The sequence below is a fragment of the Amycolatopsis sp. NPDC000009 genome, from assembly GCF_055563465.1.
The window spans coordinates 1-57671 of sequence record NZ_JBVHDI010000021.1 but is presented as its reverse complement, the minus strand read 5'-3'; the positions used below and the strand labels follow the sequence as shown (position 1 = coordinate 57671).

46 protein-coding genes and 1 pseudogene (1 of these 47 running past the window's edge) are annotated in these 57671 nt (G+C 68.3%); 27 read left to right on the top strand and 20 right to left on the bottom strand.

Annotated features, from left to right (window positions below; genetic code table 11):
- Positions 1-1369 carry the 3' portion of a GAF domain-containing sensor histidine kinase gene (locus ACZ3HL_RS36610; protein ID WP_465535953.1) on the top strand. Its footprint begins 374 nt before the window's first position, so only the last 1369 of its 1743 coding nucleotides appear in the window; its start codon lies beyond the left edge, outside the window; the stop codon is at positions 1367-1369.
- A 6-nt stretch (positions 1370-1375) separates the two neighbouring features.
- On the opposite strand, the gene ACZ3HL_RS36605 is transcribed toward ACZ3HL_RS36610, so the two are convergent.
- Positions 1376-1672 (bottom strand): dsRBD fold-containing protein, encoded by a 297-nt coding sequence (locus ACZ3HL_RS36605; protein ID WP_192742150.1) that lies wholly within the window; start codon positions 1670-1672, stop codon positions 1376-1378.
- Between the two features lie 159 nt (positions 1673-1831).
- Between ACZ3HL_RS36605 and ACZ3HL_RS36600 the strand changes: the two genes are divergently transcribed.
- Both ACZ3HL_RS36600 and ACZ3HL_RS36595 read left to right on the top strand, forming a co-directional pair.
- A complete protein-coding gene (locus ACZ3HL_RS36600) occupies positions 1832-2788 on the top strand; it encodes an Acg family FMN-binding oxidoreductase (RefSeq protein WP_465535951.1) in 957 nt (318 codons plus the stop codon).
- Positions 2789-2866: 78 nt separating this feature from the next.
- Positions 2867-3820: a DUF6528 family protein gene (locus ACZ3HL_RS36595; RefSeq protein ID WP_465535949.1), complete on the top strand. Its 954-nt coding sequence runs from the start codon at positions 2867-2869 to the stop codon at positions 3818-3820.
- A 168-nt stretch (positions 3821-3988) separates the two neighbouring features.
- Here ACZ3HL_RS36595 and ACZ3HL_RS36590 read toward each other — a convergent pair whose 3' ends face one another.
- Positions 3989-4978, bottom strand: coding sequence for an alpha/beta fold hydrolase (locus ACZ3HL_RS36590; RefSeq protein ID WP_465535947.1), 990 nt, complete (start codon positions 4976-4978; stop codon positions 3989-3991).
- Between the two features lie 64 nt (positions 4979-5042).
- The gene (locus ACZ3HL_RS36585) at positions 5043-6020 is read right to left on the bottom strand and encodes a GlxA family transcriptional regulator (protein WP_465411593.1); all 978 of its coding nucleotides are present in this window, start codon (positions 6018-6020) and stop codon (positions 5043-5045) included.
- Between the two features lie 274 nt (positions 6021-6294).
- Between ACZ3HL_RS36585 and ACZ3HL_RS36580 the strand changes: the two genes are divergently transcribed.
- Positions 6295-6879, top strand: a complete 585-nt coding sequence (locus ACZ3HL_RS36580; protein WP_465535945.1) for a hypothetical protein — start codon at positions 6295-6297, stop codon at positions 6877-6879.
- Between the two features lies 1 nt (position 6880).
- On the opposite strand, the gene ACZ3HL_RS36575 is transcribed toward ACZ3HL_RS36580, so the two are convergent.
- Positions 6881-7696, bottom strand: coding sequence for a helix-turn-helix transcriptional regulator (locus ACZ3HL_RS36575; protein ID WP_465535943.1), 816 nt, complete (start codon positions 7694-7696; stop codon positions 6881-6883).
- A gap of 109 nt (positions 7697-7805) precedes the next feature.
- On the opposite strand from ACZ3HL_RS36575, the gene ACZ3HL_RS36570 reads away from it, so the two are divergent.
- On the top strand, positions 7806-9455 hold the full coding sequence (locus ACZ3HL_RS36570) for an AMP-binding protein (RefSeq protein WP_465535941.1): 1650 nt from the start codon (positions 7806-7808) through the stop codon (positions 9453-9455).
- On the opposite strand, the gene ACZ3HL_RS36565 is transcribed toward ACZ3HL_RS36570, so the two are convergent.
- Entirely contained in the window at positions 9412-11481 is a 2070-nt protein-coding gene (locus tag ACZ3HL_RS36565; protein WP_465535940.1) for an AMP-binding protein, read from the bottom strand. The genes ACZ3HL_RS36570 and ACZ3HL_RS36565 overlap by 44 nt on opposite strands.
- Before the next feature lie 245 nt (positions 11482-11726).
- Between ACZ3HL_RS36565 and ACZ3HL_RS36560 the strand changes: the two genes are divergently transcribed.
- The gene (locus ACZ3HL_RS36560) at positions 11727-12467 is read left to right on the top strand and encodes a flavin reductase family protein (protein ID WP_465411588.1); all 741 of its coding nucleotides are present in this window, start codon (positions 11727-11729) and stop codon (positions 12465-12467) included.
- Here ACZ3HL_RS36560 and ACZ3HL_RS36555 read toward each other — a convergent pair.
- Positions 12416-14953, bottom strand: a complete 2538-nt coding sequence (locus ACZ3HL_RS36555; protein ID WP_465535938.1) for a P-loop NTPase fold protein — start codon at positions 14951-14953, stop codon at positions 12416-12418. The two genes, ACZ3HL_RS36560 and ACZ3HL_RS36555, sit on opposite strands and share 52 nt — an antisense overlap.
- A 106-nt stretch (positions 14954-15059) precedes the next feature.
- Between ACZ3HL_RS36555 and ACZ3HL_RS36550 the strand changes: the two genes are divergently transcribed.
- Positions 15060-16298: an MFS transporter gene (locus ACZ3HL_RS36550; RefSeq protein WP_465535936.1), complete on the top strand. Its 1239-nt coding sequence runs from the start codon at positions 15060-15062 to the stop codon at positions 16296-16298.
- On the opposite strand, the gene folE is transcribed toward ACZ3HL_RS36550, so the two are convergent.
- Positions 16288-16884, bottom strand: coding sequence for a GTP cyclohydrolase I FolE (folE, locus tag ACZ3HL_RS36545; RefSeq protein ID WP_465411585.1), 597 nt, complete (start codon positions 16882-16884; stop codon positions 16288-16290). The two genes, ACZ3HL_RS36550 and folE, sit on opposite strands and share 11 nt — an antisense overlap.
- Positions 16885-17018: 134 nt before the next feature.
- Here folE and ACZ3HL_RS36540 point away from each other — a divergent pair, with 134 nt between their 5' ends.
- Entirely contained in the window at positions 17019-17744 is a 726-nt protein-coding gene (locus ACZ3HL_RS36540) for a helix-turn-helix transcriptional regulator (RefSeq protein ID WP_465411918.1), read from the top strand.
- Between the two features lie 5 nt (positions 17745-17749).
- On the opposite strand, the gene ACZ3HL_RS36535 is transcribed toward ACZ3HL_RS36540, so the two are convergent.
- Both ACZ3HL_RS36535 and ACZ3HL_RS36530 read right to left on the bottom strand, forming a co-directional pair.
- Positions 17750-18202, bottom strand: a complete 453-nt coding sequence (locus ACZ3HL_RS36535) for a carboxymuconolactone decarboxylase family protein (protein WP_465411584.1) — start codon at positions 18200-18202, stop codon at positions 17750-17752.
- 99 nt (positions 18203-18301) lie between these two features.
- Positions 18302-19678 carry a cytochrome P450 gene (locus ACZ3HL_RS36530; protein WP_465535934.1) on the bottom strand — a complete coding sequence of 459 codons (1377 nt, stop codon included), beginning with the start codon at positions 19676-19678 and terminating at the stop codon, positions 18302-18304.
- Between the two features lie 99 nt (positions 19679-19777).
- Here ACZ3HL_RS36530 and ACZ3HL_RS36525 point away from each other — a divergent pair, with 99 nt between their 5' ends.
- On the top strand, positions 19778-20377 hold the full coding sequence (locus ACZ3HL_RS36525; RefSeq protein WP_465535932.1) for a TetR/AcrR family transcriptional regulator: 600 nt from the start codon (positions 19778-19780) through the stop codon (positions 20375-20377).
- Here the strand turns inward: ACZ3HL_RS36525 and ACZ3HL_RS36520 are convergent.
- Together ACZ3HL_RS36520 and ACZ3HL_RS36515 are read right to left on the bottom strand one after the other, a co-directional pair.
- Complete coding sequence (locus ACZ3HL_RS36520; protein ID WP_465535930.1) at positions 20325-21089, bottom strand: glycosyltransferase; 765 nt, start codon at positions 21087-21089, stop codon at positions 20325-20327. The genes ACZ3HL_RS36525 and ACZ3HL_RS36520 overlap by 53 nt on opposite strands.
- A gap of 2 nt (positions 21090-21091) precedes the next feature.
- Positions 21092-21721, bottom strand: coding sequence for a class I SAM-dependent DNA methyltransferase (locus ACZ3HL_RS36515; protein WP_465411580.1), 630 nt, complete (start codon positions 21719-21721; stop codon positions 21092-21094).
- 123 nt (positions 21722-21844) lie between these two features.
- Between ACZ3HL_RS36515 and ACZ3HL_RS36510 the strand changes: the two genes are divergently transcribed.
- The gene (locus tag ACZ3HL_RS36510) at positions 21845-22189 is read left to right on the top strand and encodes an MmcQ/YjbR family DNA-binding protein (protein WP_465535928.1); all 345 of its coding nucleotides are present in this window, start codon (positions 21845-21847) and stop codon (positions 22187-22189) included.
- An 859-nt stretch (positions 22190-23048) separates the two neighbouring features.
- Here the strand turns inward: ACZ3HL_RS36510 and ACZ3HL_RS36505 are convergent.
- From ACZ3HL_RS36505 to ACZ3HL_RS36475, 7 genes and pseudogenes are all read right to left on the bottom strand, one after another.
- A pseudogene (locus ACZ3HL_RS36505) lies at positions 23049-23179 on the bottom strand (HNH endonuclease); the annotation flags it as partial.
- A 278-nt stretch (positions 23180-23457) separates the two neighbouring features.
- Positions 23458-24711: an HNH endonuclease signature motif containing protein gene (locus tag ACZ3HL_RS36500; protein ID WP_465535926.1), complete on the bottom strand. Its 1254-nt coding sequence runs from the start codon at positions 24709-24711 to the stop codon at positions 23458-23460.
- A gap of 164 nt (positions 24712-24875) precedes the next feature.
- The gene (gene abc-f, locus ACZ3HL_RS36495) at positions 24876-26495 is read right to left on the bottom strand and encodes a ribosomal protection-like ABC-F family protein (RefSeq protein WP_465535924.1); all 1620 of its coding nucleotides are present in this window, start codon (positions 26493-26495) and stop codon (positions 24876-24878) included.
- A gap of 274 nt (positions 26496-26769) precedes the next feature.
- Positions 26770-28173 (bottom strand): GH1 family beta-glucosidase, encoded by a 1404-nt coding sequence (locus tag ACZ3HL_RS36490; RefSeq protein WP_465535922.1) that lies wholly within the window; start codon positions 28171-28173, stop codon positions 26770-26772.
- Positions 28174-28175: 2 nt separating this feature from the next.
- A complete protein-coding gene (locus ACZ3HL_RS36485; protein ID WP_465411576.1) occupies positions 28176-29033 on the bottom strand; it encodes a carbohydrate ABC transporter permease in 858 nt (285 codons plus the stop codon).
- Positions 29030-30010: a carbohydrate ABC transporter permease gene (locus ACZ3HL_RS36480; RefSeq protein WP_465535920.1), complete on the bottom strand. Its 981-nt coding sequence runs from the start codon at positions 30008-30010 to the stop codon at positions 29030-29032. The genes ACZ3HL_RS36485 and ACZ3HL_RS36480 overlap by 4 nt, the downstream gene beginning before the upstream one ends.
- 3 nt (positions 30011-30013) lie before the next feature.
- A complete protein-coding gene (locus ACZ3HL_RS36475; protein ID WP_465535918.1) occupies positions 30014-31315 on the bottom strand; it encodes an ABC transporter substrate-binding protein in 1302 nt (433 codons plus the stop codon).
- Between the two features lie 182 nt (positions 31316-31497).
- Here ACZ3HL_RS36475 and ACZ3HL_RS36470 point away from each other — a divergent pair, with 182 nt between their 5' ends.
- The 15 genes from ACZ3HL_RS36470 (at position 31498) to ACZ3HL_RS36400 (ending at position 54126) form a co-directional block, all read left to right on the top strand.
- Positions 31498-32544, top strand: coding sequence for a LacI family DNA-binding transcriptional regulator (locus ACZ3HL_RS36470; RefSeq protein ID WP_465535916.1), 1047 nt, complete (start codon positions 31498-31500; stop codon positions 32542-32544).
- A gap of 166 nt (positions 32545-32710) precedes the next feature.
- Positions 32711-33724 carry a LacI family DNA-binding transcriptional regulator gene (locus ACZ3HL_RS36465; RefSeq protein WP_465411572.1) on the top strand — a complete coding sequence of 338 codons (1014 nt, stop codon included), beginning with the start codon at positions 32711-32713 and terminating at the stop codon, positions 33722-33724.
- Between the two features lie 78 nt (positions 33725-33802).
- Entirely contained in the window at positions 33803-34774 is a 972-nt protein-coding gene (locus tag ACZ3HL_RS36460; RefSeq protein ID WP_465535914.1) for an ABC transporter substrate-binding protein, read from the top strand.
- 22 nt (positions 34775-34796) lie between these two features.
- Positions 34797-36299, top strand: coding sequence for a sugar ABC transporter ATP-binding protein (locus tag ACZ3HL_RS36455; protein WP_465411916.1), 1503 nt, complete (start codon positions 34797-34799; stop codon positions 36297-36299).
- The gene (locus tag ACZ3HL_RS36450) at positions 36296-37333 is read left to right on the top strand and encodes an ABC transporter permease (RefSeq protein WP_457953985.1); all 1038 of its coding nucleotides are present in this window, start codon (positions 36296-36298) and stop codon (positions 37331-37333) included. The genes ACZ3HL_RS36455 and ACZ3HL_RS36450 overlap by 4 nt, the downstream gene beginning before the upstream one ends.
- The gene (gene yjfF, locus ACZ3HL_RS36445) at positions 37330-38313 is read left to right on the top strand and encodes a galactofuranose ABC transporter, permease protein YjfF (RefSeq protein WP_465535912.1); all 984 of its coding nucleotides are present in this window, start codon (positions 37330-37332) and stop codon (positions 38311-38313) included. The genes ACZ3HL_RS36450 and yjfF overlap by 4 nt, the downstream gene beginning before the upstream one ends.
- A gap of 151 nt (positions 38314-38464) precedes the next feature.
- Positions 38465-40138: a ribulokinase gene (gene araB, locus ACZ3HL_RS36440; protein ID WP_465535910.1), complete on the top strand. Its 1674-nt coding sequence runs from the start codon at positions 38465-38467 to the stop codon at positions 40136-40138.
- Positions 40135-40821: an L-ribulose-5-phosphate 4-epimerase gene (locus ACZ3HL_RS36435; RefSeq protein ID WP_125782774.1), complete on the top strand. Its 687-nt coding sequence runs from the start codon at positions 40135-40137 to the stop codon at positions 40819-40821. The genes araB and ACZ3HL_RS36435 overlap by 4 nt, the downstream gene beginning before the upstream one ends.
- Positions 40818-42323 carry an L-arabinose isomerase gene (gene araA, locus ACZ3HL_RS36430; RefSeq protein ID WP_465535909.1) on the top strand — a complete coding sequence of 502 codons (1506 nt, stop codon included), beginning with the start codon at positions 40818-40820 and terminating at the stop codon, positions 42321-42323. Before ACZ3HL_RS36435 ends, araA begins: the two co-directional genes overlap by 4 nt.
- A 16-nt stretch (positions 42324-42339) precedes the next feature.
- A complete protein-coding gene (chvE, locus tag ACZ3HL_RS36425; protein WP_465535908.1) occupies positions 42340-43467 on the top strand; it encodes a multiple monosaccharide ABC transporter substrate-binding protein in 1128 nt (375 codons plus the stop codon).
- 4 nt (positions 43468-43471) lie between these two features.
- Positions 43472-44995, top strand: a complete 1524-nt coding sequence (gene mmsA / locus ACZ3HL_RS36420; RefSeq protein WP_465535906.1) for a multiple monosaccharide ABC transporter ATP-binding protein — start codon at positions 43472-43474, stop codon at positions 44993-44995.
- Between the two features lie 3 nt (positions 44996-44998).
- Positions 44999-46246 carry a multiple monosaccharide ABC transporter permease gene (mmsB, locus tag ACZ3HL_RS36415; RefSeq protein ID WP_465411565.1) on the top strand — a complete coding sequence of 416 codons (1248 nt, stop codon included), beginning with the start codon at positions 44999-45001 and terminating at the stop codon, positions 46244-46246.
- A gap of 128 nt (positions 46247-46374) precedes the next feature.
- Positions 46375-48909 carry an alpha-L-arabinofuranosidase C-terminal domain-containing protein gene (locus ACZ3HL_RS36410; protein ID WP_465535905.1) on the top strand — a complete coding sequence of 845 codons (2535 nt, stop codon included), beginning with the start codon at positions 46375-46377 and terminating at the stop codon, positions 48907-48909.
- A 2-nt stretch (positions 48910-48911) separates the two neighbouring features.
- Positions 48912-50369 carry a family 43 glycosylhydrolase gene (locus tag ACZ3HL_RS36405; protein WP_465535903.1) on the top strand — a complete coding sequence of 486 codons (1458 nt, stop codon included), beginning with the start codon at positions 48912-48914 and terminating at the stop codon, positions 50367-50369.
- Positions 50370-50391: 22 nt separating this feature from the next.
- Positions 50392-54126: a glycoside hydrolase family 2 TIM barrel-domain containing protein gene (locus ACZ3HL_RS36400; protein ID WP_465535901.1), complete on the top strand. Its 3735-nt coding sequence runs from the start codon at positions 50392-50394 to the stop codon at positions 54124-54126.
- A gap of 73 nt (positions 54127-54199) precedes the next feature.
- Here ACZ3HL_RS36400 and ACZ3HL_RS36395 read toward each other — a convergent pair whose 3' ends face one another.
- Complete coding sequence (locus ACZ3HL_RS36395; protein ID WP_465535900.1) at positions 54200-54829, bottom strand: hypothetical protein; 630 nt, start codon at positions 54827-54829, stop codon at positions 54200-54202.
- Positions 54830-55092: 263 nt separating this feature from the next.
- Here ACZ3HL_RS36395 and ACZ3HL_RS36390 point away from each other — a divergent pair, with 263 nt between their 5' ends.
- Positions 55093-55497, top strand: a complete 405-nt coding sequence (locus ACZ3HL_RS36390; RefSeq protein WP_126735010.1) for a hypothetical protein — start codon at positions 55093-55095, stop codon at positions 55495-55497.
- Here ACZ3HL_RS36390 and ACZ3HL_RS36385 read toward each other — a convergent pair.
- A complete protein-coding gene (locus ACZ3HL_RS36385; RefSeq protein ID WP_465535898.1) occupies positions 55475-56029 on the bottom strand; it encodes a hypothetical protein in 555 nt (184 codons plus the stop codon). The two genes, ACZ3HL_RS36390 and ACZ3HL_RS36385, sit on opposite strands and share 23 nt — an antisense overlap.
- A gap of 39 nt (positions 56030-56068) precedes the next feature.
- Between ACZ3HL_RS36385 and ACZ3HL_RS36380 the strand changes: the two genes are divergently transcribed.
- Positions 56069-57415, top strand: a complete 1347-nt coding sequence (locus ACZ3HL_RS36380; RefSeq protein ID WP_465535896.1) for an MFS transporter — start codon at positions 56069-56071, stop codon at positions 57413-57415.
- Positions 57416-57671: the final 256 nt, after the last annotated feature.

The window sequence follows — 57671 nt, the reverse complement described above, 5'->3', positions numbered from 1 at the left end:
ACCGGTGCGGCTGGCCGACATCTCGCGGCATCCCGCGTCGGTCGGGTTCCCGCCGCGCCATCCGCCGATGCGCTCGTTCCTCGGCGTGCCGATCAGGGTCCGCGACGAAGTGTTCGGGAATCTCTACCTCACCGAGAAACGCGGGGGGAATTTCACCGATGACGACGAGGTGGTCGTCCAGGCACTCGCCGCCGCGGCCGGGATCGCGATCGAGAACGCCCACCTCTACGAGCAGACGCGGATCCGCCAGCGGTGGCAGGCCGCGACCAGCGAGGTGACCACGGAACTGCTGGGCGGCACCGATCCGGTCGACGCGCTCAACCTGATCGCCGGGCGGGCATTGGAACTGACCGGTTCCGACCTCACCCTGCTGGCACTGCCCGGTCCCGGACGGCTCGACGTCAGCCCGGGCGGGGAGGACGAGGCCGGCGAACTCACGATCGCCGTTTGCGCGGGCGCGCGGGCCGCGGAGCTGACCGGGACGCGGATCGGTGTCGCCACCTCGTTGCCGGGGGCGGTCTACCGCGACCGGACCCCGCGCAGCGTGCCCGAACTCGTGCTCGGCGACGACGGGGAGTTGCGTCTCGGGCCGACGCTCGTGGTGCCGCTCCGGGCGCGGGAGCGGACGTCCGGTGTGCTGATGGCCGTGCGGAATCCAGGTGCCGTCCCGTTCGAACTCGGCCAGTTACCGGTGGTGGCCTCGTTCGCCGACCAGGCCGCGCTCGCGCTGCAACTGGCGGCGCGGCAGCGCACGGCCAGGGAACTCGACGTGCTCGCCGACCGCGACCGGATCGCCAGAGATCTGCACGACCACGTGATCCAGCGGTTGTTCGCGGTCGGCCTCGCGATGCAGAGCACCCACCGCCGCGCGGACTCGCCGGAACTGCGGCGACGGATCGGCGAGAGCATCGACCAGATGCACGAGATCGTGCACGAGATCCGCACGGCGATCTTCGATCTCCACGGTGGCGAGGCGGGCCAGCGGGGAGTGCGGTTGCGGCACCGGCTCTACGATTCGATCGCCGAACTCACCGACGACACCCCCACCCATCCGACGGTCAGCCTGTCCGGGCCGCTCGACTCGATTCCGCTCGCCTTCGCCGAGCACGCCGAAGCGGTGGTGCGGGAAACGGTCGGCAACGTGGTCCGGCACGCGCGGGCGAGCGGGGTCTCGGTGAACGTGGCGGTGAAGGACGACGTCCTTCGGATCGTCGTCGCCGACGACGGCACCGGGATCGGCGGTGAGTCCGTCGATCCCGGCGGGCTGCGGAACCTGCGCGATCGCGCGGAGAAGGCGGGCGGAGCGTTCCAGGTGGAGACGCGGGAAGAGGGCGGAACCAGGATCGAATGGTCCGCCCCCTTGCGCTGACCGCGGTCAGTTCGTCGACTGCGTGGTGAGGACCCCGTCGACTTCGACCGAGCGGGCGACGTCGGAGGCGACGGTCTCCAGCAGTTCCGCCGTGAGGTCCGAAAGCGCCCGCGTCACCGCGAGGTACGAGCCGATCTGGGAGGCCGAACCGTTTCTCAGCCCGGCCTCCGCGATTCCGACACCGACGAACTCGCCGCCGTCTTCGAGCCGGAGCAACGCTTCCGCGCGCACCCGGTACGGCTCGTGCTGCAGGGACACGTCGATCGTCCACTTGTCCGTCATCGTCGGCTCCGTTCCGGTCATCGAGACTCCCATCACCGCCGTCCGTGGCACAGGGTCCTAAGTCCTCGCTCCCGGGAATCGGGGGCGAAAGTCCTCGGAATTCATGACCGGCGGCCGCTGCGGTCGCCGGGTACCCCGGCCGATGGTGGACCAACCCTCGTCTTCCGGAGAGAGACCACGATGAAGATTCCGCTGCCGACTCATGTCGACCAGGCGGTGGCGGCCGCCGTCCGCGCGCCGTCCCCGCTCAACACCCAGCCGTGGCGGTTCGTCGCCGACCGGGACCGGATCGAGGTGTGGCTCGACCGCACGAGGGTGCTCCGGATCGCCGACCCGGACGCCCGCGAGGCGCGGCTGTCGTGCGGCGCGGCGATGTTCAACCTGATGATTTCGTTGCGGTCCAACGGCAAGACCCTTTCGCTGAGGGTGGTGCCGAAGCCGGACGAGCCGGATCTGCTCGCCGAACTGGAGATCGACGGCGACCGGTTCTCCTCACCGGAGGAGCGAAGGCTGGCCGAAGTCGTCTTCCGCCGGCACACGAACCGCCGTCCGTTCCTGGACCGGCCGGTGCCCGTGTGGGCGCGGACGACGTTGCGGGCGGCCGCGCTCGTGGAAGGCGGGCTGCTGGAGCTGTTCGGGCGTGGCGACCGGGCGAACGCGGTCGCGCGCGTGCTGCACCGGGCCGAGGCCGCGCAAGCACGCAACGGCGCGTTCCAGGCGGAGGTCGCGTTGTGGACCAGACGGACGCCGCACGCGCCGGACGGCGTCCCGGCGCCGGCCAGACCGCCGTCGCATCACCCGATTCCCGCGCAGGAGCCCTTCTTCGCCGCTGAGCCCGAGGGCGGTGAGCCGGTGCTCGGCGCGGTGCTGACCGCGGGCGGCGGACCGGCCGCCGACCTTCGGGCGGGAATGGTGTTGCAGCGGGTACTGCTGACGGCGACGGCCGCCGGCCTCGCGACGTCGTTCGTCGGCAGGCCGTTCGAAACCCCCGAGACACGGGCCGCGATGGACCGGATCTTCGCCGACCTCGGCAGGCCGCACACCGTGTTGCGCTTCGGGTACGGCCGTCCGGTGCCGATGACGGCCCGCCGCCGGCTCGGCGAAGTACTGCTCCGGCGCTCCGGGGCGAGCCTCTGACCCGGGGTCATCTCGTCGACATCCACGTTTCGGGCCGCCGCCACCCGGCCGTCACCCGGGGCGGGTTCGGTTCCCCCTATGAAGATCATGCGGAAATCCTTGGTGGCGCTGGTCGTCGTGGGCCTTTCGGTCGCGGCGTCCGCGCCGGCGGTGGCGGTGGCGGTCGATCGCGGTTCGATCGTCATCACCGAGCAGGCGTCCAAGCGGATCCTGGTCCTGCCCGCCGACCGGGCCTCCTGGCAGCACCGGAAGGTGAGCTGGGCGTGGGCGCCGAACGCCGCGAACGGGCTGGCGGACCTGGCGGGTTCATGGAGCAACCCGAGCGACGCGAAACTCGCCGAACGAGGTGGCGAGAAGTACCTGCTGACATCGGCGTCGGGTGGTTTCGCCGCCGTCGTGCCGTATCCGGCGGGCGACCGGGCGTACTGGGCGGCGAACGTGGGCGGGCCCGCCAACCCGCATAGCATCGAGCTGCTGCCGGACGGGAACGTCGCGGTCGCGGCCAGCACCGGTGGCTGGGTGCGGATCTACACCGCTTCACAGGGGCAGCGTTCGACGACCTACGCCGAGTACCGGCTGGTGGGGGCGCACGGCGTCGTGTGGGACGCCGGCCGGAACGTGCTGTGGGCACTGGGCACCGACGCGCTCGTCGCGTTGAACGTCGGTGGCACGCCCGCCGCGCCGGTGCTCACCGAGCGGCGATCCACGCCGGTGCCGACGAAGGGCGGGCACGATCTCCAGCCGGTCCCGTACCGGCCGGATCTGCTGTGGGTGACCACGGAAGCGGGGGTGTACCAGTTCTCGAAGACGAGTGGCGGGTTCACTCAGCGCTACGCGGGTGCGCGGGAGATCGACCGGCCGCATGTGAAGAGTGTGTCGACGAACCCGCGGACCGGGCAGATCGTGACCACCTCGGTGCAGGAGGGCCATCTGTGCACGTGGTGCACGGACACCGTCCGGCTGGCCTTTCCACGCGCCGAGCTGGCGCTGCACGGCGCGTGGATCTACAAGGCCCGCTGGTGGATCGGTTGAGCTGAACTTCCATGTCGGTACCGGCCGTTCGGGGGGCTTTCCGGCCGGTACCGACACACCAGAGAAGAGGGGACCCCGTCGCGAGAATGACGCGCGGCCTCGTCTTTCACCTGACCGAGTGAATCGGACCGTTCGGCGGGCGGCGTTGACCCGTTCGGGGTATACGTCTCACCCGAGAAAGGTCCGCAGCTCGTCGACGACCGCCCGCGGCTGCTCCTCCGCGACGAAGTGCCCGGAGCCGGAGATCTTCCGTACCCGGACGTCGACCGCCTTCGACGGAAGGACCGCGGCGAGGTAGTCGTAGTTGAACTCCGAGCCCAGCCCCAGCATCGGGGCGGTGATCTTCGCGTAGGTCTTCTGATCCTCGATGTCCGCGCCGAACGCCTGGTACCAGCCGTTCCCCGCGCGGATCGCGTCCGGGCGGTCGTACGCGGCGGCGTAGATCGCCCGGTCCCGGGCACCGATCGAGGCCGGATCGGCCGCGAGATGATCGAACATCCAGTCGACGAGAAAACGCGACCGGCCGGCCAGCAGCTGTTCGGGCAGGGTCGCGACCTGGTTGAAGGCGAACCACCAGACGTTCACCGGCTGCCCGGGCGGAGCCAGCATGGGGAGCTGGTACAGGCTTTCGTCGGGATGCGAGACGTCCATGAGCGTGACGGTCTTCGTCGCCTCGGGGTGGTTGGCGGCGAAGGCGAACGCGACCATGGCGCCGATGTCGTGCCCGGCGATATGCGCCCGCCGGTGGCCCAGCGTGCGCAGGAGTTCGAAGACGTCGCGGGCCATCGTCTTCTTGTCGTACCCGCCTTGCGGTTTGCCCGAGCCGCCCATGCCCCGCAGGTCGACGGCGATGACGCGGTACCGCTTCGCCAGCTCCGGCATGACCTTGCGGTACTGCCACCACGTCTCCGGCCAGCCCGGCAGCAGGATCAGCGGCTCGCCGCGGCCACCGGCGACGTAGTGCAGCCGGGTCCCGTTGACGTGGGCGTACTCGCTACGGAAACCGCCGGAGAGGGAACGGGCGAGTGCCGCGTCGTCAGGAGTGCCGGACTGGCCGGCCTCGGCGATGCCACCCGAGGCCACCAGCGCGGCGGCGGCACCCGCGCCGAGGGTGAGCATGGACCGGCGGTTGAGGAAGGAACGGCTGTCTTCGGTCATGTCTCGATCGTGGCCGGACCGAGGCGCCGGCCGTGAGCGGTGTTTTCGCCAACCGGGGTCTGTTTCAAGACAGGATGGGTTCGGGCACGCCCAGGCTGGTCCCGAACGTCTCGCGGTAGGACACCGGCGTGACCCCGACCTGCCGCCGGAAATGCGGGCGGAGCGCGGCGGACGACGAGAACCCGCAGTACCTGGCGATCTCGTCGACCGGGAGATCGGTGGATTCGAGCAGTTGCTGCGCGCGGATGACTCGTTGGTGGGTGAGCCAAGTGCCGGGTGCGGCACCGGTGATCTCACGGAACCGGCGATCGTAGTTGCGCCTGCTCATATGCGCCCGCCTGGCGAGTTCGTCGACCGGGAGCGCCGTGTCCAGCCGGGTCAGCGCCCAGGCCATCGTCTCCGACACCGGGTCGCCGTCATCCAGTTCCGGCATCGGCGACTCGATGTACTGAGCCTGCCCGCCGGGCCGGTGCGGCGGGACGACCATGCCCTTCGCCAGCCGGTTCGCCACCTCCGCACCACACCACGAGCGGATCAGGTGCAGGCCGAGGTCCATCCCCGCCGCGCCGCCGCCCGCGGTCAGGATGTCGCCGTCGTCGATGTAGAGCACCGATTCGTCGAGGAGGACGGCTGGGAACCGGGCCGCGAGCAGCGGGGCCATCGCCCAGTGCGTGGTCGCGGGGCGTCCGTCGAGCAGACCGGCCGCGGCCAGGACGAAGGCGCCGCTGCACAGCCCGGCCACCCGGGCTCCCCGGTCGTGTGCCGCACGGAGCGCCTCCAGCGCGGCTTCCGGCGGATCCTCCATCGGCGACCGCCAGTTCGGGACCAGCACCAGATCGGCGTCCCGGACCGCGGCGAGGTCTTCGGGGACCGGCACGGTCAGCCCGCCGCCTCGCAGCGCGGTCCCCGGTTCGCCGCCGACGACCTTGAGATCGAGGTCGGGCAACTCCCCGAAGGCCGAAGCCATCTCGAACACGCCGAACGCGAACGACATCGCGCCGAGCGACGCCCCGTTGAAGACCACCACGGCCAGCCGTCTCATGGGCCGATTCTAGAGACTCGTGAGTGGTGGAGGAGGTGTCCATGAAGGATCTGGGACGTTGAATGTCCCATATCCTTCATGGACATCCTTGCTCCGGTGGTTCCCCACCGTCCTCACCACTCACGAGACTGACCGGCTTCTCAGGTGACGAAACGGGCGACACGCGTGATCAGGCGGACGACACGCGTGATCGGATGGACGACACGCGTGATCGACTGTCCGAAGGGGACGGTAGATTCCTCGCGCACGGGTAGCTCGGGGGAAGGAAGCATCGATGTCGTACCCACAGGGACCGCAAGGGCCACAGTGGCAGCAGGGCTACCCCCAGCAGCAGTACCCGCAGCAGGGCTACCCGCCGCCGGGGTACGGCGGGCCACAGTACCCGGGACAGCAGCCGCCGAAGAAGGGCAACGGCCTGCTGATCGGGCTGATCGCCGGTGGTGGCGCCCTCGTGGTGGTCGTCTTCGTGATCCTCGCGTTCGTCGCGCCCGGATTCCTGCTGAGCGACAGCAAATCCTCGAGTTCGGCGAGCGCGACGCAGGCCCCGCTGCATCTCAATTGGGGTCCGGTGCTGGCGGGCAAGTTCATGCTCGCGGTGTTCGGCGACGAGCCGGGCAAGGCCGCCGAGTCGGCCTGCGCGGACGCCAAGGACGCGGTCCGCAAGGCGGCGAAGGAGTACGGCGACCGCAATGCGTCGCTCACCGCGCAAGAACCGCGCGCGGCGGGCCCGGACCTGATCGTGGTGACGATGACCGGCACCCTGAACCACAGCGAGAGCTTCACCGGGACGATGGAGGTGCGGCGAGAGGCGAGTGACAAGTACTGCATCGCCTCGGTCTCGCCGGTGCCCGCGGGCTGAGTCAGGGGAGCAGGCCGATCCGCCGCGCGTGCGTGACGGCCTGCAACCGGGAGGTCGCGTCGAGCTTCCGCATGGCGTCCCGTAGGTAGCTCTTGACCGTCTCCGCGGTCAGCCCCAGCCGGTGCGCGATCTCGGCGTTCGTCAGGCCGAGCGCGACGAGCGCGATGGTGTCGAGTTCCCTCGGCGCCAGGCGCACCACCGGGGAAGCGGCGCCGGTGAGGTTGGCGCACACCTCGTCGAGGCGGTCGCGGAGAGCGCCGTCGGCGATCTGTCCGGAGAGCGCCCGGAGCTCGCCGTAGACCTCGCGCAGCCGTTCCCGCGGCGCGGCCTCCTCGCGATGCTCCGCCAGCGGCCGTGCTTCCGCGAGGCGCCTCTCGATCTCGTCCTCGACGGCCAAGGTCTGTTCGAGATCGCGCGCCGCGTGCAGGGCGGCGGTGATCGTCCGGTCGGAGAGGGCGGCCTCGTCGCGCAGGCCGCCGTAGAGCACGGCGCGGACACGGCGGCGCACGACGACGGGGATCGCGACCACCGAGTGGATGCCCTCGTCGCGGACCGGCTCGTCGTAGTCGTGACTGATCGTGGTCGCGCTGTGGTAGCCGTTGGCGACCACCGGCCGGGTCAGCGCGAGCGCCTTGCCGCCGAGGCCGCAGCCGGCGCGGACGGACAGGCCGTTCAGCGCGGTGCCGCGGTTGCCGAGGAACGCGGTCAGCCGCATCCGCGGCGAGGCGCCGGCGACCCCGGCGAAACCGACCGGCAGGCCGGTGTCCCGGCGCAGGTCCGAGACCGCGCCGAGGAGCTGGGCGTCGTCGACCGGCATCGGCTCACCCTCCTTGGTGATCCCCCTCGATCGGGGGTGGTGGGCGGGCCGGGCCCGCCCGCACGATTTCCGGAACTGTACGCCCTTCGCCAACGTCCCGGGAGAAACGATGACCGAAGCTCACGTCCGGCGGTTGCTCGAGGTCTACGACGACGAGCGGGCCAGTGCGGCGACGCTGTTGTGCGACCGGCATCCGGCGGAAGCGGTCGCGTTCACCGTGGTCGAAGCGGATCTGACCAGCCACGATCTCACCTACGGCGAGCTGCGCGAGCAGTCGGAACGATTCGCCGGGGCACTGCTCGGCCTGGGGGTCGGGCCGGGGGACCGCGTCGCGACGCTGATGGGCAAGTCGGCGGAGCTGGTCGTGGCGCTGCTGGCGATCTGGCGGCTGGGCGCGGTGCACGTCCCGCTGTTCACGGCGTTCGCGCCGCCCGCCATCGCGCTGCGCGTCACCGGCAACGACACGAAGGTCGTCATCACCGACGCCGGGCAACGCCCGAAGCTGAGGCCGTCCGCCGATCTGCCGGACGACCCCTCGCGGCGGATCGTGGTCGTCGGTGACGGCGAGGCGGGCGATCTGTCGTTCCGGGAGATGCTGGCCGACGCCGCGCCGCTGCGGGGATCCGCGGTGACCGGCGGGTCCGGGGTCCTGGTCGAGCTGTTCACCTCCGGGACCACGGGAACGCCCAAAGCCGTCCCGATTCCGCTCCGCGCGCTCGCGGGTTTCCAGGCGTACCAGGACTTCGCGCTCGACGTCCGCGCGGACGACGTCTTCTGGAACGCCGCCGACCCCGGCTGGGCCTACGGTCTGTACTACGCGATCATGACGCCGATGGCGACCGGCAGGCGGAGTCTGTTGCTGCACGCGGGTTTCTCCGCCGAACTGACGTGGGCGGTACTGGAGCGGTTCGGCGTCACCAACTTCGCCGCCGCTCCGACGGTGTATCGCGCGCTCCGGAACTCGGCCGCCCCGGTGCCGGACGGTCTCCGCCTGCGGCACTGCTCGTCGGCGGGGGAACCGTTGACCCCGGATGTCCTGGAGTGGGCGTCGTCGAAGCTCGGTGTCGGTGTTTACGACCATTATGGACAGACGGAACTCGGCATGGTGGTGGGCAACGCGTGGCATCCGGACCTCCACTCGGAGGTCAAGCCCGGCTCGATGGGACGGGTTCTGCCGGGCTTCGCGGTCGAGGTCCTCCGCGAAGACGCCGACGTGGTGGCCGAGCCGGGAGAGCGGGGACGCGTCGCCGTGGACCTCCCGGCGAGCCCGCTGGTGTGGTTCCGGGGTTACCGCGACGCGCCCGAGCGCACCGCCGCGCGTTTCAGCCCCGACGGCCGCTGGTACTACACCGGCGACGTCGCCGCCAAGGACGCCGACGGCTACTTGACCTTTGCTTCGCGGGACGACGACGTCATCCTGATGGCGGGCTACCGTATCGGCCCGTTCGACGTGGAAAGCGTTCTGCAGCAACATTCCGCCGTGGCCGAATGCGCCGTCGTCGGTGTCCCGGACGCGCTGCGCGGCGAGGTGGTCGTGGCATACGTGGTGGCGCGGGACGGCGCCTCCGCCGACACAGCGTTGGTGGCCGAACTGCAGCAGCTAGTCAAGACCCGCTTCGCCGCGCACGCCTACCCGCGTGAGGTGCACTTCGTGACGGAGCTGCCCAAGACCCCCAGCGGGAAGATCCAGAGGTTCCTCCTGCGGGAGCGGCATTCTACTGATCGATCGGCCAGGTTTCGTCCCTCAGCAACCGCTTGAGTACCTTGCCGGTCGCGTTCCGGGGCAACTCCTCGACGAAGTACACGTCCCGCGGGACCGCGAAGCGAGCAAGCCGGTGGTGGATGTAGGCGCGGACGTCGTCCGCGCTCATGCGGGCACCGCGTTTCGGCACGATGTACGCCGCGAACCGTTGCCCGAACTCGCGGTCCGGCACGCCGATCACCGCGGCTTCGTGGACGCCGGGCAGGGCGGCGATGGCCTCTTCGACCGGACGTGGGGACACGTTCTCCCCACCGGACACGATCATCTCGTCCGCCCGGCCGGTGACGAAGAGCCGTCCGGCGGCGTCCTGGTAGCCGACGTCGCCGGTCGCCATCAGGTTCTCCGCGCGGGGCACGCTGGCGCCGTCGGTGTAGCCCTCGAAAAGCATGTCGTTGCCGACGAAGATCTGCCCCTCCCAGCCCGGCGGGACACGATTGTGGTCGTCGTCGAGGATGGCGACGCGGGTGCCGGGCGGGCAGCGGCCGGCGGTGGTCGGCGCGGCGCGCAAGTCCTCGGGCGTGGCGATGCTGGCCCACGAAACCTCGGTGGAGCCGTAGAAGTTGTAGAGCACGTCGCCGAAGGTGTCCATGAACTCGGTGACGATCGTGCCCGGCAGCGCGGATCCGCTGCTGGCGACGATCCGCAGCGACGAGAGGTCGTAGCGGGCGCGGATCCGTTCCGGCAGGTCGAGGATGCGCTGCAACATGATGGGTACGGCGAACAGCACACCGCAGCGGTGTTCGGCGATGGTCCGCAGGATCTCCTCGGCGTCGAACCGGCGGATCAGCGACAGGGACGCGCGCACGGCCATCCCGATCTGCATCCCGGCGAGCCCCCAGCTGTGGAACAGGGGCGCGGCCACCACGAACCGGTCTCCGGAGTGGAGCGGGATGCGGTCGAGCATGGCGGCCGACGTCGACAATCCCTTTGGGGTCGGGCGGCGCGCGCCTTTGGGTGTCCCCGTGGTGCCCGACGTGAGGACGACGAGCCTGCCGATCCGGTCCACCGGTTTGAGTTTGGTGGCGGGGACCCCGGCGATCAGCTGATCGATCGTCGGGTAGCCGTTCTCGGTTTCCGGCCAGGTGGACAGCCGCAGGAAATCACCGGGGATGCCGGCGATGATCCGCGAGAACTCGTCGTCGGCGAGTACCGCGACCGGTTTGTGCTGCCCGATCACGTCCGCGACCGCGCCGGCGGAAAGCCCGGTGTTGAGCAGGATCGCGTCCACGCCGAGTTTGCTGCACGCGATCAGCGACTCGACCATCGCGGCGTGGTTGCGGCAGAGCAAGGCGATCCGGTCGCGGGCGCGTACTCCGCGGCCCGCGAGCGCGTTCGCGAGCTGGTTGCTGCGATCGGCCGTCTGCTTGAACGTCCGGACGTCGCGCTCGTCGTGCAACGCGACGTCGTCGGGCACGCGGGCGGCGTTGGCCGAGTAGCCGCCGGCGACGGTGGCGCCCCATTGAGACAACGACGTGAGCTGCCGCGCGATCTTGTCCGGGCGCGCGGCCGCGAGCACCCCGGCCTTGATCAGCGTGCTCGCCGTGTGCAGCGTGGTGGCCTTGGTGTGCGCCGGTTCCTCCTGGGGTGACGCCGCCCGGCCCGAAAGGTGCAGATCGATCCGGCGGGCCGCCGCGCGGACGGTGCGTTTGAAGGACGCAGCGGACACCAGACCGGCGTGCGGAGCCGGAAGCATCAGCTGGGCGGTGAGTTCCGTGCCGCCGTCGGGAGCCTGCCGGAGCTCGACCGAGACCCAGATCCCGTCGTTCTCGACGCCGCACCAGACGACGTGCTCGCCCGGCCGCCAGACGCGGGCTTCGATGTCACCGGCGGCGAGCGTCCCCGGCCGCGGCTCCAGCCGGACAAGGCATTTCGGACCGCGCCCGCGTTCGGCGGGGCGCTGGATCTCGCACCAGCTGATCTCCGCGACGAACCTCGAGTAGGACTCGGGATCGCCGATCACTTCCCAAACCTGGCCGGGGGAATGCCCGAGAATCGAGCTCGCCTGGACCACATCGTCTCGCATGCGATTCGCCTCACCACGCGCGTTCGGGTGTTGACCGGGCCGCTGCCGGCGCCTCCTTCGTCGTTCAAGTTCGGCGAACCTACCAGCAATCGGCCGAACGCAATACTCCGAACGACCGCGGGGTCCGCCCCGGCTCAAGGAAAAGGGTAGGTGCTCCGACGCCGCGAAGCCGTCCGCCGAGGGGGTTGATCGCGACGTCCGATTCTCGCCAGCCTTCGGCGCGCGGCCCGGCGAAGCTGGCGAACGTGACAGTTACGACGTCGGCGGCCGAGTCCGCGCACACCCGTATCGAGCCCGGAATCCTCTACTTCGGCACCCCGGTGGTGCTCCTTTCGACGGTCGACCAGGCGGGCGCCCCGAACCTGGCCCCGATGTCGTCGGCGTTCTGGCTCGGCTGGCGGGGCATGCTCGGGCTGGGCGCGAAATCCAAGACGGCACAAAATCTCATGCGCAACCGTGAATGTGTTCTGAATCTCCCTTCCGACGCGCTGGCCGCCGCCGTCGACAGGCTGGCGCTGACCACCGGATCCGATCCGGTCCCGGCCCGCAAGTACGAACGCGGATACCGGCACGAACCCGACAAGTTCGCCCGCGCCGGGCTCACCCCCGTCCCCTCGGAGACGGTCCGGCCGCCGCGTGTCGCGGAATGCCCGGTGACGATGGAGGCCGTCGTCGAGGCCGTCCACCCGCTCGCGGAGGACGATCCGGCACAACGCGGCGGCGTCCTCGTGTTCGAGGTCCGCGTGCAGCGGGTCCACGTCCACGACGACGTGCGGATGCCGGGCACCGAAGACCGGATCGACCCCGACCGGTGGCGGCCGCTGATCATGAGCTTCCAGAAGCTCTACGGCCTTGGCCCGCAGGTCCATCCCTCGACACTGGCCCGGATCCCGGAGCGGCTCTACCGCGGGCCGGACATCGAGCGATCGCGGGATCAGTCGTCGCGGGCGAACGAGAACCGGTTCACCAGCGGCAGCCAGCGCTGATAGGACGCGGCCAGCTGTGGCCACATTTCGCCGGACAGGCCGCGTTCGAGCTTCGGCCGCAGTTCGTGGTCGTTCATCGACGACACGATCGCGAGGGCCTTGTCGTCGGCGTCGGTCGCCGCGAGGCCGGCGAACCACCGGACGGCGTCCGGATGCCCGACGTGGACCGCGAGCAGCACCAGCACCGCCCGGAACGGCGCCTCGCGGTCCCCGTCGGCGAGGAATCCGGCCAGTTCCTCGCCGGCGAAGCGCGCCCGGAGCAGGCGGTACAGGTTCAACAGCCTTTTCGCCGCCCGCGGGGACCGGACGAGCGGGGCCAGCGTCGGCAGGAAGTCCAGTTCTGCCTGTGAAATCACCAGTCGAGGAGGTCGGACGTCTATTGTGGACTGTTCGGACGACGGTTTCGGTGCTTCCGCGCGACGAGACGAAACGACCGCGGCCAGGGGAGGACGGTCGCCGGTGGCCCGATCCGTTCCAGCGAGGGCCGGCGCCGGAGTGGCATCGGGGGACTCGGTGTCGGCGAGCCCGCGCACGAGCCCCGCGAACCCTGGATCGTCCATGGGGGACAACGTGAACGGCACCTGGAAGATCTTTTCGAGGTAGTTTTCGGCGAAGGTTTCCGGGTCGTCGCCGAGCATCTCCTCGTAATGCTGCTCGACGGCCTTCTTGAGCCACCGGGAGTCGACTCCCACCACGACGACGAACACCGGCAGGGCCAGCAGGAGATGGATGGCTTCGAGAACCTGGACGACGACCTTGGGCGGGCAGCGGTCGAGGTCGTCGATGTAGAGAACGGTTCGCTCGATCTTCCCGGAACCGTGCGGGACCTCGGCGAGCATCGTCGCGAACGTCTCGAGATCCTTGCGCAGCAAGGAGACCACGCCGAGATGCTCGACGTAGTCCGAGACCCGGGACTCGGCGAACGAAACGAGGTCCAGCCCGGGCGCGAGTTCGGCGACCGCCTTTTCGATCCGGTCGGATTCGGCGTCCAGCTCGGCAAGGCGCCGCTCGGTCTCTTCGTCCTCTTCGGACGGTCCGCCGAGCTTGCCGAGCGCCTGGTGGATCCGGTCCGCGCTCGCGCGCATCCGCAGGACGACGGTCAGCGCGGAACTCACCACGGTGAGCCCGCCGAGCACTCCGGACACCTGCGACCGGCCGACGACCAGTGTGACGACCAGGACCGTCACCAGTCCGCCGATCAGGACCAGTAGCGGAACCGGATCCTGTCGCAGTCTTCGCCAGAATTCGGCGACGTCCGAACGCAGCCCGCCGGTTTCCTGTGCCAGCCGTTCGAGGTCTTCGGCGGTCGGCTGGTCGACACCGATCCTGGACGCGATCCACGCCTTGTCCGCCTCGGTGAGGCTGTCGAAGACCGCGCGGACGTACTCACGCGGCTTTCGCCGCCTCCGGTTGGCCTGCTTCTGGCTGGCTGTCAGTGTTCTGCGTTCGAGGCGGACCGCGCTGAGCCTGCCGAGCAGCGTCTTCTCGGTCTTGCGGCGTTCGGCGAGGAGGTCGGCCTGGCGTTGAAGGTCGTTCTCGGCACCACTCGCGGCGAGGTTGTCGAAGATATGCGTGGCGAGACTGGCGAGGAGGTTCGCTTCGCTGTAGTGCCAGGCGTTGAAGCTGATCTGGCGGACACTCGAACAGTAGGAGGACACCGGCTTCCCGTGCGCGCCCGCCGCGGTTTCGGCCGCCCGCGCGGAATCGGCGAGTTCGCGGACGCGCAGTCGCATCTGGCGCATGAAGAAGCTCTTGCCCGATCCCCAGCTGCCGAACAGGCCGATCGACAGGGGTGGGGTGATCATCCGGGAGACCACCAGGTCGGCGAGCATACGCACGTCGGGACCGATGCCGAGGCGGTCGACTCCGTCGTCGGTGTCGGGCCGGTAGTCCGCGAGGTGAGTGGGGAAGGGGTCCGGATCCTCGTCCCCGGAATCGGCGGGCCGGTGCGCGACGGCGATCTCGTCGATCGTGCGGATCGGCCCCGACGCGGGGAACATCGCCTTGGCTCCCTCGCGTTCGGCGGCGGAGAGGGCAGGGCCGATGTGGAGAACGGCCGGCCCGAGGCGATCGATCGCCGCACGCAGTTCCGGGTGGTCGTATTGGCTTTCGCCGATCAGTCCGAGAAGCCGGCGCCGAGGATCCTTGTCCAGCCACTTGGCCACCGTGGCGGGGTCGCGGCCGAGGGTTTGGGGCAGCTTCCGGTCGAGCCAGAGCATTGCCTGGCCGTCGTGCTGGTCGGTCACGAGCTCGTCGAGTTCCGGCTCGACGACCAGTTCCGTTCCGGCATGGGTCATCGTCAAGGCTTCCCAGGCCGATCGCCTCGCCCCCGAGTAGACCTCGTGGACGAGGAGGGTGAACGGCGTGGTCTCGAGCGCAGACCTGAGCGGGGCGTCGATGTCCCTGGGCAGGTAAGCCCCCGGTTTCTCGCCTGGCGCCTTGTTCATCAGCAGGATCGACGGATCGACGTCGCGCACCAGCACCATCCGTGCTCCCCTCCCAAGGCCGAACGGAAAGGCAGTCTAGGGGGCGGTCGATCAGCTGTGGGTGAAACTCCGCATCCGTTCGGTCACCGGTCGCTACGTTGATCTCATGACGGGGGAGCGGCTGGACGGCAGGTACGCGAAGCTCTGGACGGCGAGTACGACGTCCGCACTGGGCAGCGGTCTCGCGACGGTGGCGGCACCGTTGCTGATCGCTTCCCGCACCGACGACCCGCTCGTGGTCTCGGGCGGGTTCGCGGTGGCTTGGTTGCCGTGGCTGCTCTTCTCGCTGCCCGGCGGAGTGCTGGCCGACCGGGTGGACCGGCGCAAGCTGATGATCACCCTCGACTGGATCCGCGTGCCCGCCGTCGCGCTGCTGGCCGTCGCGATCTCGATGGGCGACGTCGGCATCGCCTTGCTGTACGCCGTCCTCTTCGTGATCAACGCGTGCGAGGTCGTGTTCCGGACGGCGAGCGGGGCGATGCTGCCCGCGATCGTGCCGAAGTCGTCGCTGGAGCGGGCGAACGGTCGGCTGTACGCCGGGACGACGCTGGCCCACGGCATGCTTTCCGGGCCGCTGAGCGGATTCCTGTTCGGTGTCGCGGCGAGCATCCCGTTCTACGTCAACGCCGGAACGTACGCGGTCAGCGCGCTGCTGCTCGGCTTGATCGCCGGCTCCTATCGGTCACAGCCCGTCGAGCCGGTCGCCCGCCGGTCGATGCGATCGGAGCTGACCGAGGGGTTCCGGTGGCTGGCCGGTCAGCGTCTGCTGAGGACCATGATCGGGTTGATCGGGATGCTGAACCTGACCCTCGTCGCGGCCACCTCGGTCCTGGTGCTGCTCGCGAAGGAACGGCTCCAGCTGGGTTCGGTCGGGTACGGCCTGCTCTTCACCTGCATGGCGGTGGGCGGGCTGCTCGGCTCGGTCACGGGTGACCGGCTGATCACCTGGTGCACGCCGACCTGGACGCTGCGGATCGGGCTGCTGATCGAGGCCGGAACCCATCTGGTGCTCGCGACGAGCACGAGCGCACCGGTCGTCGGGGTGACGTTGTTCCTCTTCGGGGTGCACGGCGCCCTGTGGGGAATCGTCGGCAGTTCCCTGCGTCAGCGGCTCACCCCGCCCGGCATGCTGGGCCGGGTCGGCAGCACCAGCCTGTTCATCATCGCGGGCGGCAACTGTGTCGGTGCCCTGCTCGGCGGGGCGGTGGCGTCGAAGTTCGGGCTGACGACGCCGTACTGGGCCGGTTTCGTGGTGGCGGTGATCGTTTCCGCGCTCACCTGGCGGGTGTTCGACCGCGAGGTCGTTTCCGCGGCCTACGCGCAAGAGCCCACTGTCAGCCGTTGATCCCGGTGAGCGCGAAGAACTCCTGGCGCGAACGAGCGTCTTCACGCAGCGTGCCGAGCAGGGTCGAGGTGACGGTGCTCGACCCGACGGCCTGGACCCCGCGCAACGTCATGCACGAGTGCTCCGCTTCGATCACCACGCCGACGCCACGCGGTTCGAGCTGCTCTTCGAGCCAGTCGGCGACCTGCTTGGTGAGCCGCTCCTGAACCTGCGGACGGCAGGCGAAGTGCTCGACGATCCTGGCCAGCTTGGACAGGCCGAGAATCCGCTCTCCCGGCAGATAGCCCACGTGCGCCACCCCGACGAACGGCAGCAGGTGGTGCTCGCAGACCGACCGGACCGGGATCCCCCTGGCGAGCACGAGTTCGTCGTAGCCCTCGTCGTTGGGGAAGGTCGTGAGGTCGAACGGCCGGGGGGTGAACAGCTCGGCGTACGCGCGCGCCATCCGGCCCGGGGTGCCTCGGAGGCTCTCGGAGTCCAGCGAGATGCCCAACGCGGTGAGGAGGTCGGCGGCCGCGGTCTCGGCGGCCGCCAGGTCCGGCCCCGGCCCGGTTTCGTGCACGACGCGCAAGGCGGGAGTGGACATTTGGCCTCCTAGGCTGAGCGCGAACCCCAGTGTATTAAACCAAGACTTTTGGGTGTTTTAGCACCCGCGGGCTCATCCTACATGGTAGATCGACAGTCCAGAATGTTCCGCCGGTTGAGATAGGCGATATCGTGGTGAACGTGACAGTGCCCGACCTGCCGGACCCGGACGGCCTCGACGCCCCCGCCATCGCCGCGGTGGCGGCGCTCGAAGACGACCTCCGTCGCGGCATGTACGCCTACGCACGGCGCGCGAGGCGTCCGGTCACGCGTGACGAAGCGGCGGCGGCGGTCGGGATCTCCCGCAAGCTCGCCGCCTTCCATCTCGACAAGCTCGTGGCGGCCGGGCTGCTCAGATTCGGCTTCGCGGCCGGTCCGGTGGTGAAGGTGGGGCGCAGGCCGAAGGTCTACGAACCCGTCGACGAAGCCATCCAGGTGCAGCTTCCCGCTCGGCGTCACGAGATTCTCGCGGGCATCCTGGCTGAAGCCGTGCTCGCCGAAGGGAGCGGTGAGACCGCGCGGGAAGCCGTGCTGCGGGTCGCGGGGGAGCGAGGTTTCGCGGCGGGAGAAGAAGAACGAGCGCGAACGCGTCCCGGCAGGCTTGGCACGGAACGCGCGCTCACCGTCGCCGAGGGGGTGCTTCGCCGCTACGGTTTCGAGCCGAGCCGGGACAGCAGGACCTGCGTCCGGCTGCGGAACTGCCCGTTCCATCCGCTGGCCGCGAAGGCTCCGGAGCTGGTCTGCGGGATCAATCAGGCTTTCCTGGCCGGTTTCCTGAACGGCGTGCGCGCCGGGAACGTGGAAGCGGCCCTCGTTCCCGGCACGGCCGAATGCTGTGTGGAGCTGCGACAGGCCGAATAGGCCGATCAGGCGGCGCCGGCGATCTGCCGCGTGGCGACGTTGAGCCGGTTCCAGGTGTTGATGGCGGCGATGGACAGGACCAGGCTCGAGAGCTGCTTTTCGTCGTAGTGACGAGCGGCCTCGTTCCAGACCGCGTCGTCGACCGGGTCGGCCCGGTCCGCGATCCGGGTGATGGCCTCGGCCAGCGCGAGCGCCGCGCGTTCGGCGTCGGTGTAGTAGGCCGTGTCACGCCACGCCGCCACGGTGAAGATTCGCTCGTCGGACTCGCCCGCCTTGCGCAGTTCCTTGGTGTGCATCTCCAGGCAGCCGCTGCATCCGTTGATCTGGCTGGCGCGGACGTGCATGAGGTAGTGCGTGGTGTTCGGGACACCGGTGTCGCCGGTCGACTCCGCCAGCGCGATGAGGGCCTTCAGCGTGGCCGGGTTCGCCATCGCGGGGTTCGGGATCCGGGTTTCCATGATGTTCTCCTTCTGGGTTTCCGTCTTGCTTTCAGCCCACTGACGGATCCCGGACCGGAGATGTGACCGGACTTCACCAGGGCACGGAGTGCTCAAGCCCTAGGCGGGCACCGTCGCGCGGTCGCGGAGCGAGACCTCCAGTTTGAAGCCCTCGGGCTTGAGTGTCAGCAGCTCCTGCACCTTCAGCCGATAAGACGGGTCGCCGCGCAGCTCGTACCTGCTCAGCAGCATGCCGAGTACCAATGTCGCCTCGTGCAGGGCGAACTGCCGCCCGATGCAGGCCCGCTCGCCGGTGCCGAAGGGTTTGTAGACGTGCGCCGGGCGGGCACGGTTGCGTTCCGGGGAGAAACGGTCCGGGTCGAACGACTCGGGATCGTCTCCCCAGACGGGATCACGGTGCAGTGCCGGGATGAGGACCAGCGCCCACTGTCCCTTCCGCATCGGGTACTCGCCGCCGACGACGGTGTCCACCTGGGCCTGGCGCGCGAACGCGGGCGCCGTCGGCCAAAGCCGGAGCGCTTCGTCGAGCACTCGCCGGACATAGCGGAGCTTCGCGACTTCCGCGTAGGACGGGTCCGGATTCCCGCCCCACACCTTGTCCACTTCGGACTGTGCGCGGGCAAGGACGTCCGGATTCCTGGCGAGGTAGTACAGGGCGAACGACAGCGCGCCCGAAGTGGTTTCGTGCCCGGCCACGAGGAAGGTGATGATCTGGTGCCGGATGTTGTCCTCGTCCAGCGCCTCGCCGGTGCTCGGCTGCGTGGTGTTCAGCATGAGCCCGAGCAGGTCCTCGGTGCTCGTGTCGTTCCGGCGCGCCTCGATGACGTCGGCGACGACGGAGTGGAGGAACGTCAGGTCCGCTTCGTTGCGCTGGTTCGCCTTGCGGCTGAGGAGCGGTCCGATGACCGGCGGCTGGATCGCCCTTCGCTGCGCGTGGCGCAGTGTGCGGACCATCGCGGCGACGAACGGATGCGGCTCAGCGCGTTCGAACGAGGAGAAGCTGTAGCCGAATCCGGTGCGGCCGATGGTCTCCAGCGTCAGCTTGGTCATGTCGTCCGCGACGTCGACCTCGCCACCCTTGTCCCACGTGTCCAGCAGCTCGCGGGTGATCGCCAGCATCGTCGGGTGGTAGCGCTGCATGGCGTTGCGGCTGAACGCGGGTGCGAGGATCTCGTGCGCGCGCCGCCAGTTCAGCTCTTCGTTGTGTGCGGTGAACAGGCCGTCGCCGCCGAGCGGGCGCAGATTCGAGATCGCGGGCGTGACGTGCTTCGCGAAGCGCTTCTCGTCGGAGAGGTCGGCGACCATCTCGGCGCCGTTGACGAACACGATGCTCCGGCCGAACACCTTGCGCTCGAAAACGGGGCCCAGTTCGGCCGCGTGCCGCATCGAGTCCTGGACCGGCGTCTTCGGCGACACGCCGAGCACGTCGCCGATCAGCGGGATCCGTCGCGGGGGATGGGGGAGAGCGGTGGCCATCGAGCCCCTCCTGATGAGCACTGTGAGCGCTGTTGAACCGACATCCAATAGCGAGCGTGGCCTGTTACTGAACTCGTGTCAAGTAAGTACGATGCCCCGATGGCGCCGAGTACTTCTTCCGGAAAGCCCCGCAGCAGGCTGAGCACCGCCGAGCGGCGGGAACAGCTGCTGCGGATCGGCGCCCGCCTGTTCGCGGAGCGGCCGTACGACGACGTGTGGATCGAGCAGGTCGCGGACATCGCCGAGGTGTCGCGCGGGCTGCTGTACCACTACTTCCCGACGAAACGGGACTTCGTCACCGAGGTCATCAAGGCGCAGGGCGAACGCCTGCTCGAGATGACCAAATCCGATCCCACGCTCCCGCTCGCGGAGCAGTTGACGGCCGGCCTCGACGCGTACCTGCGCTACGTCGAAGCCAACGAGGACGGCTACCGGGCACTGCACTCGGGCACGTCGATCGCCGTCGACGGCGTGCGCGAGGTCCTGGACAACAACTTCGCCGAGCAGGGGCGCCGGATCCTCGAGGTGCTGTGCCCGGACGGCGATCCGCCCGAGGCCCTGCGGGTGCTCGTCCGCGGCTGGCTGGCCTTCGTCGTCGCGGTCTGCCTCGACTGGCTCAAGTGCCGGAGTCTGAACCGGGACCAGATCAGGGATCTGTGCGCGAAGGCGCTGCTCGACCTCGTCGACGTGCCAACATGACCTCGGCGCGTTCCTCGATCAGCTTCATCCGGGCGAGCCGCTCGCCGTCGTCGTTGTGCGCCGCGGACCGGGTGACCTGACCGGCCCACTTCCGATAGAACATGCCGCACGTGGCGACGAAGTAGCCGTCCGAGCAGGCGTTCGCGGCGAGGATCAGCCCAGTGTCCTCTGAGGCGGGCAGCGCCATCCAGCCGCCGAGATCCAGCAGCAGTTCGCGGCGGATGCACAGCGTCCCGGCCACCACCGACGACACGTATCCGTTGCGCTGCCAGTGGCGCAGGATCGCGCCGCGTTCGATCCGCCCCTCCTCGGGATCACTGTCGACACCGGCCGTGGTCCCGTCGGGAAAGAGGTCGAGCACCCGGCAAGTCGTCCAGCCGATCTCGGGATCCTCCAGCGCCGCGATGTCCCGCGCGAGCGCGCCGGGAGCCAAGAGGTCGTCCGCGTCGAGTGCCTTGATCAGCTCACCGGTGGAGCGCGACAGCGCCATCATCCGTGCGACCCCGGGGCCGCCCCGGCGGCCCGAGCCGGGCAGCACGCGCTCGTCCGCGGGGAGGACGTCGTCGAGCAGACCGGTCTCGCCGTCCTCCTGTACCAGCCATTCCCAGGTCCAGCCCGGTGCGAGTTCCTGCGCGGCGAGGGATTCGTACGCCTCGGTCAGGTACGGCAGGCTCGGCGGGTGGACCGGGGTGATCACGCTGACGACCGGCATGATCAGACCGGGCGTCGAGCGGTGATCAGGAGGTGCTCCTCCGGCGGTGTCCCCGGCTCGTCCGCCGTGAAGACCTCCGAATGGGTGCCGGTGACCTCCATCCCGGCCGCCTCGACCCGCCGGACGAGGTCGTCCGGGGCGAAACTGGTCACGCGGAAGGTACGGCCGAAGAACTCCGCGGGCGCGTCCTCGGCGTCACGCGGAACGGTGACCAGAGCGAAAAGCCCACCCGGTACCAGCCAGCGCGCGATGTCGGCGAGCACGGCTTCGGTGTCCTTGCGCGGCATCTGGAGGAACGGGAAGAAGGCGCAGACGGCCTCCCACGACTCGGGCGGCGAGGTCCATTCACGCACGTCGGCGTGGACGAAGGTGGCGGCTGGAACCTGCTCGCGCGCGAGATCGACCATCACCGGCGAAACGTCGAGCCCGGTCACCCGATGCCCGGCGGAGGACAGGTCCTCGGCCACCGGTTTGCCGGTTCCGCTGCCGATGTCGAGCACCCTCGACGACGGCGGCAGGCTGTCCAGCAGCCGCCGCACCGCCTTGTCGACCGCCGGCGCCCGGCCGAAGACGTCTTCGTAGGCGGAACCGATGGCGTCGAACAACTCTGCCGCCGTGACCGGACGGTCCATTGCGCAGCTCCCCGGATCGAGTGGATCTCCTCCGGCGAATCTACCGATCGACGTCCTCAAAGGACGGGCCCGCCCGGACCCTTAGACTGGAGCCGACGGAGTTACTGGGGTTTGGGGTTCACGATGAGCGTGTCGAGTGACGAGTTCCACCGGATGCTGAAGTCGCTCGCCGAGGTCGAGCGATCCGACGCGAAGGAGTGGGAGTCGTTCAGCGTGCGCGGGAAGCGGTTCGGCTACTACTGGCCGCGGACCCAGACCGTCGGCCTGAAGCAGACGCTCTCCGAACAGGAAGCCCTCGTGGCCGAGCGGCCGGACGTCTTCGAGGTGCAGTTCACGGCCGGGGGATTCGGCTGGGTGGTCGTGTACCTCGACGGCATCGAATCCGACGAGCTGAACGAATTGGTTTACGAGGCATGGCGGCTGTCCGCTCCCGAAGAACTGGTCGATCAGGTTCCGCCGCCCTGCTGAGCGTTACCGCATTCGTGTGTTGACGCGCGTCACTTCGTTCGCGGGGAACGTTTTCCGAGTCGTGGCGTTGTAGAGGGTGTCGGTACGGATGGTGCCCCCGGGCCTCACCCTTCGCCTTCATGGAATACCGGTTCGGCCGGAGCCATGTCGTGCCTTTCGCCGAGAGGCGGCCCACCGTACCGGCTTCAGCTCCCGCTTCCGCTCGCAGGTGACCCCCAGGCCTTCGCTGAGCGGGAGCGGGTCTTTTCGTCCGCCCGGTTTCGGGTTGACACAGGTCACTCGCCCGAGGGGAACATTTCGGTGTGTCTTCGCGTTATATGAATTGTCCGCTTCCGCTCGCAGGTAACCCCCAGGCCTTCGCAGAGCGGGAGCGGATCTTTTTTCGTGCATTCGTGTGTAGACGCGGGTCACACCGATTCGGGATCGGCGCCGGGGAACATTTCGAACGGCGGTGCGTTGTAGAGAGTGTCGGTACGGATGGTGCCCCCGGGCCTCACCCTTCGCCTTCACGGAATACCGGTTCGGCCGGAGCCGTGTCGCGCCACTCGCCGAGAGGCGGCCCCCGTACCGGCCACAAACTCCCGCTTCCTGCTCGCAGGAACCCCCAGCCTTCGCTGAGCGGAAGCGGGACCTTTTCTTTTAGCCCGTCGCCGGTCCGGTGGCGGGCTTTTCGTGGTCGGGTGCCTGAGGGAGCCTCTGGCCTCCGATGGAACTACGCGGCACGTTCACGCTCTTGGACTGCCGCATAGGCATCAGGATCGAGTGCGACCGCGTCGTGGCGAGTTGTGAGGGGGTCAGCGGGACGTAGGCATGACGAGGTGCCTGTCGCCGGTGTGGCTGGCGGGCTCCTCGGGGTTCAGCGGTGATGGAAACCGCACAGCAGCAGGGGATTCCGAAGATCGGTCGGTCCGCCCAGTGCTCAATATGATGGGCTTGTCAGTTCTTTGGCTTCCGGTGACATTCCGGGAACGCGCAGCCGTCGTCGCGGATGGGTGAGATGTCGCGGCGGCGCACGAGGTGCAGTTCATCGGGGGTGCCGGAAGGCTGTCTCGCGCCGGCGATCGTGCGCCCGGCGACACCGGATTCGGGCCAGGGCGCGAGCGCTGGTCCTTCGGTCGTGGTCGGTCCGCTGGTGGTGGACTGTGTGGATTTCGGGACGTTGGATGTCTCGAAATCCACACAGTCGTGCGTGATCGGTCCGGTCACGCACGACTGTGTGGGCATGCCGAGGGGCCCGTCGCCGGGTGGCTGGCGGGCTCCTCGGGGGTTCAGCGGTGGTGCAGGGTGTTGCGGCGGGGTTGTCGGAGTGGATCCCGATATTGGGGTGGGATGAACTCCGGTAACCCGTCGGCCGCCATCCGTACTTCCCAGTCACCGTGATGAATCAGCCGGTGATGGAATCCGCACAGCAGCACGAGATTCCGGAGATCGGTGGGTCCGCCGTCCACCCAGTGCTCGATATGATGGGCGTGACAATTCTTGGGTTTCCGATCACATTCAGGGAAGGCACAACCTCCGTCGCGGATGTTCAACGCGCGGCGTTGGCCTGGGGTGACGAACCGTCTCAGGCGCCCCATGTCCAGCGGTTCACCCGAGGCGCTCATCACGACCGGCAACATCAGGCAGTCGCAGGCCGCGAGCCGAGCTTCCCGCGCAGTCATGGTTCCGACGAAGTCGAGACACGCGGTCCCGAGACCGGATTTGAGTTCCTCAAGGCCGATGGTCACGTGCACCAACGTGCGATACCCGCTGGTCCCGGGCTGGTCTGGGCAGGCGATGGCGAGGTCGAGGAGGTCGACCCAGGCGTCGCCCATGCGTTCGCACTTCATCCGCAGATCCGCCTGCCCGAACTCGTCCACCGGCCGCGGCTGCGCATGAGCCTCCAACGCCGCCGCCGTGCGAGCACCGGTCTCATCATCAAGCAGACCGGTCAGCTTCCAGAACCCGTCCTTGCGGCGCTCCAACGTGATCTCGCGGCGCGGTTCCTTCGGCTCGGGATCCTTCGGTTCCTTGCCGTCGGGGTCTAGCCAGCCCAGCAGGTTCGTCTCAGCCTTCGCGAGTCGTCGCGGCCCGGCATCCGGGGCAAGTTCGGCGAGGATCCTGTCCGCTTCCGCCCGATCCTCAGCCGTGGTGTCGGCAGGAAGGTTCTTCAAGATCTCCAGAATCTGATCGATCCGCTCATCCCCGACCAACCCCTGAGCGGCGACCGCAGCGGTCGCCGGAGCAACCGGCGGAACCTCGCTACCGTCCAAGGCGCGAGTGGGATTCAACGCGAGCGCCCGGTTCACCACCGCACGCGCCTCACCCACCGACAACCCCGCCATATCCGCGAACCACTTATCGGTACGGCCATAGCCATACAAGTCTTTGGGGCCCCGATTCTCGATCTCCGCCAAAAACTGCCCCAAACCGGCAGTGGCCATCCGAATCACCCGCAAAGACTGCTGCACACCATGCGCAAGCTCCAGCTTGCCGGCGCGCCACAACTCCTGCGGCAACTCGGGGAGAAAGGTCTCGGACACCCCTCCAGAATACCGCAAACAATAGAACAAATGTTCGTAATTTTAAGCGACCAGCGAAACGCGTGAACAACACTGAAGGGTGATTCCGCCTCGCCTGGAGATCACGCAAAGAAAGCGTGCCGCAATTAGTCGGCTAAATGCGTACGAAGCAGGGACCGGCCGCCTCAGGACTCCACGAGCGCTCCATCGGTCAACCGCACCCGCCGATCGACCTTGATCTCCCGGAGGAACCGCTCGTCATGGCTCACGACCACGAAAGCCCCTTGATACGCCCCCAACGCGCTCTCCAGTTGCTCGACGCTGACCAGGTCGAGGTTGTTGGTCGGTTCGTCGAGCAGCAGGAGTTGCGGCGCGGGTTCGGCGAACAGGACGCAGGCCAGGGTGGCTCGCAGGCGTTCGCCCCCGGAGAGCACGCCGACGGGAAGCTGGCTTCGCGCGCCTCGGAACAGGAAGCGGGCGAGCAGGGTCATGCGTTGCGACTCGGGGAGGCTCGGGGCGAACGCGGCGAAGTTCTCGGCGATCGTCCGGTCGAGGTCCAGCAGGTCGAGCCGCTGGGAGAGGTACGCGATCCGGCCTTCGGCGCGTTTCACCACGCCACTGTCCGGCGTGAGGTCTCCGTTGAGCACCCGGAGAAGGGTCGATTTGCCGCTGCCGTTTCCGCCGGTCAGCGCGATCCGTTCGGGGCCGCGGATCGTCAGGTCGACGCCGCCGCCCGCGAAGACGTTCCGGTCGCCGTAGCGGACTTGGATGTGCTCGCCCTGGAACATCGTTCGCCCGGCGGGGACGTTGGTACCCGGCAGGATCAGCGCGATCTTCTGGTCGTCGCGGAGGGAGCGTTCGGCCTCGTCGAGACGGTTCTTCGCCTCGCTGACCCGGGCGGCGTGCGTCTCGTTCGCCTTGCCCGCGGACTCCTGGGCGTTGCGTTTCATGGTGCCGGCGAAGATCTTCGGCAGACCGGCGTTGCCGAGGTTCCTGGCGGCGTTGCCCGCGCGGCGCGCCGCCCGCTCGCGGGCCTGCTGCATCTCCCGCTTCTCGCGTTTGACCTCTTGTTCGGCGCTGCGGACGTTGCGTTCGGCGACCTCTTGCTCGGCCTTGACCGCCGCTTCGTACTGGGTGAAGTTCCCGCCGTGGTATCGGAGATCGCCGCGGTCGAGTTCGGCGATCCGGTCCATCCGGTCGAGCAGTTCCCGGTCGTGGCTCACCAGCAGCAGGCAGCCGGACCAGTCTTCGAGCACCCCGTAGAGCTTGCGGCGGGCGTCGAGGTCGAGGTTGTTGGTCGGCTCGTCCAGCAGCAGGATGTCGGGCCGCTTCAGCAGTTGCGCGGCCAGGCCGAGGGAGATGATCTGCCCGCCGCTCAACGTCCGCAGGCTCCGGTCCAGCGAGATGCCGTCGAGGCCGAGCCGGTCGAGCTGGGCGCGGGTGCGCTCCTCGATGTCCCAGTCGGTCCCGATGGTGGTGAAGTGCTCCTCGCTCGCGTCGCCGGACTCGATCGCGCTCAGTGCCGCGAGCTGCGGCGCGATGCCCAGCACCTCGGCCACGTTCAGGTCGGCGGTGAGCGGCAGCGACTGCGGCAGATAGCCGAGGACACCCTGGGTGGAGGCCGACCCGGACGTCGGACGCAGTTCGCTGGCGATCAGTTTGAGGAGCGTGCTCTTGCCCGCTCCGTTCGGCGCCACCAGGCCGGTGCGGCCGCCGGGCACGGTGAAGGACAGGTCGTCGAAGACCGGGGTGTCATCCGGCCAGGAGAAGGAGAGGGCGGACACGACGACGAAGGCGTCTGACATGGAAATGACCTCGTGAAAGACAGCGGGCGCCTCGAGGCTGCACCGCGGTGGACGTGGCTTGAGGGGACGACAAAGAGGCCACGTCGGCGTCGCGCCGGTGGCCTGCCTGCTCCGGCTCACCCGGAGATGTCGTCTTCACCTGCCACGTCTGGTCTCCACTGCTCGTTGATCAGGTCCGTATCCACGATAACAAGACCCGCCGGAGCGTGGCCACCGCAATCCCGGTCAGGGAAGTGTCGTTCAGGACGAAGAGCGTCCTGAACGACACTCGGCCTCAGCTCAGCCCGTTGAGACTGATCGTCCGGGCATACCAGAGCGCGCTCTGTTTCGGCGTCCGCCGCTGCGTCGCGTAATCGACGTGGACGAGCCCGAACCGCTTGCCGTACCCCTCGGCCCACTCGAAGTTGTCGAGCAGCGACCAATAGAAGTAGCCGCGCAGGTCGACGCCCGCCGCGATCGCCTCGTACGCGGCGCGCAGATGCGAGTCGAGGAAGGCGATCCGGTCGGTGTCCGCGATGTCCCCGCCGATCAACGCGTCCGGATAGGACGCGCCGTTCTCGGTGATGTACAACGGGATCGGCCGATAGTCTCGATGGACCTGGAGGAGGCACTCGGTGAGCCGCGATGGCTGGACCTCCCAGCCGGAGTCGGTGCGGGGCGCCGCTTCGTCGGGCACGAAATGGACGTCGGGGGAGCCGAGCCAGTCGGCGCCGGCCGGTTCGCTGCCGGGAAGCGGGGTGCCGGCGACCTGGTAGCCGCGGTAGTAGTTGATGCCCAGCCAGTCGATCGGAGCGGCGATGGTCGCGAGGTCGCCGTCCCACACCAGTTCACCGATACCGAGCGGCGCCAGGTCGGTCAGCAGATCCCCGGGGTAGGAGCCCCGGAGCACCGGGTCCAGGAACAGCCGGTTCTGCAGGCCGTCGATCCGGCGCGCGGCCTCGGAGTCCACAGTGGATGACGGATCGACCGCCGACACCGGGTACAGGTTCAGCGTGATCCCCGACGACGCGGCGGGCGCGTGCCGACGCAGGACGTCCATCGCCAGTCCGTGTCCGAGCAGCAGGTGGTGCGCGGCCGCGACGGCGGCACGAGGTTCCTGCCTGCCGGGGGCGTGGATCCCGCGCGCGTAGCCCAGCATCGCGGCGCACCACGGCTCGTTCAAGGTGGACCAGCGCGGCACCCGGTCGCCCAGGCGCGCCACGACCGTTTCGGCGTATTCGGCGAACCGGAAGGCGGTCTCGCGTGCCGCCCAGCCGCCCTCGTCTTCCAGCGACTGGGGGAGATCCCAGTGATACAGCGTCGCCCAGGGTTCGACCCCGGCCTCGAGAAGCTTGTCGACGAGCCGGTCGTAGAACGCGAGACCCCGCGGGTTCGGTGTGCCGCCGTCGGGCCGGATCCGCGGCCACGACAGGGAGAAGCGGTACGCGCCGAGCCCGAGCCCTCGCATGAGGTCGACGTCTTCGGCATAACGCCGGTAGTGGTCGGCGCCCGGTTCCCCGGTGTCGCCGCCGACGACGGCGCCGGGGCGGCGGGCGAAGACGTCCCAGATCGAGTCGGTCCGGCCGTCGGCGGCCGTCGCCCCTTCGACCTGGAAGGCCGCGGTGGCGGCGCCCCACACGAATCCGGGCGGGAACTCCAGCGCGGTCTTCGCCCGGACACTGTCGGGATGAGCGGACATGGTCACCCTTTCACGGCACCTTGCATGATCCCGGCCACGATCTGGCGGCCGAGGAGGAGGAAGACGATGAGGATCGGGATGGTGGCCAGGGTGGTCCCGGCCAGCACCAGCGAATAGTCGACGTAGTAGCCGCTCTGCAGCTTCTCCAGCGCCAGCTGGACGGTGGGGTTTCCGGCGTCCAGCACCACGAGCGGCCAGAGGAAGTCGTTCCACGACGTCATGAACGTGAACATCGCCAGGATCGCCGCGGCCGGGCGGACCGCGGGCAGGCAGACGTTCCAGAAGATCCGGATCATGCTGCAGCCGTCGACGCGGGCCGCCTCGATCAGTTCGAACGGTACGGCGTCCACCGTGTACTGCCGCATCCAGAAGACACCGAACGCCGTCACCAGGTTGGGCACGATCACCGACTGCAACCCGCCCGCCCAGCCGAATTCCGACATGGCCATGAACAGCGGGATGATGCCGAGCTGGGTCGGCACGGCGAGGGTGATGACGATGAACACGAACAACCCGTTCCGCCCGCGGAACCGCAGTTTGGCGAAGGCGAACCCTGCCAGTGACGAGAACAGCACCGTGGTGAGGGTGACCGTGCCGGACACGATCAAGCTGTTCGCGAGCGCCTTCCAGAACGGCACCGTGTCGAACACCCGCGCCGCGTTGGCGAAGAAGTTCCCGCCGGGCAGGAAGGGCGGGACCCGTTCGGTGAGCATCCCGCTGTCCCGGCTGGCGACGAGGAACGACCAGTAGAACGGAAAGAGCGAGCCCAGCACGAAGATCGTGAGGACGACGTAGGTCGCCCTGCGCGGCTTGCCCAGCGCCGAAACGCCTCGCTTGAGTCCACTGTGGATCACTGTCATTTCTTCTTCACCGCCGTGAGCCTGCCGGTGAGGAAGAAGTTCACCAGCGCGATGAGCACGATGATCACGAACAGCACCCACGCGATCGCCGAGGCGTAGCCGAGTTCGTAGTTCTCGAAGGCCGTTTGGTACAGGTACAGCGTCACGGTCTGGAACTGGTTGGACGAGCCGCCGTTGTTCGAGCCCGGCATGGCGTCGAACAGCTTGGGCTCGGTGAAGATCTGCAGGCCGCCGATCGTCGAGGTGATCGTGACGAAGATCAGCGTCGGCTTCAGCAAGGGGAGCGTGATGCTGAAGAACCGGCGTGCGGCGCCCGCCCCGTCGATCAATGCGGCCTCGTGCAGTTCCTTCGGGATAGCCTGCATCGCCGCGAGCACGATCAGCGCGTTGTACCCGGTCCAGCGCCAGTTCACCATGATCGCGATCGCGGCGTGGCTGCTGAACCGGCCGGCCTGCCAGTCGACCGGATCCAGCCCGATCGTCTGCAGGAGGCCGTTGACCAGCCCGTACTTCGGCCCGAACAGGTTCGCGAAGATGATCCCGAGCGCCACCAGGCTGGCGGCGTAGGGAAGCAGGACGCCGACGCGCCAGCCGGTCGCCCCGCGGAGCCTGGCGCTGAGCAGCGCTGCCAGGAGCACGGCGATGATCAGCTGCGGAACGCTGGAGAGCAGGAAGATGCTGACCGTGTTCTCGAGCGCGTTCCAGAACTGGGTGTCGGCGAACAGCTCCTTGAAGTTGTCCAGCCCGATGAAGACGGGGTTGTCGTCACCCGCCTCCCAGCTGAACAGGGACACGTACGCCGTGTAGAGCAGCGGGAACAGCCCGACGATCCCGAACACGACGAAGAACGGGGCGATGTAGAGGTACGGCGAGACCTTGACGTCCCACCGGCTCAGCCGATGGCGGAGGGCGGGCCGGGGCGACGTGCGCACCCCGGCCTTCTCCTCGTCCGGCGCGATCTTGTCGACGACGGTCATCGGTCAGCGCGTGATCTTCTTCGCGGCGTCGAGCAATTGAGCCCAGCCCTCGTCCGCGGACTTGCCCTGTTCGACGGCCTGCAGCGCCGGGCTCGACGCGTTCTCCTGGATCTGGCCGTCACCGGGGCCCTTGTACTGCGGCTTCGCGACCTTCTTCGCCTGCTCGGCGAACAGCTGGCCGATCTTGGCGCCGCCGAAGTAGGCGTCGGTCTCGCTCAGCAGCGCCTGGTCCTCCAGCGCCTTGACCTGGCTGGGGAAGGTGCCCTTCGCCTTGAATGCCTTGATCTGCTGCTCGGGCGCGGTCAGCCAGGCGGCGAGTTCGGCCGCCTCCTTCGGGTGCTTCGACTGCGTGGGCACGGTCAGATACGAGCCGCCCCAGTTCCCGCCGCCACCGGGGAAGGCCGCGGTGACCGCCCACTTGCCGGCGTTCTCGGGACCGGAGTGCTCCTCGATCACGCCGAGCATCCACGCGGGGCACACCTTCGTGGCGAAGGCGCCCTGCTTGAATCCGGAGTTCCACTCGTTGCTGAACGCGGTCAGCTTGGCCGACTGTCCTTTCGCGACAGCACCGGTGACCTTGGTCCAGGCGTCCTTGATGCCCTGGTTCGATTCCAGCGTCGGCTTGTCGTCGTTGCCGATGTAGCCGGTGGGGAGCTGGTTGACCATGGCGTTGAAGTTCTGCGCGGCCGAGTCGAACCACGCCTTGCCGCCGGTCTTGGCGACGTACTGGTCACCGGCGGCGAAGTAGCTGTCCCAGGTCGCGAACAGCGGCTTGACCGCTTCGGGGTCGGACGGCAGCCCAGCCGCTTCGAGCATGTCCTTGCGGTAGCACATCGCCAGCGGGCCGATGTCCGTCCCGTAACCGATGACCTTGCCGTCCTTGGTCTTCGCCGCGTCGTACTTCCAGGCGAGCCAGCGGTCGGGGGACGCCTCCGCCGGGCCGATCTTGGTCAGGTCGTTGAACTTCGAGCCCTTGTCGAGGACGTTCGACAGGTGTCCTTCCTCGACGGCGGTGACATCGGCGAGGCCGGAGCCGGCGGCCAGTTTCGTGATCAGATCCTGGTGGTACGGCCCGCCCTGACCGGTCTTGCGGTGGGTGATCTTGATGTTCGGATGCAGCCGTTCGTACTCGGGGATCAGCTCCTCGTAGCCGAATTCGGTGAACGTCGCCAGCGACAGCTCGACCTTCGCGTTCGGGTCCGACGCGGCGGGGGCGCCTCCGTCGTCACCGCCGCACGCCGCCAGGCCGAACGTCGTCATCGTGATACCCAGTGCCAGCACCAGGCCGTTCCGGATGCTCTTCACGTCTTTGTGTCCCTTGCTGATGGGGTGGGGAGAAAATGGGAGCGCTCCCAGGATGCGCCGAGTCTGTCGCCAAGGTATGGCGGTGTCAAGGGCTCGTAATGAGAGCGTTTCCATCAGGGGAGCGCTCTCAGTGTGGTCGCGTGCCGAGCACTAAGCTGTCGGTGTCCGGATGGAGCTGAAGAGTGAAGGTGGCGCGGGTGGGGCCTCGACCAGAGGAAGACGGCAGGCCGACGCTGGAGGACGTCGCCGCGTCCGCCGGGGTCAGCCGGTCGACGGCGTCCCGTGCGCTGAACGACGACGGCTACGTCAGCGCGCGCTCCCGCGAGAAGGTCCAGGCCGCGGCGCGCGAACTCGGCTACTCCCCGAACCAGGCGGCCAGGTCGCTGGTGACCAGGCGGACCGGCGCGGTCGCGGTCGTGTTGTCGGAGCCGGAGGCGCGGCTGCTCGACGACCCGTACCGCACCGCCGTCATGCGCGCGGGCTATCGCGAACTCGCCGACGTCGGCTGCCAGATGGTCTTGATCTTCAGCGACACCCGCGAGGATCTCGACCGCACGGTCCGGTTCCTCGACGGCGGGCACGTCGACGGCGTGCTCGTCTTCGCTCCGCACCGGACCGATCCGCTGCCTAAGGCGCTGCGGCAGCTGAGGATCCCGGTCGTGTACGGCGGGCAGGCGGCCGGCCTGAAACGCGGCGTCCACGTCGTCGACTTCGACAACGAGGGCGGCGCGAAGCTCGCGGTCGCGCATCTGGTCGAGGCCGGTCATCGCCGGATCGCCACGATCGCGGGCCCGCAGGACCAGAGCGCGGCGATCGACCGGCTGTCGGGCTGGCGCAAGACCCTCCTCGACGCCGGGCTCGACCCGGCGGACCTGATGGAGGAAGGCGACTTCACCCTGACCAGCGGGGCGAAGGCGATGTCGAATCTGCTCGAACGGCGCCCCGACCTCGACGCCGTCTTCGTGGCGAGCGACATGATGGCCCTCGGCGCGCTCCGCACCCTGCATTCCGCCGGACGGCGGATCCCGGCGGACGTCGCCGTCGTCAGCTTCGACGACAACGCGACCCTCGCGCCGGAGATGGATCCGCCGCTGACCTCGGTCCACCAGGACCCGCGGGAACAGGTGCACGCGATGGTCGAGACCCTGCTCGCGGTGATGGACGACCGGGATCTCAAGCCCCGCCAGCGGATCTTGCCGGTCTCGCTCACGCATCGCGCCTCCAGCTGAGGCCACGCCACGTTCGACTCACCTCTCCGTGTGCCGGATCGCCGCCAGCGGCTGCGCGAGCACGGCTCCGTGACCCGACTGTGACTCGGCGAGCGCTTGACCCGGCTCGTGTTATCGCTAACACTTGCGGCACTCGTCACACGGTACCGGGATTGGGAGACAGGCGATGGCGCGCGACACCACCGACGGCAAGCAGGCCAGTCTCACCGACGTGGCCGCGCTCGCGGGGGTTTCGCATATGACGGTCTCGCGGGTCATCAACGGCACCGGGCCGGTCCGTGCCGAGACGCGCGTGCGGGTCAACGCCGCCATCGAGCAGCTGGACTACCGGCCGAACTCGGTCGCCCGCGCGCTGGTCACCGGCCGCTCGGGCACGCTCGGCGTGGTCGCGCTGGAGGCGAACCTCTACGGTCCGGCCAGTACCTTGAGCGGGATCGAACACGCCGCCCGCGAAGCCGGCTACGCGACGACCATAACCAGCATCAGCCGCCCGGGCCGGTCGTCCATCGCGGACGCGGTGGAGCGCCTGCGCCGCCAGGCCGTCGAGGGCATCGTCGTGATCGCGCCGCACGTCACGGCCGCACGTGCGCTGGAAGCGGCGCCCAGCGACGTGCCGCTCGTCGCGGTCGGTGGCGGGCAAAAAGCTCCGGTTCCGGTGATCTCGGTCGACCAGTACGACGGCGCGCGGCGCGCCACCGAACATCTGCTCGGCCTCGGCCACCAGACGGTCTGGCATGTGGCCGGACCCGAAGACTGGCTGGAGGCGCTCGACCGCGAACGTGGCTGGCGCGAGACCCTGCAGCGGCACGGCGCACGGATCCCGCCCGTCGTCCGCGGCGACTGGAGCGCGCGTTCCGGGTACGCGGCGGGGCGGTCCCTCGTCGGCGAACGGGGGCTGGACGCGGTGTTCGTGGCGAACGACCAGATGGCACTGGGTTTTCTCCGCGCCTGCACCGAAGCCGGGGTGAACGTGCCGGGGGAGATGCGGATCGTCGGCTTCGACGACGTTCCCGAGGCGGCGTACTACACGCCGCCGCTGACGACGGTGCGCCAGGATTTCGTCGAAGTCGGGAGGCGCACGTTCGACCTGCTCCGCCGCCGGATGAACGGTGGTGAGAACCGTGATCGCGACCTGGTGGTCCCCGAACTGATCGTGCGGGAGAGCACCGGTCTTTCGTAGCACCGGGAGCCGTTTTCAAGGCTCGAGGTGCGAGTGTTAACGCTAACTCAATTGATCAGTGCGGATCTAGGAGTCGATGTGGCAAGAAAACCGTGGACGGCGATCGTGGCCGGAGTGGCCGGGCTGCTCCTGCTCTCGGCTTGCGGCGGCGGTGGTGGAACGGGGGACAGCGGTGCCCTCACCCTCGGCTTCGCCCAGGTGGGCGCGGAAAGCGGCTGGCGCACGGCGAACACGAAGTCGATCCAGGAATCCGCGAAGGCGGCCGGGATCGAGCTGAAGTTCTCCGACGCCCAGCAGAAGCAGGAGAACCAGATCGCCGCGATCCGGTCCTACATCCAGCAGAAGGTGAAGGTGATCGCCTTCTCGCCGGTCGTGGAATCCGGCTGGGACACCGTGCTCAAGGAGGCGAAGACGGCGAACATCCCGGTGATCCTCACCGACCGGGCCGTCGACTCCCAGGACAAGTCGCTGTACAAGACCTTCCTCGGCTCGGACTTCGTCGCCGAGGGCCGGAAGGCGGGCGAGTGGCTGGCCAAGGAGTTCGGCTCCGCGGCGGGCGACGTCAGCATCGTGGAACTGCAGGGCACCACCGGTTCCGCGCCGGCGAACGACCGCAAGAAGGGTTTCGCGGACGTCATCGCCTCGAACCCGAAGTTCAAGGTCGTCGCGTCGCAGACCGGTGAGTTCACCCGGGCCAAGGGCAAGGAGGTCATGGAGGCCTTCCTGAAGTCCCAGCCCAAGATCGACGTGCTCTACGCGCACAACGACGACATGGCCCTCGGCGCCATCGAAGCGATCCAGGCGGCCGGGAAGGTGCCAGGCAAGGACATCAAGATCGTCTCGGTCGACGGTGTCCGCGACGCCCTCCAGGCACTGGCCGACGGCAAGATCAACCACGTCGTCGAATGCAACCCGCTGCTCGGCCCGCAGCTGATGGACCTGGTGAAGAAGGTCGCCGCCGGTGAGCAGGTGCCCCCGCGCATCGAGACCACCGAGACCGAATTCGACCAGGCGGCCGCGAAGGCCGCGTTGCCGCAACGCCAGTACTGAGCCGATGACAGGACCCCTCGCGATGCTGCGGATGAGCCATATCCGGAAGGAATTCCCCGGCGTGGTCGCTCTCGACGACGTCTCCTTCCGGATGTTCCCCGGCGAAGTGCACGCCCTGATGGGCGAGAACGGCGCCGGAAAGTCCACGCTGATCAAGGTGCTCACCGGCGTGTACGGGGTGGACGCGGGCACGATCGAGCTCGACGGCTCCCCGGTCGCGTTCAGCGGCCCTGGCGAAGCACAGCGCTCCGGTGTGAGCACCGTCTACCAGGAAGTGAACCTCTGCCCGAACCTGTCGGTGGCGGAGAACATCTGCCTCGGCAAGGAGCCGCGTCGGCGCGGCCGCATCGACTGGCGCGAGACGCGCCGCCGGGCGGCCGCGCTGCTGGCCAGGCTGGACGTCGAGGTGGACGTTTCGGCCGAGCTGGGCAGCTGCTCGATCGCGGTGCAGCAACTGGTCGCGATCGCCAGGGCGCTCGACGTCGACGCGCGGGTCCTCGTGCTCGACGAACCGACGTCCAGTTTGGACGCCGGCGAGGTCGAGCAGTTGCTGAACGTGGTGCGTTCGCTGCGGGACCAGGGGATGGCGATCCTGTTCGTCTCCCATTTCATCGAGCAGGTCTTCGCCGTCGCGGACCGGATGACGGTGCTGCGCAACGGGAAGCTGATCGGCGAGTACCGCACCGAGGAGATCACCCCGGTCGACCTGGTCACCAGGATGATCGGCAAGGAACTCGAGGCACTCGAAGACATCGAGGACGCGGGCCACAGCCGGTCCGACCTCGACGGGGCGCCGGTGTTCCTCGAAGCGGGCGACGTCGGCCGCAAGGGTGGTGTCGCGCCGTTCTCGCTCGACATCCGGGCGGGCGAGGTCGTCGGCCTCGCCGGGTTGCTCGGTTCGGGCCGCACCGAACTGGCGCGGCTGCTGTTCGGCGCCGATCACGCGGACACCGGTTCCGTGCGGATCGACGGCGAGCCGGTGTCGCTCAAGACGCCGCGGACGGGGCTCGACCACCGCATCGCGTTCTGCTCGGAGAACCGCAAGACCGAGGGACTCGTCGAGGAACTCACCGTGCGGGAGAACATCGTGCTCGCGTTGCAGGCCTCGCGAGGCTGGGCGCGGCCGATCCCGCGGCGGCGTCAGGAGGAGATCGCCGAGCGCTACATCGAGATGCTCGACATCCGGCCGGCGAACGCGGAAGCGAAGGTCGGCGACCTCAGCGGCGGCAACCAGCAGAAGGTGCTGCTGGCGAGGTGGCTCATCACCGAACCGCGGCTGCTGATCCTCGACGAGCCGACGCGCGGTATCGACATCGGGGCCAAGACGGAGATCCAGCGGCTGGTCGCCCGGCTCTCGAACGAGGGGATGGCCGTCGTGTTCATCTCCGCCGAACTCGAGGAGGTGCTGCGGTTGAGCCACCGGGTCGTCGTGCTGCGCGACCGCGCGGTGGTCGCCGTACTGGACAACGAATCGCTGACCGCGGACCAGGTGATGGCGACGATGGCGGAAGGAGTCGCACGGTGACCAAGCATCGGCTGTTCTGGCCCGTCGTCGCGCTGCTGGCGCTGCTGCTCGGTGACCTCATCGTCCACCCGGCGTTCTTCGCGATCGAATTCCGTGACGGGCACCTGTACGGCAACCTGATCGACATCCTCAAGAACGGCGCCCCGCTGATCCTCATCGCGATCGGCATGACGCTGGTGGTGGCGACGCGGGGGATCGACCTGTCCGTCGGCGCGGTCGTGGCGATCAGCGGGGCGCTCGCCTGCCTGCACATCAGCGGGCTCGGCGACCAGAACAGCCTCGGCGGGACGCTCGCCGCGGTCGGGATGGCGCTGGGGCTGGCGCTCGCGCTCGGGGTGTGGAACGGCTGGCTGGTGGCGGTGCTGGGCATCCAGCCGATCATCGCGACGCTGATCCTGATGGTCGCGGGCCGCGGTATCGCCCAGCTGATCACCGGTGGCCAGATCATCACCGTCAATTCGCATCCCTACGAATGGATCGGCAGCGGGTTCACCTTCGGCCTGCCCAGCGCGATCCTCATCGCGCTCGCGGTGTTCGCCATCGCCGCGGTGCTGGTCCGCCGGTCGGCGCTGGGCCTGCTGGTCGAATCTGTGGGCGGCAACCCGGAGGCGGGCAGGCTCGCCGGGCTCCGCTCGGCCCGGCTGATCTGGCTCACCTACGTCTTCTGCGCGCTCTGCGCCGGCATCGCCGGGCTGATGATCAGCGCGAACGTGCACAGCGCCGACGGCAACAACGCCGGGCAGTTCATCGAACTGGACGCGATCCTCGCCGTCGTCATCGGCGGGACGCTGCTGACCGGCGGCCGGTTCTCGCTCACCGGCTCGGTGATCGGCGCGCTGCTCATCCAGACGCTGACGACCACCGTGTACGCGCTCGGGATCGCGCCGCAGGCGATCATGCTGTTCAAGGCCGTGGTCGTGCTGGCGGTCTGCCTGCTGCAGTCGCCGGTGTTCCGCAAGAAGCTCGCCCGGCGGAGAAAGGCGGCTCCGCCGTCACCCGCCGTGCGGCCGGAGAAGGTGGAGGCCGGGGTATGACGACACTCGACCGCGTCAAGGGTTATCGGCCGCGGCAACGGCACCTGCCGATCCTGGCGACGATGGCGATGCTCGTCGCCGCGTACATCTACGGCGCGTCGAGCTATACGGCGTTCGGCTCCGGACAGGTCGTGCTCGACCTGTTCATCAACAACGCGTTCCTGCTGGTGGTAGCCGTCGGGATGACGTTCGTGATCCTCACCGGCGGGATCGACCTGTCGGTCGGTTCGGTCGTCGCACTGTCCACTGTGGTCTCCGCCGATCTGCTGCAGAACCAGGGCTGGCCGGTTTTCGCGGTGATCCCCGCGGTACTGGCGATCGGCGCGGCGCTGGGCTTCGGGATGGGCGTGCTGATCCAGGTCTTCGAGATCCAGCCGTTCATCGCCACGCTCATCGGGATGTTCTTCGCCAGGGGGCTCTGTTACACGATCAGCACCCAGGCGTACTCGATCGACGACCCGACGGTCGCGAGCCTCGCGCAGACGCAGATCCCGCTCGGCGGTGATCTGCACATCTCGATCGGCGTGGTCGTCGCGCTGGTCGTGGTCGCCGTCGCCGCCTACGTTCTGTACGGAACGCGGTTCGGCCGGACAGTGTACGCGATCGGCGGGAACCCGAAGTCCGCGCTGCTCATGGGCCTGAACGTCGCCCGCACGCGGATCTCGGTCTACACGCTCAGCGGGTTCTGCTCGGCGCTCGGCGGTCTGCTCCTGGTGCTGTACAAGTCCTCCGGTGATCCGCTGAACGGCGTCGGGCTGGAACTGACCGCGATCGCGGCCGTCGTCATCGGTGGCACGTTGCTCACCGGCGGTTCCGGCTACGTCCTCGGGACGGTGCTCGGGATCATGGTGCTGGGCATCATCCAGACCCTGATCACCTTCGATGGCACGCTGAACTCCTGGTGGACGTCGATCATCACCGGTGCGCTGCTGTTCGCCTTCATCGTCCTGCAACGCCTCGTCGGCAGACGGACCTCGTGACTCGCGTGATGGGAGCCGTAACTCGCGTGATTGGAGCCGGATCGCCTTCAAACACGCGAGTTACGCCTTCAAACACGTGAGTTACGGCTTCGAACACGCGTGATCGTGGTTTTCGACCAGAAATGTGAACGCTAACAATGCGGGAGAAGAAGTGAGTACAGGGGAGCCGCTGGTCGTCGGCGTCGACTTCGGGACGCTGTCCGGCCGGGCCGTCGTGGTCCGCGTCCGTGACGGGGCGGAATTGGGCAGCGCGGTTTCGGAATACCGCCACGGCGTGATCGACCGGATCCTGCCGGAGACCGGGCACGGCCTGCCGCCGGACTGGGCGCTGCAGGTGCCGTCGGACTACGTCGACGTCCTCCGCACCGCAGTACCGGAAGCCGTTCGCGCCGCGGGCGCGGATCCCGCCGACGTGATCGGCATCGGCACCGACTTCACCGCTTGCACGATGGTGCCGGCCACGGCCGAGGGCACGCCGCTGTGCGAACTGCCCGAGTTCGCCGGGAACCCGCACGCCTATGTGAAGCTGTGGCGGCACCATTCCGCGCAGCCCCAGGCGGACCGGATCAACGCGCTGGCGCGCAAGCGCGGCGAGTCTTGGCTTCCGCGCTACGGCGGGCTGATCTCTTCGGAGTGGGAGTTCGCCAAGGCGCTGGAGGTCTTCGAAGAGGCGCCCGAGGTCTACGACCGGATGCGGCACTGGGTCGAGCTCGCCGACTGGATCGTCTGGCAGCTCACCGGGACCTACGTGCGCAACGCCTGCACCGCCGGGTACAAGGGGATTCTGCAGGACGGCCGCTATCCGAGCGCCGAGTTCCTGGAGGAGCTCGCGCCCGGCTTCGGGTGCTTCGTGGACGACAAGCTCGTGCATCCGCTGGGCGCTCTCGGCGCCAAGGCGGGAAGCCTGAGCGCTCAGGCGGCCGAATGGACCGGGCTGCCGGAAGGGATCGCGGTCGCCGTCGGCAATGTCGACGCGCACGTCACCGCGCCGGCCGTCCAGGCGGTGGCACCCGGCCAGATGGTCGCGATCATGGGCACCTCCACCTGTCACGTGATGAACGGCGCCGAACTGCGCGAGGTGCCGGGGATGTGCGGCGTCGTCGACGGCGGGATCGTGTCCGGACAGTGGGGTTACGAGGCCGGGCAGAGCGGCGTCGGCGACATCTTCGGGTGGTTCGTCGAACATGGCGTCCCGGCGTCCTATGTGGACGATTCGAGGGAGGCGGGGATCTCCGTCCACGAGCTGCTCACCCGGCTCGCCGCGACACAGGAGATCGGCGAGCACGGACTCGTCGCGCTCGACTGGCACAGCGGGAACCGGTCGGTGCTGGTCGACCACGAACTGTCCGGCGTCGTCGTCGGGCAGACCCTCGCGACCCGCCCCGAGGACACGTACCGCGCGCTGCTGGAAGCGACCGCTTTCGGTACCAGGACCATCATCGAGACCTTCGACCGCGCCGGAGTGCCGGTCACCGAACTGATCGTCGCGGGCGGCCTGGTCAAGAACCCGCTGCTGATGCAGATCTACGCCGACGTCACGAACCTGCCGCTTTCGGTGGCCGGTTCGGCGCAGAGTCCCGCGCTGGGCTCGGCGATCCACGCCGCCGTCGCGGCCGGAGCGCACGCCGACGTCCCGGCCGCTGCGCTCGCGATGGGCTCGGTGCGCAGGGCGGTCCACCGGCCGATCGCCGAGAACGTGAAGGCCTACGACGACCTCTACGCCGAGTACGCCGCACTGCACGACTACTTCGGCCGCGGGACCAACGACGTCATGCACCGGCTCGCCGCACGCCGCCGTGCCGTCAGGAAAGGACAGCATCGATGAGCCTCGCCGTGGAGATCACGGACACCTTCGAAGAGCTGCGGGACACCGTCGCGCGGCTGCACAGCGAGCTGACCCGGTACGAACTGGTCATCTGGACGGCGGGCAACGTGTCGGCACGCGTCCCCGGGCACGACCTGATGGTGATCAAACCGTCCGGGGTGTCCTACGGCGATCTGACCGCCGACACGATGGTCGTCACCGACCTGTACGGCGAAGTCGTCCACGGCGACCTGGCACCGTCTTCGGACACGGCCGCGCACGCCTACGTCTACCGGCACATGCCGGAGGTCGGCGGCGTCGTCCACACACATTCGACCTATGCCACCGCCTGGGCGGCGCGCGGGGAGCCGATCCCGTGCGTGCTCACGATGATCGCGGACGAGTTCGGCGGCGAGATCCCGGTCGGCCCGTTCGCGCTGATCGGCGACGATTCGATCGGCCGGGGCATCGTCGAGACCCTGCGGTCCAGCCGCTCGCCCGCGGTGCTGATGCGCAACCACGGCCCGTTCACCGTCGGCCGCACCGCGCGGGACGCGGTCAAGGCCGCGGTGATGGTCGAGGACGTCGCGAAGACCGTCCACATCGCTTCCGCGCTGGGAACGCCGGAACCACTGTCCGAACAGGACGTGGACCGGCTCTACGCGCGCTACCAGAACGTCTACGGCCAGCAGGGAGAGAAGTGAGCACACAGCGGAAGACCGAGGTCTGGTTCCTCACCGGGAGCCAGGCGCTGTACGGCGAAGAGACCCTCGAACAGGTCGCGGGTCAGTCGTTGCAGATCCAGCGGATGCTGGCCGACACCGGCCGCATCTCGGCGGAGATCGTCGCGAAGCCGGTGCTGACCGAGCCGTCGGCGATCCGGCGCGTGATGCTCGAGGCGAACGCGGACGACGCCTGTGTCGGCGTGATCGCGTGGATGCACACGTTCTCGCCGGCGAAGATGTGGATCACCGGCCTGGACGCGCTGCGGAAACCCTTGCTGCATCTGCACACCCAGCTCAACGAGGCGCTGCCGTGGCAGTCCATCGACATGGACTTCATGAACCTGAACCAGGCCGCGCACGGCGACCGCGAGTTCGGCTACATCCAGACCCGGCTCGGGGTGCCGCGCAAGACCATCGCCGGGCACGCGGCCGATCCGTCGGTCGCCGACCGGATCGACGCGTGGGTCCGCGCGGCGGTCGGCCGCCAGACGATCGGTTCGCTCAAGCTCGCGCGGTTCGGTGACAACATGCGCGACGTCGCGGTCACCGACGGGGACAAGGTCGAGGCGGAACTGAAGTTCGGCGTCTCGGTGAACACCTACGGCGTCAACGAACTCGTCGCGCTGGTCGACGCGGTGTCCGACACCGAGGTCGACAAGCTCGTCGAGGAATACGCCGACACGTACGCGCTGGCGCCGGAGCTCGCCAAGGCGGGGGAACGGCACGAATCGCTGCGTTACGCGGCCCGGATCGAGCAAGGGCTCCGCACGTTCCTGACGGACGGCGGTTTCGGGGCGTTCACCACGAACTTCGAGGATCTCGGCGGCCTGCGGCAGCTCCCGGGGCTCGCGGTGCAGCGCCTGATGGCCGACGGCTACGGCTTCGGCGGCGAGGGGGACTGGAAGACCTCCGCGCTGCTGACCGCGGTGAAGGCGATGGGCCGCGACTCCGAACGCGGAACGTCCTTCATGGAGGACTACACCTACCACTTCGGCCCCGGAGAACCGAAGATCCTCGGCGCTCACATGCTCGAAGTCTGCCCGAGCATCGCCGCCGCGAAGCCGTCCTGCGAGATCCACCCGCTCGGCATCGGTGGCCGCGAGGATCCCGTCCGGCTGGTGTTCGACGCCGCCGCCGGTGACGCCGTCGTGATCGGCCTCGCCGACCTCGGCGACCGGTTCCGCCTGGTGGCCAACGAGGTCGAGGTCGTCGCCCCGGACGAGCCGCTGCCGAACCTGCCGGTGGCGCGGGCGGTGTGGAAGCCGGCGCCGTCCCTGGCGACGTCCGCCGAAGCGTGGATCACCGCGGGCGGACCGCACCACACGGTGCTCACGCAGGCCGTCGGCGCCGAAACGATCCGGGATTTCGCCACCATGCTCGACGTCGAACTGCTGGTGATCGACCAGACCACGACCCCTGCCTCGATCGCCGACCGGATGCGCTGGAACCAGGCCTACTACCGGCTCGCACAAGGATTCTGATCGGAGAGAAGGAACAATGAAGTTCACGAAACTGGCCACACTGGCCGTGACGGTCGGCCTCGGTGCCGCGCTCACGGCCTGCGGTTCGAGTGAAAAGACCGTCGATCAGCAGGCGGCCACGGGAGACGCCGCGGGCGGTCTGGTCGGCGTCACCATGCCGACCAAATCGTCGGAACGCTGGATCCACGACGGCGACAACATCAAGGCGGCGCTGGAGAAGCTGGGTTACCAGGTCGACCTGCAGTACGCCGAGGACGACATCCCCACCCAGGTGAACCAGATCGAGAACCAGATCACCAAGGGCGCGAAGCTGCTCGTGATCGCCTCGATCGACGGCACCGCGATCACCACCCAGCTGCAGGAGGCCGCGGACAAGAAGATCCCGGTCATCGCCTACGACCGGCTGCTCCGCAACACCCCGAACGTCGACTACTACGCGACCTTCGACAACTTCAAGGTCGGTGTGCAGCAGGCGACGTCGCTGCTCACCGGGCTCAAGGTGCTCAAGGAGGACGGTTCGCCCGGTGAGGGCAAGGGACCGTTCAACGTCGAACTCTTCGCCGGCTCGCCGGACGACAACAACGCGACGTTCTTCTTCAACGGCGCCATGTCGGTGCTGAAGCCGTACCTCGACAACGGGACGCTGGTCGTCAAGAGCGGCCAGACCGCGTTCAACGTCGCGGCGATCCTGCGCTGGCAGGCGGCGACCGCGCAGCGGCGGATGGAAGACCTGCTGACCAAGACCTACAGCTCCGGCGACAAGGTGCAGGGCGTCCTCTCGCCGTACGACGGTCTCTCGATCGGCATCCTCTCGGCGCTGAAGAGCAACGGCTACGGCACCCCGGGCCAGCCGTACCCCGTGGTCACCGGCCAGGACGCCGAGGTCGCGTCGGTGAAGTCGATCATCGCGGGTGAACAGTATTCGACGATCTTCAAGGACACCCGCAAGCTCGCCGAGACCACGGTCAAGATGGCCGACGCGGTGCTCAAGGGCGGCAAGGCCGAGACCAACAACACCACCGACTACGACAACGGCCAGAAGGTCGTCCCGGCGTTCCTGCTGGAGTCGGTGATCCTCAACAAGGGGAACTACCAGAAGGAACTCATCGACTCGGGCTACTACAAAGCGGAACAGCTGAGGTAGCGACGTGACCGACGAAATCCTTCGGATGCGGGGGATCACCAAGACCTTCCCCGGCGTCAAGGCGCTGCAGGACGTCAACCTGTCGGTGCGCCGGGGAGAGATCCACGCGATCTGCGGCGAGAACGGCGCGGGCAAGTCCACGCTGATGAAGGTGCTCTCGGGCGTCTACGCGCACGGCTCGTACGACGGCGAGATCGTCTTCGACGGCGAGCCGTGCGCGTTCTCCGCGATCCGCGACAGCGAACGCCGCGGGATCGTGATCATCCACCAGGAACTCGCGCTGTGCCAGCAGCTGTCCATCGCGGAGAACATCTTCCTCGGCAACGAGAAGGCACGCGGCGGGCTGATCGACTGGAACCGGACCAACGCCGAGGCGGGCGAGCTGCTGCGGCGCGTCGGCCTGCGGGAGAACCCGGTGACGCCGGTGCTCGACATCGGTGTGGGCAAACAGCAGCTGGTGGAGATCGCCAAGGCACTGTCCAAAGAGGTCAAGCTGCTGATCCTGGACGAGCCGACGGCGGCGCTGAACGACGACGATTCGGCGCATCTGCTCGACCTGCTGCGCGGCCTGCGCGACGACGGCGTCACCTGCGTCCTGATCTCGCACAAGCTCAACGAGATCGCCGCGATCGCCGACTCGATCACCATCCTGCGGGACGGCAGGACGATCGAGACGCTCGACGCGAGCACGGTGACCGAAGACCGGATCATCGCCGGGATGGTCGGCCGGAAACTGGAGAACCGGTTCCCGCCGAGGGAACCGCGGATCGGTGACGAGGTCCTCCGGATCGAGGACTGGACCGTGCACAGCCCCACGCAACACGGCCGGGTCGTCGTCGACGGCGCGAGCCTGACGCTGCGGCGCGGCGAGATCGTCGGGCTCGCGGGACTGATGGGCGCCGGGCGGACCGAACTCGCGATGAGCGTGTTCGGCCGCTCGTACGGCAAGGACATCTCCGGGCGCCTGGTCAAGGACGGCAAGGAGATCGAGGTGCGCACGGTCGGCGACGCCGTCGCCAACGGCATCGCGTACGCCACCGAAGACCGCAAACGCTACGGGCTCAACCTCATCGAGGACATCCAGCGCAACATCTCCGGCGCGGCGCTGGGCAAACTCGCCCGGCGCGGCTGGGTGGACGAGAACGAAGAACACCGTGTCGCCGAAGAATTCCGCAAGAGCATGAACATCAAGGCACCGGACGTGCGCAGCGTGACCGGCACGCTTTCCGGCGGCAACCAGCAGAAGGTCGTGCTGTCCAAATGGATCCTCACCGATCCGGACGTGCTGATCCTCGACGAGCCCACCCGCGGCATCGACGTCGGCGCGAAGTACGAGATCTACACGATCGTCAACCGGCTCGCCGACGAGGGGAAGGCCGTCCTGGTCATCTCGTCCGAGCTGCCGGAGCTGCTCGGTCTGTGCGACCGGATCTACACGTTGTCGGCGGGCCGGATCACCGGTGAGGTCGGCCGGGCCGAGGCCACCCAAGAGGTCCTCATGCGGGCGATGACCAGGGAACAGGAGTAAGACATGAGCACCGCCTCCGCCGACACCGTCACCGGTGTCGGTGACCAGCAGGGAGCCGCGCCGGCCAGGGCGCCGCGCCGGATCTCGTTCAACCCGCGCGAGAGCGGCATCTACGTCGCGTTCGCGCTGATCGTCGTGTTGTTCTCGATCCTCACCGGCGGCGCGCTGCTGGAACCGCAGAACATCTCGAACCTGATCGTGCAGAACTCGTACGTGCTGATCCTCGCGATCGGCATGATCCTGATCATCATCGCCGGGCACATCGACCTGTCGGTGGGTTCCGTGGTGGCGCTGACCGGCGCGATCTCGGCCGTGCTGATGGTGAACATGGGCGTGGCGTGGCCGATCGCGCTGCTGATCACGCTGGCCGTCGGCGCCGTGATCGGGGCGTGGCAGGGGTATTGGGTCGCCTACTTCGGCATCCCCGCGTTCATCGTGACGCTGGCGGGAATGCTGATCTTCCGCGCCCTCACCCTCACCGTGCTCGGTAACCAGGGCATCGGCCCGTTCCCGGACGAGGTGCGGACGCTGGCGAACGGGTTCACCGGCGGCTACCTCGGCAACATCGGGCTCGGCCCGCTCGGCGGCGCCGACGTGGTCAGCCTGCTGGTGGGCGCCCTGGCCATCGCGGGCGCGGTCGTCTCGCGCTGGCGCAAGCGGACGGCGCGGCTGAACTACCTGCAGGAGGTGGACCCGCTGCCGATGTTCCTGCTGAAGATCGTCGCGGCGGCCGCCGTCGTGCTGTTCGTGGTGGTGCAGCTGGCGCGGTACAAGAACCTGCCGTGGGTGCTGATCCTGCTGTCCGTGCTGGTGATCGGCTACTCGCTGGTGACGACGCGCGCGGTGTTCGGCCGCCACGTCTACGCGATCGGCGGGAACCTCCAGGCCGCGACGCTGTCCGGCGTGAAGGTCAAGTCCGTGACCTTCTGGATCTTCGTCAACATGGGCGTGCTCTCCGCGCTCGCCGGGATCATCGTGGCCGGACGGCTCAACCAGGCCGGGCCGACCGCGGGCAACATGTTCGAACTCGACGCGATCGCCGCGGCGTTCATCGGCGGCGCCGCGGTACAGGGCGGGGTCGGCAAGGTGGTCGGCGCGATCACCGGCGGCCTCATCATGGGCGTGATCAACAACGGCATGTCCCTCATCGGCGCGCCGACCGAAAGCGTGAACCTGGTCAAGGGGTTCGTGCTGCTGGCCGCCGTCGCCTACGACATCTGGACGAAACGGCGGGCACGGACCGCCGCCTGAGGTGAGGCCGAGGAGGTTGCGAAAGCCACTTTCGCAACCTTCAACGTTGCGAAAGTGGCTTTCGCAACGCGGCCCGCGCTCCATACGCAGTTTCAGGGTTTCCTCGCAAAGAAGCGAAAGGAAGTGCTGTGCGCAGCAGGTCAACCCGGATCAGTGTGCTGTCCCTGACCATCGCCGCCGGTGTCCTCGTGCCCGTTCAGACCGCTTCGGGCCAGACACCGACGACCGACTACAGCCTCGCCGTGGACGCGGCGGGACGCGGTGCCGCGATCGACCGTTCGATGTACGGGGTCTTCTTCGAGGACATCAACCGTGCGGCGGACGGTGGCCTGTATGCCGAACTCGTGCAGAACCGGTCCTTCGAGTACGACAAGGCCGACAACGCGTCGTACACGCCGCTGACCTCGTGGGCGCCCACGTCGCTCAACGGCGGAACCGGCACGGCGACGGTGGCCGACGACGACCGGCGGCTCAACGAACGGAACCGCCGCTATCTCAAGCTCGACCTCGCCAACGGTGAGTACGGCGTCGCGAATTCCGGCTACAACTCGGGCATCCGGGTCGAGAAGGGCAAGCAGTACGACTTCTCGGTGTTCGCCAGGACGGATCGTGCGGCGGGCACTCCGCTGACGGTGGCCGTCACCGATCCGGCGGGCAGGGCGCTCGCCGACCCGCTGCGGGTGCGGGTCCGGGGCGACGGCTGGGTGCGCTACACCGGCACCGTCCGGGCGCGGGAGTCGAGTGCGCTGGGCAGGCTCGCGCTGACCGCGTCCGGCGGTGGCACGCTGCGGCTCGACATGGTGTCGCTGTTCCCGCGCGACACCTACAAGAACCGGCCCAACGGTATGCGGGCCGACCTCGCGGAGAAGATCGCCGCGCTCAAGCCCGGTTTCGTACGCTTCCCCGGCGGCTGCCTGGTCAACACCGGAAGCCACCAGGGCTACGAGGCACCGAACTGGGAGCGGAAGCGTTCGTACCAGTGGAAGGACACCATCGGCCCGGTCGAGCAGCGAGCCACGAACGCGAATTTCTGGGGCTACAACCAGTCCTACGGCATCGGCTACTACGAATACTTCCAGTTCTCCGAGGACATCGGCGCGATGCCGCTGCCGGTGGTGCCGGCGCTGGTCACCGGCTGCGGGCAGAACAAGGCGACCGACGACCCGGCGCTGCTGCGGCGGCACATCCAGGACACCCTCGACCTGATCGAGTTCGCGAACGGCCCGGTCACCTCGACCTGGGGCAAGAAGCGGGCCGAGATGGGGCATCCGGCGCCGTTCAACCTGACGCATGTCGGCGTCGGCAACGAGGAGAACCTGCCGGACGAGTTCTTCGCCCGCTTCACCGAGTTCCGCAAGGCGATCGCGGCGAAGTACCCGGGGATCACGGTGATCAGCAACTCGGGACCGGACGACACCGGCACGACGTTCGACCGGCTGTGGGACCTGAACCGGAACGCGAAGGTCTCGATGGTCGACGAGCATTACTACAACAGTCCACAGTGGTTCCTCCAGAACAACCAGCGCTACGACACCTACGACCGCAACGGCCCGAAGGTGTTCCTCGGCGAGTACGCGTCGCTGGACAACAAGTTCGGCAACGCGCTGGCCGAAGCCGCGTACATGACCGGGCTGGAGCGGAACGCCGACATCGTCAAGCTCGCGTCGTACGCGCCGCTGCTGGCGAACACCGACTACGTGCAGTGGAAACCGGACATGATCTGGTTCGACAACCAGCGCTCGTGGGGTTCGGCCAGCTACGAGACGCAGAAGCTGTTCATGACCAACGTCGGTGACCACGTCGTCCCGAGCAAGGCGTCGGCCACCCCTGCCACGGTCGCCCCGATCTCGGGCGCGATCGGGCTGTCCACCTGGGCGACGAGCGCTGCTTACGACGACGTCAAGGTCACCTCGGCGGACGGCGCGCAGCTGTTCTCGGACGACTTCTCCGGCGGCGACTCGCGCTGGTCGAAGGTGGCCGGCCGGGGCTCCTGGGCGGTGTCGAACGGGGCCTACGTCCAGTCGGACCAGGCCGCCGAGAACACCCTGGTGACCGCGGGTGATCCCTCGTGGAGCAACTACGACTTCTCGGTGAAGGCGACCAAAACCGGTGGCAAGGAAGGCTTCCTGGTCGCGTTCGGCGTGAAGGACACCGGCAACAACTACTGGTGGAACCTCGGTGGCTGGAACAACACCGTGTCCGCCGTCGAGAAGACCGAGGGTGGCGGCAAGACGACCCTGCTCCAGAACGACACCAAGATCGAGACCGGCAAGCAGTACGACCTTCGGGTCGAGGTGCGGGGCCGTCAGGTGACGTTGTTCCTCGACGGGCAGAAGTGGGGCTCGTTCACCGACGACAAGGTCGCCGAGCCGTTCCGGCAGGTCGTCACCCGCGACGTCAAGACCGGCGAACTCGTGGTCAAGGTCGTCAACGCGCAGGCCGCGGCCGCCCGGACCCGGGTCGATCTCGGCACCCGCGTCCAGCCGGGCTCGACCGCCCGCGTGACGACGTTGCAGGGCTCGCCCAATGACGTCAACACCGCTTTCGCCACCCCGATCGCGCCACGCGAGTCGCGGTTCTCCGGCGTGTCGAACACCTTCACCTACACGTTCCCACCGAATTCCGTGACCTTCCTGCGGTTCCCGGCCCGAGTGAGGGGATGACCATGACCATCGACCGTCGTGACCTGTTCAGAGCCGGAGGCGGGCTCCTGGCCGTCACCGCCGTCGGCAGCCTGGTGCCGGGGACGGCCCAAGCCGCCGAGGCCCCTCGCGTCTCGCTGACCACCCGGAATCCGCTCGTCGAGCAGCGGGCCGACCCGTTCGTCACCCGGCCGGTGAACGGGATGTACTACCTGACCGGTTCGGTGCCCGAGTACGACCGCATCGTCGTACGCGGCGCCGCCACGATCGACGGCCTGGCCACCGCCAGGGAGACGACGATCTGGCGACGTCCGTCGTCCGGGAAGATGGGCGGCCACATCTGGGCGCCGGAACTGCACCGGATCGACGGGCGCTGGTACGTCTACTTCGCCGCGGGCGACTCCGACGACGTGTTCCGCATCCGGACCTACGTGCTGGAGTCCACTTCGGACGATCCGCGCGCGGGCACGTGGGTGCTGCGCGGGCAGATGGTGACCAAGTGGGACACCTTCACGCTGGACTCGACGACGTTCGAGCATCGCGGCAAACGCTACTTCGCCTGGGCGCAGAGCGAACCCGGGATCGCGACCAACAGCAACCTGTACCTCGCCGAGATGGCCTCACCGCTGGCGCTCAAGGGCGACCCCGTCCGGCTCGCGGTGCCGACCCTGCCTTGGGAGGTCCAGGGGTTCAAGGTCAACGAGGGGCCGGCGGTGATCGTCCGCAACGGCCGGGTGTTCATGACCTATTCGGCGAGCGCGACCGACGCCCGCTACTGCATGGGGCTGCTCACCGCGGACGAACGTTCGGATCTGCTCGACCCGCGTTCGTGGACGAAGTCGCCGCAGCCGGTGTTCACCACGAACGAGGCGACCCGGCAGTACGGCCCGGGACACAACTCGTTCACCGTGGCCGAGGACGGGTCGGACGTTCTCGTGTACCACGCCCGCGACTACCGCGACATCACCGGCGATCCGCTGTACGACCCGAACCGGCACACCCGGGTGCAGCGGCTGTACTGGAACGACGACGGGACACCGAGTTTCGGTGTCCCGGTGGGCAAAGGCGGCCCTTGCGTGCGACTGTCCCCGTTGGACGACCCGGCGTTGTACGTGCGGCACTACGAGTACCGGCTGACCGCCGACGGCAACGTCCGCGAGCTCGCCGACTCGCAGTTCCGGATCGTCGCGGGGTTCCGCGGAGCGGGCACCGTGGCCCTGCAATCGGTGAACTTCCCGGACCGGTACGTCCGGGTCGTGGACGCGACGACCGTGCGGATCGATCCGTACGACGAGAGCGACGCGTACGGCCGGGCGGCGAGTTTCACCCAGGTGCCGGGCCTTTCCGACCGCCTGGCGGTGTCGTTCCGCCTGCCGGGTGAACCTGCCACCTATTTGGCCCACGACAAGGGAAGGATCTTGGTCTTCCGTCCCGGTGCCGCGGTGCGGGATCGTCAACGGGTCAGCTTCCGGCTCAGCTGAACTCTCTGGGAGGTTGAACGCAGTGCTGCGAACACGCCCCATCGTCGGGGTCCTGGCGATGCTCGCCGGGACCTTCGTCGCGACCGTCTCTCCGGCGGCCGCCGACGTCCAGTCCTATCTCGACGATCCACGAAAAGTCTCCGAAGGTCAGGAGCCACCGCACGCTTTCCTTCGTCCGTACGCCGATGTCTCCGCCGCCGCCCGCCGCGACGAACGCAGCCCGTACACGCTGTCCCTCGACGGCAAGTGGCGGATCGCGATGGCGGACAACCCGTCCCAGGTCCCGAAGGGGTTCCACGACGACGGCTACGACGCCTCGCGCTGGCGCGAGGTGTCCGTCCCGCACACCTGGCAGACGGACGGTCTGGACCACCCGATCTTCCGCAACATCGCCACCGAGATCCAGCCCGACGACCCGCCGCGCGTCCCGCGTGATGTCAACCCGACCGGCGCCTACGTCCGTGACTTCACCCTGCCCGCGAACTGGACGGAACGCGAGACCTTCCTGCGCTTCGAGGGCGTCACGTCGGCGTACTTCGTCTGGGTCAACGGGAAGTACATCGGCTACGACCAGGGTGGCTACACGCCGGCGGAGTTCGACATCTCCTCCGCGCTGCGCCCGGGCCCGAACCGGATCGCCGTGCAGGTGCACCGCTGGAGCGCGGGTGCCTACCTGGAGGACGTCGACCAGTGGCGGTACTCGGGCATCTTCCGCTCGGTGACCCTGCATTCGGCGCCGGGGACGTTCATCCAGGACGTGGGCCTGACGACGGACCTCGACGCGACCTACACCGACGCCACCCTCAAGGCCGCGATCGAGGTCGCCACCAAACCCGGCGGGACCACGGGCAAGCACCGTGTCGGGCTGAGCCTGCGCGACGCCGCCGGCAAGGAGGTCGGGACCGTGAGCGGGGAGGTCGAGCCGGGTGGCAAGACCGCGCTGAACCTGCCCGTCCGCAACCCGGCGAAGTGGACCGACGAGACACCCAACCTGTACACGGCGGTGCTCACGTTGACCACGCCCGACGGCCGCGTCACGCACATCACCAGCGAGACGGTCGGGTTCCGCGAGATCGAGATCCGCGACAAGCAGCTGCTGGTCAACGGGAAACGGGTGCTGTTCAAGGGCGTCAACCGCGCCGAGACCGACCCCGATCACGGCAGGCACGTTCCCCGGCGCGCGCAGGAACGCGACGTCGCGCTGATGAAGCAGCTAAACGTCAACGCGGTCCGCACCTCGCATTACCCGTCGGATCCCTATTTCTACGAACTGGCCGACCGGCACGGGCTCTGGATCGACGACGAGATCGACATCGAGACCCACAACCACGAGAACTGCGCCCGGTACTGTCAGGCGAACGACCCCGCTTGGCGGGACGCGTTCTTCGACCGCATGATCGGCATGGTCGAGCGGGACAAGAACCACCCGAGCGTCTTCCTGTGGGACACCGGCAACGAGGCCGGTCTCGGCGCGCATCACTTCGCGCTGGCGGAATGGCTGGACGCGAACGAACCGACCCGGCCGATCTACCACCAGTCGAACAGCCCGGACGGCGACGCGCCGTTCGCCGACGTCTGGGGGCCACGGTATCCCTCGCCGGAGAAGTTCGCCGAGCAGGCGAAGAACACCACGAAGCCGTTGATCTTCGGCGAATACGCCCACGCGATGGGCAACAGCCTCGGCAACTTCCGCGAGTTCTGGGACACGATCCGGGCGAATCCGCAGACCCAGGGCGGGTTCATCTGGGACTGGGCGGAGCAGAACATCCGGCAGCGGATCCGGATCACGCCCGATTCGTCGGGCAACGACATCTCGGCGCACCTCAGCGGCAAGCCGGAGCTGGTCGACGGTCATCGCGGCAAGGCGCTGGAGCTGTCCGGGCTGGACGATTTCGTCGAGGTCTACCGCGACCGGAAACTCGACATCACCGGGAAGGCGCTGACCCTGGACGCCTGGGTGAAGCCGGGGAAGTGGACCGGAGATTTCCGCATCCTCGGCAAGGGCGACCACCAGTACGCGCTCAAGATGAAGACGCAGGACACACTGGAGTTCTTCATCCACAGTGGAACGTGGCAGGCGGTACAGGCGAAGGTGCCCGCCGATTTCTACGGCAACTGGCACCGGGTGAGCGGTACTTACGACGGAACCGCCTTGCGGCTTTACCTCGACGGCAAGGAGATCGGGAACAAACCGTTCACCGGCGCGATCGACTCGTCTTCGGCGGAGGTCAACATCGGCCGTGACTTCGAGACGTCGTGGAACGACCCGTCGAGTATCGGCTGGATGGGCCGCGGCGCCGTCGACGACGTCCGCATCTACGACAAGCCGCTGTCCGCCGCCGAGCTGTCCGGCTCCACCCCGGCGGGTGGTGCCGTCCTGGCGCTGGACTTCGACAGGGTCGCGGACCGGGGGAGTCACCTGTCCTACGGCTCCAGTCTGTCCGGTGTGGACGGTCTGATCGACTCGGATCGTTCGGCGCAGCCGGAGACCGCGCAGATGGCGTGGGCGCATCAGCCGCTTCGGTTCGCCTACACGGGTGGTTCGTTGTCGGTGACCAACGAACGGCAGTTCAAGGGCACCGACGAGCTGAACCTGCGGTGGCGGATCCAGGAAGGCTCCCGGATCGTCGCCCGCGGCGAACAGCCGTTGCGGGTCGGCGCCGGGACGACCGGGCGGGTCGCCGTACCCGTGCCGCCGAATCCCGGGGACCGTGAGCGGTTCCTCACCGTCGAGGCGGTGACGACCCAGGGCGAGCCGATGCTCGCCCGGGGACACGTCCTGGCACACGACCAGTTCTCGCTCGGCGGGAAGCGGATTCCGGGCCTGGACCGGTCACCGCTCGCCGGGCGGTCCGTCGGGGTCGTCGAGGACGCGGGTTCGGTGACGGCGTCGGCGGCCGGAGTCACGTACCGGGTGGACAAGACCACCGGCGCGCTGGCGTCGATCCGGCACCAGGGCAAGGAACTGCTGACCGCCGGGCCGAAACTCGATGCCTGGCGGGCACCGATCAGCAACGAGACGTTCGCCTGGGGCCGGGCCGAGGGTGAGGACTGGCGCAAGGCCGGGCTCGACCGGTTGAAGACCACGGTCACGGGCGTCCGGGTCGAGAAGGACGGCTCGCGCGGCGTGCGCGTGATCGTCGACAGCCGGGTCGCGGCGCCGGACGTCGCCGGGGCGTGGTTCGACCAGACGATGACCTACGCCGTCGACCGGACCGGGACCCTGAGCCTCGGCAACCGGGTGATTCCGCAGGGGAGTGTGCGCACACTGCCGTACTTGCCCCGGATCGGTGTCTCGCTCGCGGTGCCGGACCGATATGACCGGTTCGCCTGGTATGGGCGGAAAGCCGAGAGTTACGTCGACCGGAAGGACGGGACGCCGATCGGCGTGCAGTCGAGCACGGTGGACCAGCAGTACGTCGAGTACCACCGGCCGCAGGACCACGGAAACCACACCGACAGCCGGTGGGCGCTGCTCACCGACGGCCGGACCGGTGGCCTGCTGGTCGGGGGCGCGAACGACGTCAGCGTGACACCGTTCGACGATCTCGACCGGGCGGCGTACCCCTTCCAGTTGCAGCGCAACAAGGGCTGGTTCACGCTGCACGCGAGCCACGCGGTGACCGGGGTCGGGGACACGCCGAACCCGGTGCGGGAACGCAGCCAGGTTCAACCTGACAGCACGTACGAGTACACGCTGTCGTTGCGTCCGTTGACCCAGCAGGAAGCGCGGGCGGGGGTGCCGACCGGCGGGTGACCTCAGGAGGTCGCGAAAGCCACTTTCGAGACGCGTGATGTCTCGAAAGTGGCTTTCGCGGCACCTCACGCCGCTAGCGGAACAATTTGTAATTGAGCACGATATAGCCGGAATTCTCGCCGATTTTGACATCGTTCGCGCTGAGCCACCCGACCGTTCCCTTGGATGTCCGCAGGCAAAGTTGGCCGCCGGCGGATATCACCGTGGGGCCGGGAACGGTCCCCTTTCCCTCGGAAACGATCTTCGGGCACTGTATTTTTGCTTCCTGTTCGGTTCCGTGGTAATAGAACAGGCCCGTGCGATTGGCCGCCAGATTGCTTCCGCTGAAGTGGAGGTCCATGTCACCGTTGGGTCCCGATGCGGAGACCGGGGTGGCGCGGGGTTGATCGAGGTCGACTCCCATGTCCGCGTCCAGCTTCACCTGCTCGGCGGGGGCTTCGGCGGGTTTGGTCTCCTGTGGCTGCGCGCTGGTGGCATTCGGCGACGTCGACGCCGCACCTCGGTCGTCGGCCCCCTTCGCCGGCTGCGCGCTGGTGTTGATGAGTGCCACGATCACCGCGCCCACCAAGCCCACCGTCGCGGTTATGACAGCCGCCAAAATAGCTCCACGCCGGCTGACGAGCGCCGCGGTCACCGCCGGATCCGGAGATTTGCCGTTTCTCGCCCGGTTGGTTTCCGACCGGTCGCGATCGTTGTTCGTCACATGGTCTCCCCTGTCAAAGATGCCGAAAGAGGCTACAACAAGATCAAGGTGGACTCGGGGTGAGTCTGCTCGACAATTCTCGGACTGAACCTGGGGTGATCCGGTCGTAGGACCTGGCGGCTCACTCCTTTCACCCTCTGGGGCTAAGCTTCGGTGCCGGAACGCGCACGGCCACAGCTGTCCGGGTGATGTCGGGTCGAGGCCGTCCTCTTCGCCGCCGCAGTCGCTAGTCTTGATCTTCGACTGCGAGGGAGACTGAATTCATGGCGGAATGGGCCGATCTGGTCGCGTTCGTACGGCACGAATATCGGGTGGTGAAGGACGAACCGGACGAAATCCGCATCCGGTTGTCCTACGGTGACGACGACTACGAAGAGCGGGCCCAGACCGTGGTCATCGCGCGGGAGGTCTTCGACCGCCGCGAGGACTGGGTGCAGATCGCGACGCCGTTCGCGCGCGTCGACCAGGTCGATCTCACGACCGTGCTGACCGAGATCGGCAACACGATCGTCGTCGGGGGACTGGTCGTCATGGGAGAGCACCTGGTGCTACGACATTCCCTGCCGTTGGTGAACCTCGACATCAACGAGTTCACCGATCCACTCGAACTCGTCGCGGGCTCGGCGGAGCTGCTGGAGCAGCAGTTCACCGGACGCGACGACTACTGAGCCGCGTGACCTCGTCGAACGAGGTCACGCGCTCGCATTCCTCTTCCGTGAGCCTGTTGATCGCTGCCCGGTACGCCTGCGCTTGAGGCGTACCGGGCAGTTCGCCGTCGAGGAGAAGCGGAAGACCTAGTTCGAAACCGCAGCGGGCCCGCGCGCCGTAGCGGTGCCGGGCGCGGGCGACCGCGGTGGCGACGCGGAGCCCGTGCTCGGTGCCCGGCGGTGTGGCTGGCCGGTCGGTTTCGATGGCCGCGAACCGGAATCCGTCGGCCTGGTCGCATTTCCCGCAGCCGACGGGACCCGAGCCGAGCCCGTTGCCGCAGTCCGTGCAGGTCAATCTGTCGAAGGCTGCGTCGACGATCCGCCAGTCGAACACGGAAGTGTCGGCGACGACCGATTCGGCGAGGTCGATCTCCTCGCTGGTCCCGGCTGCCACCCCGTATTCCGCGAGGAACGACCGCCAGCGGTCCTCGATACTCGCTTCGACGGTGGCCAAGGCCTTGGCGGGTCCTCCGCCGCGCGGAAGAGCGGTCATGGCGAAGACTCGCTGTTTCGCGTGGATAAGGTGTGTGACATGGGTTCCTCGAGGTGGGGTGGGCTCGCGGCCCTGCTGGCGGGATTCTTCGTACTCCTGCTGGACACGACCATTGTCGCGGTGGCGAGCCCGAGCATCCAGGCCGACCTCGGCGGGGACGTCGCCGCGTTGTTCTGGGTGACGGCGGGTTATCTGCTCGCGTTTTCGGTTCCGCTGCTGGTCGCCGGTCGTCTCGGCGATCTCTTCGACCCCAAACGGGTCTACCTGTTCGGCATGGGAGGTTTCGGCGTCGCCTCGGCGCTGTGCGGGATCGCGCCGTCGATCGGATGGCTCATCGCGTTCCGGATCCTGCAAGGCCTGGCGGCGGCCGCGATGTCACCGCAACCACTCACATTGATCCGGCGGCTCTTCGCCGAAGATGAGCGGGGTCGCGCGTTCGGCATCTGGGGCTCGGTGGCGGCGGCCGCCACCTTGCTGGGCCCCATCCTGGGCGGGCTGCTGACAGCGAGCCTGGATTGGCGCTGGATCTTCTGGATCAACGTGCCGCTCTGCGCCGTCGCCGTGGTGATGGGCATCCGCCTGATTCCGGGAAGCCAAGGAAGTGCGACACGCTTCGATCTGCTCGGAGCCGCGTCGAGTACGGCGGGTTTGAGTCTTCTGGTGTGGGCACTCCTGTCTTGGAGCCCGCTTTCGTTGCCTGCGGCCGCCCTCGCCGTCGGGCTGCTCGTCTGCTTCTGGTTCCGAGAACGTAGGCAAGGTGAGGACGCCCTCGCACCGTTGCGGCTCTACCGCTCGCCCGGGTATTTGTCCGCGAGCCTCGCGATGGCGTCGCTCGGTGCGACGGTTCTCGCGATGGCACTGCCCACGATGCTCTACATCCAAGACAGCCGCGGTTTCGGCCCGATGGAGGCCGCGATGGTCCTCGCGCCGGACGCCGTCGTCGCGATCCTGCTGTCGCCTCCGGCCGGCCGCTGGGTCGACCGGGTGGGCGGGCGCCGACCGGCGATACTCGGCATGAGCCTTCTCGCTACGAGCCTTCTGCTCATCGGGCTGGTAGTGGTCCTGAACCTGAATCCCTGGTGGATCTCGGTGGGTGCCGCGCTTCTGGGCGCTGCCAACGCGATGGCGTGGTCACCCCTGTCCGCCATCGCGATGGCGTCCGTCGACTCCGCTGTCGCGGGCGGTGCCTCTGGTCTGTTCAACACGGTCAGGCAGGTGGGGGCGGTGGCCGGGGTGGCGGTGACCGGCGCGATCCTGGCGGGGATCGAATCGCGGCCGGTCTTGGCTTTCGGTGTCGTGTTCGGGTTCATCGGTCTTGTCGCCGTCGGCGGTGCCGCGGCCGCGCTCCGGCTGCCGAGGCACTCTCGGGTGATCGAGGTGGCTTGAGGTCGCCCACCGCAATTAGTCGGCTAATTGCGGTGATTCGGGCGCTTTGCTCGGGGCTCGATACGTTTTATGTGCCATGCGGAGCGGACGGCATCGCCCCGGCGTTCCGCGCGGTTGGGCAACGGCGGGAGGTTGCGAAAGCCACTTTCGCAACGTTGAGGGTTGCGAAAGCCAGGCGGTTTCAACTGGTTGTTGCAAGTAGTGCTTTGTCGAGTGCTTGTGCTGGTGTGAGGAGGCCGAGTGTAGGGCGTGGTCG

Coding starts and splice junctions, on each gene's coding strand:
- ACZ3HL_RS36605 (WP_192742150.1), bottom strand. CDS start 1,672: ATGACCGGAACGGAGCCGACGATGACGGACAAGTGGACGATCGACGTG.
- ACZ3HL_RS36600 (WP_465535951.1), top strand. CDS start 1,832: ATGAAGATTCCGCTGCCGACTCATGTCGACCAGGCGGTGGCGGCCGCC.
- ACZ3HL_RS36595 (WP_465535949.1), top strand. CDS start 2,867: ATGAAGATCATGCGGAAATCCTTGGTGGCGCTGGTCGTCGTGGGCCTT.
- ACZ3HL_RS36590 (WP_465535947.1), bottom strand. CDS start 4,978: ATGACCGAAGACAGCCGTTCCTTCCTCAACCGCCGGTCCATGCTCACC.
- ACZ3HL_RS36585 (WP_465411593.1), bottom strand. CDS start 6,020: ATGAGACGGCTGGCCGTGGTGGTCTTCAACGGGGCGTCGCTCGGCGCG.
- ACZ3HL_RS36580 (WP_465535945.1), top strand. CDS start 6,295: ATGTCGTACCCACAGGGACCGCAAGGGCCACAGTGGCAGCAGGGCTAC.
- ACZ3HL_RS36575 (WP_465535943.1), bottom strand. CDS start 7,696: ATGCCGGTCGACGACGCCCAGCTCCTCGGCGCGGTCTCGGACCTGCGC.
- ACZ3HL_RS36570 (WP_465535941.1), top strand. CDS start 7,806: ATGACCGAAGCTCACGTCCGGCGGTTGCTCGAGGTCTACGACGACGAG.
- ACZ3HL_RS36565 (WP_465535940.1), bottom strand. CDS start 11,481: ATGCGAGACGATGTGGTCCAGGCGAGCTCGATTCTCGGGCATTCCCCC.
- ACZ3HL_RS36555 (WP_465535938.1), bottom strand. CDS start 14,953: ATGGTGCTGGTGCGCGACGTCGATCCGTCGATCCTGCTGATGAACAAG.
- ACZ3HL_RS36550 (WP_465535936.1), top strand. CDS start 15,060: ATGACGGGGGAGCGGCTGGACGGCAGGTACGCGAAGCTCTGGACGGCG.
- folE (WP_465411585.1), bottom strand. CDS start 16,884: ATGTCCACTCCCGCCTTGCGCGTCGTGCACGAAACCGGGCCGGGGCCG.
- ACZ3HL_RS36535 (WP_465411584.1), bottom strand. CDS start 18,202: ATGGAAACCCGGATCCCGAACCCCGCGATGGCGAACCCGGCCACGCTG.
- ACZ3HL_RS36530 (WP_465535934.1), bottom strand. CDS start 19,678: ATGGCCACCGCTCTCCCCCATCCCCCGCGACGGATCCCGCTGATCGGC.
- ACZ3HL_RS36525 (WP_465535932.1), top strand. CDS start 19,778: ATGGCGCCGAGTACTTCTTCCGGAAAGCCCCGCAGCAGGCTGAGCACC.
- ACZ3HL_RS36520 (WP_465535930.1), bottom strand. CDS start 21,089: ATGCCGGTCGTCAGCGTGATCACCCCGGTCCACCCGCCGAGCCTGCCG.
- ACZ3HL_RS36515 (WP_465411580.1), bottom strand. CDS start 21,721: ATGGACCGTCCGGTCACGGCGGCAGAGTTGTTCGACGCCATCGGTTCC.
- ACZ3HL_RS36510 (WP_465535928.1), top strand. CDS start 21,845: ATGAGCGTGTCGAGTGACGAGTTCCACCGGATGCTGAAGTCGCTCGCC.
- abc-f (WP_465535924.1), bottom strand. CDS start 26,495: ATGTCAGACGCCTTCGTCGTCGTGTCCGCCCTCTCCTTCTCCTGGCCG.
- ACZ3HL_RS36490 (WP_465535922.1), bottom strand. CDS start 28,173: ATGTCCGCTCATCCCGACAGTGTCCGGGCGAAGACCGCGCTGGAGTTC.
- ACZ3HL_RS36485 (WP_465411576.1), bottom strand. CDS start 29,033: ATGACAGTGATCCACAGTGGACTCAAGCGAGGCGTTTCGGCGCTGGGC.
- ACZ3HL_RS36480 (WP_465535920.1), bottom strand. CDS start 30,010: ATGACCGTCGTCGACAAGATCGCGCCGGACGAGGAGAAGGCCGGGGTG.
- ACZ3HL_RS36465 (WP_465411572.1), top strand. CDS start 32,711: ATGGCGCGCGACACCACCGACGGCAAGCAGGCCAGTCTCACCGACGTG.
- ACZ3HL_RS36455 (WP_465411916.1), top strand. CDS start 34,797: ATGCTGCGGATGAGCCATATCCGGAAGGAATTCCCCGGCGTGGTCGCT.
- yjfF (WP_465535912.1), top strand. CDS start 37,330: ATGACGACACTCGACCGCGTCAAGGGTTATCGGCCGCGGCAACGGCAC.
- ACZ3HL_RS36435 (WP_125782774.1), top strand. CDS start 40,135: ATGAGCCTCGCCGTGGAGATCACGGACACCTTCGAAGAGCTGCGGGAC.
- chvE (WP_465535908.1), top strand. CDS start 42,340: ATGAAGTTCACGAAACTGGCCACACTGGCCGTGACGGTCGGCCTCGGT.
- mmsB (WP_465411565.1), top strand. CDS start 44,999: ATGAGCACCGCCTCCGCCGACACCGTCACCGGTGTCGGTGACCAGCAG.
- ACZ3HL_RS36405 (WP_465535903.1), top strand. CDS start 48,912: ATGACCATCGACCGTCGTGACCTGTTCAGAGCCGGAGGCGGGCTCCTG.
- ACZ3HL_RS36390 (WP_126735010.1), top strand. CDS start 55,093: ATGGCGGAATGGGCCGATCTGGTCGCGTTCGTACGGCACGAATATCGG.
- ACZ3HL_RS36385 (WP_465535898.1), bottom strand. CDS start 56,029: ATGACCGCTCTTCCGCGCGGCGGAGGACCCGCCAAGGCCTTGGCCACC.
- ACZ3HL_RS36380 (WP_465535896.1), top strand. CDS start 56,069: ATGGGTTCCTCGAGGTGGGGTGGGCTCGCGGCCCTGCTGGCGGGATTC.